The organism is Acidimangrovimonas pyrenivorans (assembly GCF_042643245.1).
Classification (GTDB): Bacteria; Pseudomonadota; Alphaproteobacteria; order Rhodobacterales; family Rhodobacteraceae; genus Acidimangrovimonas; species Acidimangrovimonas pyrenivorans.
In genome coordinates, this window is sequence record NZ_JBHRSK010000002.1 from 229,116 (window position 1) to 272,922 (window position 43,807).

At 62.9% G+C, this 43,807-nt stretch carries 52 protein-coding genes and 2 tRNA genes (1 of these 54 running past the window's edge); 17 read left to right on the top strand and 37 right to left on the bottom strand.

All coding sequences use genetic code 11. From position 1 onward, the window contains the following. The 3 genes from ACFOES_RS01975 to ACFOES_RS01985 form a co-directional block, all read left to right on the top strand. Positions 1-411, top strand: the 3' end of a protein-coding gene (locus tag ACFOES_RS01975) for a sacsin N-terminal ATP-binding-like domain-containing protein (RefSeq protein ID WP_377831474.1). The gene continues 2,730 nt to the left of window position 1, outside the view; the window shows 411 of its 3,141 coding nt (coding positions 2,731-3,141); its start codon lies off the left edge, out of view; it ends in the stop codon at positions 409-411. A gap of 380 nt (positions 412-791) precedes the next feature. After that, positions 792-1,124: a helix-turn-helix transcriptional regulator gene (locus ACFOES_RS01980; protein ID WP_377831475.1), complete on the top strand. Its 333-nt coding sequence runs from the start codon at positions 792-794 to the stop codon at positions 1,122-1,124. Continuing rightward, a complete protein-coding gene (locus ACFOES_RS01985) occupies positions 1,114-2,436 on the top strand; it encodes a type II toxin-antitoxin system HipA family toxin (protein WP_377831476.1) in 1,323 nt (440 codons plus the stop codon). The genes ACFOES_RS01980 and ACFOES_RS01985 overlap by 11 nt, the downstream gene beginning before the upstream one ends. 4 nt (positions 2,437-2,440) lie before the next feature. Here the strand turns inward: ACFOES_RS01985 and ACFOES_RS01990 are convergent, their stop codons facing one another. The 7 genes from ACFOES_RS01990 to ACFOES_RS02020 form a co-directional block, all read right to left on the bottom strand. Continuing rightward, positions 2,441-4,009 carry a relaxase/mobilization nuclease domain-containing protein gene (locus ACFOES_RS01990; RefSeq protein WP_377831477.1) on the bottom strand — a complete coding sequence of 523 codons (1,569 nt, stop codon included), beginning with the start codon at positions 4,007-4,009 and terminating at the stop codon, positions 2,441-2,443. Positions 4,010-4,018: 9 nt separating this feature from the next. Further along, complete coding sequence (locus ACFOES_RS01995; protein ID WP_377831478.1) at positions 4,019-4,372, bottom strand: plasmid mobilization protein; 354 nt, start codon at positions 4,370-4,372, stop codon at positions 4,019-4,021. Between the two features lie 658 nt (positions 4,373-5,030). Then, a complete protein-coding gene (locus ACFOES_RS02000) occupies positions 5,031-5,846 on the bottom strand; it encodes a hypothetical protein (RefSeq protein ID WP_377831479.1) in 816 nt (271 codons plus the stop codon). Between the two features lie 84 nt (positions 5,847-5,930). Further along, positions 5,931-6,230 carry a hypothetical protein gene (locus ACFOES_RS02005; protein WP_377831480.1) on the bottom strand — a complete coding sequence of 100 codons (300 nt, stop codon included), beginning with the start codon at positions 6,228-6,230 and terminating at the stop codon, positions 5,931-5,933. Then, the gene (locus ACFOES_RS02010) at positions 6,227-6,460 is read right to left on the bottom strand and encodes a hypothetical protein (protein WP_377831481.1); all 234 of its coding nucleotides are present in this window, start codon (positions 6,458-6,460) and stop codon (positions 6,227-6,229) included. Before ACFOES_RS02010 ends, ACFOES_RS02005 begins: the two co-directional genes overlap by 4 nt. After that, positions 6,457-6,816 carry a DUF2958 domain-containing protein gene (locus ACFOES_RS02015; RefSeq protein ID WP_377831482.1) on the bottom strand — a complete coding sequence of 120 codons (360 nt, stop codon included), beginning with the start codon at positions 6,814-6,816 and terminating at the stop codon, positions 6,457-6,459. Before ACFOES_RS02015 ends, ACFOES_RS02010 begins: the two co-directional genes overlap by 4 nt. A gap of 4 nt (positions 6,817-6,820) precedes the next feature. Continuing rightward, entirely contained in the window at positions 6,821-7,057 is a 237-nt protein-coding gene (locus ACFOES_RS02020; protein WP_377831483.1) for a hypothetical protein, read from the bottom strand. Between the two features lie 638 nt (positions 7,058-7,695). Between ACFOES_RS02020 and ACFOES_RS02025 the strand changes: the two genes are divergently transcribed. From ACFOES_RS02025 to ACFOES_RS02045, 5 genes are all read left to right on the top strand, one after another. Next, positions 7,696-9,327 carry a type IV secretory system conjugative DNA transfer family protein gene (locus tag ACFOES_RS02025; RefSeq protein ID WP_377831484.1) on the top strand — a complete coding sequence of 544 codons (1,632 nt, stop codon included), beginning with the start codon at positions 7,696-7,698 and terminating at the stop codon, positions 9,325-9,327. Continuing rightward, positions 9,324-9,890: a hypothetical protein gene (locus ACFOES_RS02030; RefSeq protein ID WP_377831485.1), complete on the top strand. Its 567-nt coding sequence runs from the start codon at positions 9,324-9,326 to the stop codon at positions 9,888-9,890. Before ACFOES_RS02025 ends, ACFOES_RS02030 begins: the two co-directional genes overlap by 4 nt. 13 nt (positions 9,891-9,903) lie before the next feature. After that, the gene (locus ACFOES_RS02035) at positions 9,904-10,473 is read left to right on the top strand and encodes a hypothetical protein (RefSeq protein WP_377831486.1); all 570 of its coding nucleotides are present in this window, start codon (positions 9,904-9,906) and stop codon (positions 10,471-10,473) included. Between the two features lie 6 nt (positions 10,474-10,479). Then, the gene (locus ACFOES_RS02040) at positions 10,480-10,731 is read left to right on the top strand and encodes a hypothetical protein (RefSeq protein WP_377831487.1); all 252 of its coding nucleotides are present in this window, start codon (positions 10,480-10,482) and stop codon (positions 10,729-10,731) included. A 65-nt stretch (positions 10,732-10,796) separates the two neighbouring features. Beyond that, positions 10,797-11,258: a hypothetical protein gene (locus ACFOES_RS02045; RefSeq protein ID WP_377831488.1), complete on the top strand. Its 462-nt coding sequence runs from the start codon at positions 10,797-10,799 to the stop codon at positions 11,256-11,258. 39 nt (positions 11,259-11,297) lie between these two features. Here the strand turns inward: ACFOES_RS02045 and ACFOES_RS02050 are convergent, their stop codons facing one another. The 4 genes from ACFOES_RS02050 to ACFOES_RS02065 all read right to left on the bottom strand — a co-directional run bounded on the left by ACFOES_RS02050 (position 11,298) and on the right by ACFOES_RS02065 (position 14,748). Then, entirely contained in the window at positions 11,298-12,221 is a 924-nt protein-coding gene (locus tag ACFOES_RS02050) for an ArdC family protein (RefSeq protein WP_377831489.1), read from the bottom strand. Between the two features lie 747 nt (positions 12,222-12,968). After that, the gene (locus ACFOES_RS02055) at positions 12,969-14,153 is read right to left on the bottom strand and encodes a tyrosine-type recombinase/integrase (RefSeq protein WP_377831490.1); all 1,185 of its coding nucleotides are present in this window, start codon (positions 14,151-14,153) and stop codon (positions 12,969-12,971) included. 59 nt (positions 14,154-14,212) lie between these two features. Next, positions 14,213-14,392 (bottom strand): hypothetical protein, encoded by a 180-nt coding sequence (locus tag ACFOES_RS02060; RefSeq protein ID WP_377831491.1) that lies wholly within the window; start codon positions 14,390-14,392, stop codon positions 14,213-14,215. Between the two features lie 71 nt (positions 14,393-14,463). Further along, positions 14,464-14,748 (bottom strand): hypothetical protein, encoded by a 285-nt coding sequence (locus tag ACFOES_RS02065; RefSeq protein ID WP_377831492.1) that lies wholly within the window; start codon positions 14,746-14,748, stop codon positions 14,464-14,466. A 596-nt stretch (positions 14,749-15,344) separates the two neighbouring features. Here ACFOES_RS02065 and ACFOES_RS02070 point away from each other — a divergent pair. The 3 genes from ACFOES_RS02070 to ACFOES_RS02080 all read left to right on the top strand — a co-directional run bounded on the left by ACFOES_RS02070 (position 15,345) and on the right by ACFOES_RS02080 (position 17,946). Further along, the gene (locus ACFOES_RS02070; RefSeq protein WP_377831493.1) at positions 15,345-15,584 is read left to right on the top strand and encodes a helix-turn-helix transcriptional regulator; all 240 of its coding nucleotides are present in this window, start codon (positions 15,345-15,347) and stop codon (positions 15,582-15,584) included. A gap of 21 nt (positions 15,585-15,605) precedes the next feature. Beyond that, positions 15,606-16,682: a tyrosine-type recombinase/integrase gene (locus ACFOES_RS02075; RefSeq protein WP_377831494.1), complete on the top strand. Its 1,077-nt coding sequence runs from the start codon at positions 15,606-15,608 to the stop codon at positions 16,680-16,682. Positions 16,683-16,794: 112 nt separating this feature from the next. Continuing rightward, complete coding sequence (locus ACFOES_RS02080) at positions 16,795-17,946, top strand: PIN domain-containing protein (RefSeq protein WP_377831495.1); 1,152 nt, start codon at positions 16,795-16,797, stop codon at positions 17,944-17,946. Between the two features lie 134 nt (positions 17,947-18,080). Here ACFOES_RS02080 and ACFOES_RS02085 read toward each other — a convergent pair. From ACFOES_RS02085 to ACFOES_RS02125, 9 genes are all read right to left on the bottom strand, one after another. Further along, positions 18,081-18,155 (bottom strand) — tRNA-Phe (locus ACFOES_RS02085). Between the two features lie 460 nt (positions 18,156-18,615). Further along, positions 18,616-19,812 carry a hypothetical protein gene (locus ACFOES_RS02090; RefSeq protein ID WP_377831496.1) on the bottom strand — a complete coding sequence of 399 codons (1,197 nt, stop codon included), beginning with the start codon at positions 19,810-19,812 and terminating at the stop codon, positions 18,616-18,618. A gap of 236 nt (positions 19,813-20,048) precedes the next feature. Continuing rightward, on the bottom strand, positions 20,049-20,237 hold the full coding sequence (locus ACFOES_RS02095) for a DNA gyrase inhibitor YacG (protein ID WP_377831497.1): 189 nt from the start codon (positions 20,235-20,237) through the stop codon (positions 20,049-20,051). Beyond that, positions 20,234-21,304, bottom strand: a complete 1,071-nt coding sequence (locus ACFOES_RS02100) for a ribonuclease E/G (protein WP_377831498.1) — start codon at positions 21,302-21,304, stop codon at positions 20,234-20,236. The genes ACFOES_RS02095 and ACFOES_RS02100 overlap by 4 nt, the downstream gene beginning before the upstream one ends. Beyond that, the gene (locus tag ACFOES_RS02105) at positions 21,301-21,888 is read right to left on the bottom strand and encodes a Maf family protein (RefSeq protein ID WP_377831499.1); all 588 of its coding nucleotides are present in this window, start codon (positions 21,886-21,888) and stop codon (positions 21,301-21,303) included. Before ACFOES_RS02105 ends, ACFOES_RS02100 begins: the two co-directional genes overlap by 4 nt. Before the next feature lie 4 nt (positions 21,889-21,892). Beyond that, positions 21,893-22,111 carry a translation initiation factor IF-1 gene (gene infA / locus ACFOES_RS02110; protein WP_037209844.1) on the bottom strand — a complete coding sequence of 73 codons (219 nt, stop codon included), beginning with the start codon at positions 22,109-22,111 and terminating at the stop codon, positions 21,893-21,895. Positions 22,112-22,181: 70 nt separating this feature from the next. Then, positions 22,182-23,075: a carbon-nitrogen hydrolase family protein gene (locus ACFOES_RS02115; RefSeq protein ID WP_377831531.1), complete on the bottom strand. Its 894-nt coding sequence runs from the start codon at positions 23,073-23,075 to the stop codon at positions 22,182-22,184. A gap of 69 nt (positions 23,076-23,144) precedes the next feature. Continuing rightward, positions 23,145-23,729 (bottom strand): GNAT family N-acetyltransferase, encoded by a 585-nt coding sequence (locus tag ACFOES_RS02120; protein ID WP_377831500.1) that lies wholly within the window; start codon positions 23,727-23,729, stop codon positions 23,145-23,147. Next, positions 23,722-24,123, bottom strand: coding sequence for a ketosteroid isomerase-related protein (locus tag ACFOES_RS02125; RefSeq protein WP_377831501.1), 402 nt, complete (start codon positions 24,121-24,123; stop codon positions 23,722-23,724). Before ACFOES_RS02125 ends, ACFOES_RS02120 begins: the two co-directional genes overlap by 8 nt. A gap of 177 nt (positions 24,124-24,300) precedes the next feature. On the opposite strand from ACFOES_RS02125, the gene ACFOES_RS02130 reads away from it, so the two are divergent. Beyond that, a complete protein-coding gene (locus ACFOES_RS02130; RefSeq protein WP_377831502.1) occupies positions 24,301-24,621 on the top strand; it encodes an EthD family reductase in 321 nt (106 codons plus the stop codon). A gap of 7 nt (positions 24,622-24,628) precedes the next feature. Here the strand turns inward: ACFOES_RS02130 and ACFOES_RS02135 are convergent, their stop codons facing one another. The 6 genes from ACFOES_RS02135 to ACFOES_RS02160 form a co-directional block, all read right to left on the bottom strand. Next, entirely contained in the window at positions 24,629-25,096 is a 468-nt protein-coding gene (locus tag ACFOES_RS02135; RefSeq protein WP_377831503.1) for an arsenate-mycothiol transferase ArsC, read from the bottom strand. A gap of 3 nt (positions 25,097-25,099) precedes the next feature. After that, the gene (locus tag ACFOES_RS02140; protein WP_377831504.1) at positions 25,100-25,579 is read right to left on the bottom strand and encodes a UPF0262 family protein; all 480 of its coding nucleotides are present in this window, start codon (positions 25,577-25,579) and stop codon (positions 25,100-25,102) included. After that, a complete protein-coding gene (hisD, locus tag ACFOES_RS02145; RefSeq protein ID WP_377831505.1) occupies positions 25,576-26,886 on the bottom strand; it encodes a histidinol dehydrogenase in 1,311 nt (436 codons plus the stop codon). The genes ACFOES_RS02140 and hisD overlap by 4 nt, the downstream gene beginning before the upstream one ends. Before the next feature lie 356 nt (positions 26,887-27,242). Next, positions 27,243-27,722 carry a DUF2948 family protein gene (locus ACFOES_RS02150; protein ID WP_377831506.1) on the bottom strand — a complete coding sequence of 160 codons (480 nt, stop codon included), beginning with the start codon at positions 27,720-27,722 and terminating at the stop codon, positions 27,243-27,245. After that, the gene (gene murA, locus ACFOES_RS02155) at positions 27,719-28,987 is read right to left on the bottom strand and encodes a UDP-N-acetylglucosamine 1-carboxyvinyltransferase (RefSeq protein WP_377831507.1); all 1,269 of its coding nucleotides are present in this window, start codon (positions 28,985-28,987) and stop codon (positions 27,719-27,721) included. The genes ACFOES_RS02150 and murA overlap by 4 nt, the downstream gene beginning before the upstream one ends. A 10-nt stretch (positions 28,988-28,997) precedes the next feature. After that, positions 28,998-29,189: a hypothetical protein gene (locus ACFOES_RS02160; protein ID WP_377831508.1), complete on the bottom strand. Its 192-nt coding sequence runs from the start codon at positions 29,187-29,189 to the stop codon at positions 28,998-29,000. An 85-nt stretch (positions 29,190-29,274) separates the two neighbouring features. Here ACFOES_RS02160 and ACFOES_RS02165 point away from each other — a divergent pair. Then, a tRNA-Thr gene (locus ACFOES_RS02165) sits at positions 29,275-29,349 on the top strand. A 442-nt stretch (positions 29,350-29,791) separates the two neighbouring features. Beyond that, positions 29,792-30,463: an SH3 domain-containing protein gene (locus ACFOES_RS02170; protein WP_377831509.1), complete on the top strand. Its 672-nt coding sequence runs from the start codon at positions 29,792-29,794 to the stop codon at positions 30,461-30,463. Between the two features lie 141 nt (positions 30,464-30,604). Here the strand turns inward: ACFOES_RS02170 and ACFOES_RS21065 are convergent, their stop codons facing one another. Together ACFOES_RS21065 and ACFOES_RS02175 are read right to left on the bottom strand one after the other, a co-directional pair. Next, entirely contained in the window at positions 30,605-31,120 is a 516-nt protein-coding gene (locus ACFOES_RS21065; RefSeq protein WP_449222432.1) for a DUF7694 domain-containing protein, read from the bottom strand. Positions 31,121-31,408: 288 nt separating this feature from the next. Further along, positions 31,409-32,101, bottom strand: coding sequence for a thermonuclease family protein (locus tag ACFOES_RS02175; protein ID WP_377831510.1), 693 nt, complete (start codon positions 32,099-32,101; stop codon positions 31,409-31,411). A gap of 282 nt (positions 32,102-32,383) precedes the next feature. On the opposite strand from ACFOES_RS02175, the gene ACFOES_RS02180 reads away from it, so the two are divergent. Beyond that, the gene (locus ACFOES_RS02180; RefSeq protein WP_377831511.1) at positions 32,384-32,665 is read left to right on the top strand and encodes a hypothetical protein; all 282 of its coding nucleotides are present in this window, start codon (positions 32,384-32,386) and stop codon (positions 32,663-32,665) included. A gap of 603 nt (positions 32,666-33,268) precedes the next feature. On the opposite strand, the gene ACFOES_RS02185 is transcribed toward ACFOES_RS02180, so the two are convergent. The 7 genes from ACFOES_RS02185 to ACFOES_RS02215 form a co-directional block, all read right to left on the bottom strand. Then, positions 33,269-35,278, bottom strand: coding sequence for an AAA family ATPase (locus tag ACFOES_RS02185; protein ID WP_377831512.1), 2,010 nt, complete (start codon positions 35,276-35,278; stop codon positions 33,269-33,271). Positions 35,279-35,298: 20 nt separating this feature from the next. Continuing rightward, on the bottom strand, positions 35,299-35,502 hold the full coding sequence (locus ACFOES_RS02190) for a helix-turn-helix transcriptional regulator (RefSeq protein WP_377831513.1): 204 nt from the start codon (positions 35,500-35,502) through the stop codon (positions 35,299-35,301). Beyond that, the gene (locus ACFOES_RS02195) at positions 35,495-35,920 is read right to left on the bottom strand and encodes a hypothetical protein (protein ID WP_377831514.1); all 426 of its coding nucleotides are present in this window, start codon (positions 35,918-35,920) and stop codon (positions 35,495-35,497) included. The genes ACFOES_RS02190 and ACFOES_RS02195 overlap by 8 nt, the downstream gene beginning before the upstream one ends. Before the next feature lie 3 nt (positions 35,921-35,923). Next, positions 35,924-36,334 carry a hypothetical protein gene (locus ACFOES_RS02200; protein ID WP_377831515.1) on the bottom strand — a complete coding sequence of 137 codons (411 nt, stop codon included), beginning with the start codon at positions 36,332-36,334 and terminating at the stop codon, positions 35,924-35,926. A 97-nt stretch (positions 36,335-36,431) separates the two neighbouring features. Further along, entirely contained in the window at positions 36,432-37,112 is a 681-nt protein-coding gene (locus ACFOES_RS02205) for a hypothetical protein (protein ID WP_377831516.1), read from the bottom strand. 29 nt (positions 37,113-37,141) lie between these two features. Continuing rightward, on the bottom strand, positions 37,142-38,458 hold the full coding sequence (locus tag ACFOES_RS02210) for a tyrosine-type recombinase/integrase (RefSeq protein ID WP_377831517.1): 1,317 nt from the start codon (positions 38,456-38,458) through the stop codon (positions 37,142-37,144). 157 nt (positions 38,459-38,615) lie between these two features. Then, complete coding sequence (locus ACFOES_RS02215; protein ID WP_377831518.1) at positions 38,616-39,218, bottom strand: hypothetical protein; 603 nt, start codon at positions 39,216-39,218, stop codon at positions 38,616-38,618. 498 nt (positions 39,219-39,716) lie between these two features. On the opposite strand from ACFOES_RS02215, the gene ACFOES_RS02220 reads away from it, so the two are divergent. Further along, a complete protein-coding gene (locus tag ACFOES_RS02220) occupies positions 39,717-40,388 on the top strand; it encodes a winged helix-turn-helix domain-containing protein (protein WP_377831519.1) in 672 nt (223 codons plus the stop codon). Further along, positions 40,389-41,741: a sensor histidine kinase gene (locus ACFOES_RS02225; RefSeq protein ID WP_377831520.1), complete on the top strand. Its 1,353-nt coding sequence runs from the start codon at positions 40,389-40,391 to the stop codon at positions 41,739-41,741. It begins immediately after the preceding gene. Positions 41,742-42,015: 274 nt separating this feature from the next. Here the strand turns inward: ACFOES_RS02225 and ACFOES_RS02230 are convergent, their stop codons facing one another. Together ACFOES_RS02230 and ACFOES_RS02235 are read right to left on the bottom strand one after the other, a co-directional pair. Beyond that, positions 42,016-43,152: a DUF3734 domain-containing protein gene (locus tag ACFOES_RS02230; protein ID WP_377831521.1), complete on the bottom strand. Its 1,137-nt coding sequence runs from the start codon at positions 43,150-43,152 to the stop codon at positions 42,016-42,018. Positions 43,153-43,438: 286 nt separating this feature from the next. Further along, positions 43,439-43,567: a hypothetical protein gene (locus tag ACFOES_RS02235; RefSeq protein ID WP_377831522.1), complete on the bottom strand. Its 129-nt coding sequence runs from the start codon at positions 43,565-43,567 to the stop codon at positions 43,439-43,441. Positions 43,568-43,807: the final 240 nt, after the last annotated feature.

Consider the following 43,807-nt stretch of genomic DNA (forward strand, 5'->3'; position numbering starts at 1 on the left):
TCGATCGGTCAGGGCGCCGTGAAGGAAGAGGCGAAGCAATACCTTCAGCACCAGTACACAGGTGATGAGGGTCTGTTCTGCCAGGTGTGCGAGAAACCGATGCCTTTCGTTCTGGATGACGGGTCACCCTACTTCGAGGCGGTTGAGTTTTTGCAGGAGAAAGAACTCAAGAAGCGACACCATCAGAACTACCTTGCACTGTGCCCGAACCACGCAGCCATGTTCCGGCACGCGAACGGCTCGAAAGACATCATGAAAGCGATGCTTCTTGATCTCGATGATGCGCGATTGGAGGTCATTCTAGCGCAAGCAGACTGCACCATTTACTTTACAAAGACGCATCTTGCCGACCTGAAGAGCGCGATCCATGCCGAGGATGAGGGCGAAAACGTCAGAGCTTCCTCCGGCTAGAGACCCGGAGGTTTGGCATCATTCGAGGGCATCAATCGCCCTGCTTCGCCGGAGCCGTCCGTCACCCCTCACCCTGAGCGGGGGTGGCGGCGGCGAGGACGAGGCAGGGCACCCATCCCCGCCCTGCTTTGCTGGTGGGCTCCAGAACTCACAGCTTCCGCCCTCTTTAAGAATCTCTGATTTCGTTCATCCTTGGTGGACCATCTGCCAGATTTCTACAGAATCTCCCCCTCAATGTTCAATAAAGCGAACATGAGAAGCGCTTACGTTCATCTAACTGGACATGAATTTGACAGGAAAGCTCTATTCAGTGTATGATGTTTAATAAGTTGGACGCGAACCCCTCTCGCGTCCATTAAACCGCACAGGGGCAGGTTTCTATGAAGCGCAAGAGAAGCTACTCAAAGGTTACGCGACAAGCCTTGTCGATCCTCGGCAAGCTGATCCGCGTTGGTCGCTCTGAGCGTGGCATGACGGCCCAGGACCTTGCCGATCGCGCCGGTATCAGCCGCACGACGCTCTACAACATCGAGAAGGGCGCACCCGGCCCCGAGATCGGCACGGTCTTTGAGGTCGCCGCACTAGTGGGTGTCCGCTTGTTCGAATTCGACGACCGGACGCTGGCCATGCACAACGCCCGCCTCGATGAAAAACTGACATTGCTGCCGAAGAGCGTTCGATCCTCCCGACAGGAGGTCGATGATGACTTCTAAGCTCACGCAGCACAAAGAGGCCTATGTCTGGATTTGGCTTCCGGGGGAGACGGAGCCTGTCGTTGCCGGCCGCATCACCCAGAGCGATGGCGAAGGCCCTTTCTCCTTCAATTACGGCGCCAGCTACCTGAGCCGTGGGGACGCGATCCCGATCTACGAGCCCGAGCTCCCGCTCCGCCGCGGCCTGATCGAACCGGCCGCCGGCCTGTCCATGGCCAGTTGCATTCGGGACGGCTCGCCTGACGCCTGGGGCCGCAGAGTCATCATCAACCGTTTGGTGGGCGCCAAGGCCGCCGAGGCCGAAGCCCGCGACATCACCGAACTCACCTACTTGCTTGAATCGGGCTCGGACCGGATCGGCGCGCTCGACTTTCAGGAATCCGCCACGGAGTACGTCCCGCGCCTCAAGGCAGAGGCCTCGTATGAGGAACTGCTCGAAGCCGCTGAACGTATCGAAAAAGGCGTCCCGCTGACACCGGCGCTCGACCAGGCATTGAACCACGGCACGTCGATCGGCGGCGCCCGCCCCAAGGCTTTGATCGACAATGGCGACACCAAGCTGATCGCAAAGTTTTCGTCGAGCACGGACCTCTACAGTGTCGTGAAGGCTGAATTTATTGCCATGAAGCTGGCCGCTGCCTGCGGCCTCAATGTTGCACCCGTCTCGATGATCGCGGCGGCGGGCAAGGACGTGCTGCTGATCGAACGCTTCGACCGGATCAAAGCAAACGGTGGCTGGCAACGTAACGCTATGGTTTCAGCTTTGACGATGCTCGGCTTGGATGAAATGATGGCACGCTACGCCTCATACGAAGAGCTCGCCGAGATCATCCGCCATCGCTTCACCAACCCGAAGGAAACGCTCAGAGAACTCTACGGCCGGATCGTATTCAACATCCTTTGCGGCAACACGGACGACCATGCCCGCAACCACGCCGCCTTCTGGGACGGCAAGATGCTGACCCTCACCCCGGCCTATGACATCTGCCCACAAGGCAGAACCGGCAACGAGGCGACACAGGCCATGCTCATCAAGGGCGGGAACCGCATGAGCACGCTCCGCAGTTGCCTCGCGGCCGCCCCCGACTTCCTACTCGCGGAGAACGACGCCAAGACCATCATCGAACAACAGATCGCAACGATCGCTGGTGAGTGGGACGCCATGTGCGACCATGCCAAGCTAACCGAAACTGACAAGAACCTGTTCGGCGGCCGGCAGTTCTTGAACCCGTACTGCACCGACGGCCTCGGCGCTGAGCACGAAGCGTTGATCGAGAGATTTGACCAGGCGCGCGCGCAGATTACGGTATAAGAACCTAGTCCCCGTCACGGCTCATCTTGTAGCCGCGACCGCGCCGGCGCCTCTCACCGGCATTGTCTGCATGCCGATCCCATTTGTTGCGAAGATCGTCACCGTCATCACCGTCACCATCATCATGCTCACCATGATGATCGGCTTGCGCGGCTTCGTTGAACTCATCACCAAGCGCACCCTCTCGGGAAAGCCGCGGATCGGTACGCTGAACGCGCTCGGTCTCTTCTTTGGCGCCCCGCTTCGCCTCCTGTTTCGCGCGGTTCTTGAGTGCCTCGCGCTTGAGGTCACGCTCAAGCGACGCGCGTTCGCGCAAATCGATCTTGTCGAGCGCTTTTCTCTGCCCTTCGAGCGCGATCTTTTCACGTTCGTGGCGGCGCTCCAGCGCTTCGTTCTCCAAGCGATGCCGCTCGCGGGGATCAAGTCCGGTCCGCTCGGCAATATGGCCGAGAACTGATTGCAGCGCGGGCGTTCCCGATATCAGGTCGGCAACCTTTGAACGCATCCGGAACAGCCTACCGGACGCCTCTTCATGCTGAGCGGCGTGAAGGACGAGCCGCTCTTGCTGCTGGGCGAGAAGCATGGCCTGTTCGGTCTGTGCGAGCTTTTGGCGTCGCGCCGCCTGGGCGCGCTCCATCGCCTTCCATTTTTCGGCCATGACGCGCTTGATCTTCTCGTCGCGATCATCACGCTGATGCTGCTCATCTTCATCACGATCATGATCGCGATCCTGCTGTTCCCGCGCGCGCTCCTCGGCAGCCTTCAGGCGCTCTCTCGCCTGCTCTTTGGCCAGTTCGACGGACGGCAACTTGGCCGGATCGAGAGCGCCAAGCCGCTCGATCATGTCTCTGTATTTCACACCCTTGACGTAACGCGAGAGGCTGTGCACGTCGCCAAACTGATCGACGAGGACATACGGCCGACGGTCGCCGTTGGCGAGGATGTAGCCCTTCTCTTCGAGCGCGTTGCGGAACGCACCGGCGTTGTCGGCGGCGTTGTAGGCCTGCGTCACCTCGGCACGGCGCTGCTCGGGCGTGATGCCGGTTTTCTTTTGCTGGGCGCGTTCGGCGAGGCTTGCTTCGAGCTTTTCTTTCTTGAACTGCTCTCGCTGTTTCCATGCCTTGAGACCCTCGGGCAGCTCGTGTCCGTATTGCTCGGCAAGCTGCACCGCCATGTCGCAGAGCTTGCGGCGATCATGGGCCATGTGGATGGCCTTGAGATCAAGGGCGTCGATGCGCGACCAGACGACGTGCGCATGCTCGCGGCCGTCCTTGATGTGGAAGACGATGGCCCGCGGCTGTTCGTTCAATCCGAGCCTGTTTTCGATGGCTTCGATGGCCTCGAAATACTGCTCCCGCGACAGTTCCTCGCTCGGATTGACGGACAGGCTGTAAAGCGCATTTCGGGCTTTTGTGCCGGACGCGATGGCCTCGAATTCCGCAAAGGCGCCGTGCAGATCATCCGCAATTGTTCCGCGGAGTTCTGCAATCTCGACCTCCTCATTGTCGTAGGCATTGAGCAGGTGTGTGGCGAGATCGGAGCCTCCGGCGCGGGCATTTCCCTTGAGGATCATGGCGACACCTCAAGGCTCGCGCCCGAGCGCCAAAAGGAGCACGGTTCGCATTTCTGCGAGGTCACGCTGCGCGGCAATGATGAGTTCTGACAGATGCTCGTGATTGCCCTGCGCCCGCGCCTCCTTGAGCGAATAGGCCAGCGGTCCGAGCACGGCGAGAATGCGGGCGGCGAATTCGCGATCGATGGGCGGCGTACGGGTCGATCGTAGGGGCGTTTGATCGAGCAATGCATAGCGGATTAGACCGGCAACAGGCACACCGGCGGCGTCAGCCTGAGCTTTCACGAGCGCAGCTTCCTGCTCGTTGAAACGCGCCTTGAGCGTAATCTGGCGCTGCCTGTTTTCGCTGCCGCTGCGGGCCATCGTCTTGCTTCCTTTCACCCTCCTCACACCGGCTGCACGGCCGTTTCCGTGCTCGTCGTCCAGGGTGCGAAAGCCCTGGTTGATGGGGTTCCAAGGGGAGAGCCAAGGTCTCCATTTGGTCGTCGTCCAGCGCCGAAACGCTGGTGCACGGGTTCAGTCCAGATGGGAGAGGCAAATCTCCCAAGTCTGGTCGTTGGTTCAGGAGATCGAAATCTCCTGATCAGGTTTCCAAAGGGCTCGAAGGCTCTTTGGTCGTGGTGCAGCAACGAAATGCTGCCTGCGGAAACACCGGGGGCCGAGAATCGGTCTCCAAGGTGCTTTCCGCACAAGCCGGGGATGGAACGGGGGCGGCACTTGAGCCCCCTTCCCAAGATGGCGCGGGGACCCCGCGCACATCTTGTACTCCCTGCTAACGACCTATGGGTTCAGGATACGGCTACAAGTTTAGGATATTGTTAACGCCTGCTCTGTATCCCGCAGCCAGCAAGCGATCCTTTTGATTTTCTTTCACTTTTACCTGAATTTTTCTGGCGCGACAAGGATTGGACACGCACGCATTTTCGGCGCCTCCCGTTCTCAGCCGAGGGCCAGAACAGGTCGGCGCAGATTGTGGCGGATCATTACGAGCCCTCCTCCTGAAGCCGGTCATGCCAGAGCATTAGGGACGGTCGTCAGCGCTCACTGGCCCCTCGACCCTCGTTAGGCGAAGGAAGCTGACGGGATCACCACCGATGACGTTCTCTTCTTCAATCATCGGGCCTTCGAGCGTGGTGCGCCCGTTGCCACGTGTTTCTGTCACATCATGCAGGATGGCGAAGGACGCGCGCCCGCTCTCGAAGGTCACGAACAAGAAGGCCTTCGGCGCGATCAGCATCATCAAGGACTGATTGTAGGGCTTCGATATTTTCAGGTTTTCCCAAGACGCGCTTTCAGAAAGACTCTCCTCGTCCACCCCGACGATTTGACCGTGAACTTTCAGGTATGGACCATAGCTTGAGGGGAGCAGAATGAAGAAGATGTGGTTTTCCGACTGGAGATTGTCGGCGTCGCGATCGCGGCAATAACTTTGGCTCCAAACGCTGTACCGACCTTGATATGGCGCGATTTCGTTGTCGGCTTCCGGCAACCGGTTGGCCTCAAACTCAGGCGTATGAAAAAACGGCGCACCTGATTGCGCTGAGCGTTCGATCATTGTGCGCACGAGCGTGACGAAATCCGGTTCGTTCTCGCCACGCGCCTCGACACTCAGAAACTTGCGGTAGCGCAGGACTTTTTCATCCTCAGTGCGGACTTCGTTGCGCAGAAACCGCTGAAGTGAGCGCACATCGATATAGGACTGATCGGTTCGGTCCAGCGCGTAGCTCATCCGCTCCTGCAAACGCGGCGCCCCGATACCGTGGCGTTCCTGGTAGTCTTTCAGACGGTCGCGGATACGGTCGCGTTCATCATCATCAATGACAGGGATTTTTCGCATGACCGTTCCGCAATCTTCTTATTAGGTATGCTGGCAGACTAGATGCGCCGCCCCCCTGAGCCAAGGGCGCGACGCCAAGTGCTATCAGAACAAGCTCATCTGCTTGCTCTCTTCGACGTAGCGCGGCCACGCGGGCGATAGCGCCGCCTCTTCGAGCCAGGCGGTGACGTATTCGACCGGAGTGCCGTAGGCCTCGACCTGCTCTCGCTGTACGAAGTGGGATCGATAGCCTGTTTCGGTCATCGGCAACGGTTGGCGCCCCTCGGCGCGAAGCTGGATGTGGGCGATCGGATAGATATCCGAATTGTGCCACTTGGCTTCCCAGTTGATCTCGATGGCGATGCCCTGCCACTCGATCTCATATGTTTCGATCGCGCGGGTCATCGCTCACCTACCTTCGCGACGCGGTACTCGTCGCGGTGATAGCCATCATCGGGGTGGCGTTCGCCGTCCGCGATCTGGAACGCTATTTCTTCGAAGAAGCTGTCCAGTTCGCCTTCGGCCTCGGCTCGGGTCGCGAAGATTTCGCGACCCACGGCTCTGCCGGGAATGTGCCTCAGCCAGGTATTCGTCCAGCCGTCACGGAAGTTGTAGTGCTGTACTTCGTAGCTCATGCGACGATCCTCCCGTGTTTGTGGGCGATCTCGGCATATTCGCCTAGACTGCGTTCGGGGCAGAAATGCCTGTCGCGTTCGGCGGGAAGCCCAAGGGCGCCACGGATGCTCTCGATTTCGGAAATCCGGACGGTGCCGAGTTCGGCGCATCCGAACCCGATGTCGCAAAGACCGAAGGCGATATCGGGATCATCGGGATCGAGTTCCGATATGAGCCAGGTACAGTTCGCATCGGGTGTGAACAGTTTGACGACCGGTTTGTGCTCGGGCGGCTCCTGGCCTTCGGCGAGGGCCGCCGCGGTGGAGCGGCCCTGCGCGATTAGTTGTTCATATTGGTCTGCAAGGATCAGCTTCATCGGATCAGCCCTCCTTGTGCGGATTGAACGTAGCGGGCAGGATCACGAGCCGGCCTTCAGTGGCGGCGAGCGGTGTGCGCAGCGCGCCTTTGAAGCCTTTGCCGGATTTCGTCGGCCAGAGGCCGGAAAGCTCGGTCCAGTGCGGTTCACCTTCCGGCGTATCCTGTACGAGCCAGGCACGGAATTTCGGGCGCGAGCCGTTGCTCTTTTCGGCCGGATTGTTTTGCGTGGCGTTAGTCATTTTAGTCTCCTTTTCTTGCGGGCTGGCCCCATGCCAGCCGATGCCGACGCGTCCGGCGTATGCGTCGGGGCGGCTGCAACGCATTGTTGGGGGGACCGCAACGGAGCATCGCGACGGCAGCGGGGGAGCCGACAAAGCAAGTTGCAGCGCCGAGCCCCGCGTCATGCGCCAGCTTCGTGCATGGTCTGGCGATGTGGGTTGCCCTTGCTGAAATCAGGGGAGACGAAGACCAACGCATGCACCGCGATCGATCGGCGTGCAGCGTCTTGCATACGCAATTCGTCCAGCACGGTCAGAGACCGAACCCGAACCCGCGCAGGCCGTTTCCAAGACCTCGGAAATCATGAAGGCGAAGGCATAGCGCCTGCAAACCCGACGGGACCAAACTCGGTCGTTCTCGCCCGCGCTCAATGCCGCCAATGGGCACGTGAAGCCCGCCGCAGCATGTGTTGAACAAGTCAAGCGCGAGGGATCGTCACCTCTTTGGCCAAGACAAGATGGCTTGGGGCGCAGCTGCGCCTAGAGCCCGGTCCGGCACGGGCGCGCCCTCGGGCTTCCGTGTCCAATGCGTGTCGTCGCAATCCCGAGCCCTGCACCCAAGTCACAATTCAAGAGAACGATCTTGAACGGAGTGCGGCATGGGCCTGCCAAGTTTCATCGCGATCGGGGTGATCGTCGTCATCTTCGTCTTGCTGTTCCTGACGGGCAGCGAAGGCGAACCGACCACCTATGGCTCGGCAACGTGGCTCGATATCGGCGCCGCTCTTCGCAAGGGCTACTTCAAGGGCAAGGGTATATTGGTCGGTGATTGGGCCGGCCTCTTGCCCGTGCACTACGAAGACACACACGCGATCACGCTTGGCCCGTCTGGCAGCGGCAAAGGCACAAGTGCTATTTTGCCGAACCTGCTCGACAGCCCATATGTCTTCCTCTTCTGCCCTGGGGGCGAGAACACGGCGATCGTCATCAAAGATCGCCGTGCGAAAGGTGATGTTCTCGGGATCATCAATCCGTTCAGCATGCATGACGGAGAACCTTGGAACCTTCCTCGGCACGGCTTCAACCCGCTCGATATCCTCGACCCGAGAGACCCGCAATTCGCGGCCCATGCCGAGTTGCTCGCCGACCTTCTGACGCCGCGCAGCGGCAAGGAAGGCGGATCGAGCCAATTCTTCAAAGATTCCGCCCAAGGCTGGAAGCAGGCCGTCATCATCTACATCATGGTGCGCCTGCCCGAGAAGGACCGACACCTCGGCACACTATATCGGCTGTGCAACCTGCCGGCCCGTGACTGGAAAAAGCTCCTCAAGGACATGCAGAAATGCACGGCGGCCGAAGGGCTGGTCGCGATCGAAGCCTCCGCGATGGAACGCCGCGAGGTTCAGGCTCCGGAAGAATTCTCGGCCATCATGTCCACAGTGCAGCAAGATTTGCGCTGGCTGGCCGATCCGCTCGTGCGCGAAAACCTCAAGCGCAGCGACGTGGATTTCGGGGCCCTGAAGGGGATCGATCGCCACGGCAACAAGGTCAACGGCTGCCTGATCTCGGTAGTGCTGCCGCTTGAATATAGCGAGACGCATGCTGCCATCACACGCCTCGCTCTTGGCTGCGCGATCTGGACGATGCAGCGCGCCCCGCTCCCGCGTGGCAAGGTGCTGTTCATCATCGATGAAGCGGCTTCGCTTCAGAAGATCACGCGTTTTCCGAACTGGCTGGCGACGCTGCGCAAGTACCGCGTCGTGCTTTGGCCGATCTTCCAGAACATCGGGCAGGTTAAAGCGCTCTATGGCCAGGAATGGGACACCTTCATCGCCAATTGTGGCCTTCGGCAGTTTCTCGGCGCAGCCGATCTCCAGACGGCGCAATACGCCCACCACCTGCTCGGCGAGCATACGACGCACACGATATCGGTGAACCACGAGGGCAAGGAGAACACCTCCGAGGCCAAACGCTCGCTGATGACCGTGGACGAGATTCTGTACCTCGATAGCAGCTCACAGATCGTTTTCTCGGGCAGTGATCGGCCGATGCGGCTCATCAAGACGCCCTACTGGGAGCGCCCGGAATTTCGGGGGCGGTTCAACCCGAATCCGTACATCGAGAAGCGGACACCACGGAATTTCAGCGCGCCGTTCAAGAAGGCGATCGGCGATCTGTTCTACGCGATCGCATGGGCCACAGCGCCCCATCCGACCGCCCTCAAGCTCTATCTCATCGCCATCACCGTGGCCGGTTTCACCATCTATTTCGACGTTACGGGGACGCTATGACACCTGATGTTTCAGATCCCAGCATCTACCAGATGTTCGCAAGTGGCTATTTCTTGCTCCTCCTCTTCTGGTTCATCAATCCGGCCGGAGTAGAGGCGATCCTCACGCTGATCTTCTACCTGCTCGCCGGGATCGTCCTCGCGCTCGGGTTTCTGCTGAGCCTGCTGCGCACGCTGCTGCGCTACGCATGGCGCGGTAATCGCCGGTTCATGCCAAGTCTCGGACGCCTCGCTCTCCTGCTCGGCTTCGTCATCCTCGAAGCCTTCAGGCGAACACCGCCCGAACCGGAGTTCGAAGACCCCGAGCCGGATTTCGACGCCGAATACGATCCTGATCCGGAACCAGAGCCTGGCCCGAGACCAACACCCAAGCCGGTCGACAAGATCGGTTGGGCGCTCGCGGTCCTCGGCCTGACACGGGACGAGCTGACGCCCGAGGCCCTCAAGCGAGCCTATCGGACGGCCATCAAGGCCGCACACCCGGACCTCACGGGAAGCACCGAAGAAGCCGTGCGGATCAACCAGGCGCGCGACGCGATCCGTCAGCATTTCAACTGGAGCTAAGAAGGAGAAGACCATGAAAGGACATGAACTCAAACCGAGCGGCGGCGGCCTGCTTGCCAGAGCCAAGGGACGGCTCGCCGCCCATGATGACCGCCGCGTCGAACGCACGATCCTGAAAGGCCGCTGCGCGGTCACGGACAAACCCTTCGAGGCCGTCTTCGAACGCAAACGCGGCGGCGATGACACGATCTTCCGCTTCAAGGAATATCTCAGGCCGCAAAACGGCGGCACAGGCGGGCCGTCGTCTATCCCGACCAAGCTCGATGTCCCGATCGACGACATCAAGCTGGAGAGCCTTGGCTGTCCGCACTGCAAGAGCGGCAGCGCTTTCCACTGGGTCCGCTGCGGACGCTGTAAGAGCTTCGTGTGTAGCGGCCGCTCGCAACAGCTCAGCAACGGGTTCTATTTCCGGTGCGGACTGTCCTGCGGAAACGAAGGGATCACCGGCGAATTGAAGCGGGTTGATATGATCAAGCCGCCCAAACCGACCGCACTGCAACTGCCCAACAACAAGAAGCCGCGCCGCCTGCTGACGGATCAGCGCATTGCCCTACGCATCACCGACGCTCGCGGCCGAAAATAGCGAGGAATGACCATGACCGAACCAATGCCACAGAGCGCCGAACGCTCATCGCACCTTTCGCCACTGAAAGCGGCCTCGGACGAGGAATTGCGCAAGATCATCAGCGAGGCGAAAGCCCTGCTCGACGCGCGCGAAAACGACCGCAAAAGGGATGCCATCGCCAAGATCAAGGCGCTCGCCAAAGAGCACGGGCTCGATGTCGCGATCGATCACCAGAAGCGCAAACGGGGGCGTCCCAAGACCGCCCAAGGGGGCTGAATTGGCAGGAAACAGCTTGAGAATGGTAGAATCTAAAGAGACCCTCGGGTCCAAGGAGACAGACGATGACTGAAGATGAGATGCAGGAATTGCGTGAGTTGCTGGCCCAGGAGGCCGAAAGCTACGCGAAAAACGATGACTACATTATCGACACGCCCGATCGGATCAGCGCGTCCAACGCGCTGGACCAGACGAGCGAAGCCGAATTGCTCGTGTTCGGAATCCCGCGCGAGATGGTGCCCACACTCCAGACCGCCTACATGGCATATTTCGTACTGGAAGACCTCGTCGAACCCTCGCTGTTCGACGAGCGTACGACCGAACTCATCGAAAAGGCGCGCGCCATCATGCCTCCTCGCAAGAGCTTCGGTCGCGATATCCCGTTCCAAACCGGCATATCCGATGAAGGGTTCTTCCAGAGCTTCGCCAAGACATTCATGGACGTCCCCTATCGCCATGCGACGGCGATCTACGCCAAGCATGAATTCAACACTCACGGGATCACGCAGTTTGCGGATGAACGGTAGAACCGTCATCCGCAAAGCCGCAGGAACGATAGAGGCCGCCTATGCGGCGGCCTCGTCTTCGTCGATCATCGGCTGCAAGCCGTGGAGATAGTCCGCGGCGCGCTGCGCATGCGCCGCTGCGGCGAAGATGGCGCGTTTGTCGTCCTTCAGAACTTTGAGCCAGCTGCCGATATAGGCCGCGTGGTCCTCGCGATCTTCGAGCGTGATCCCGAGATCGGCGCAGAGGAACGCGGCGCCAAGCTCAGCCACGAGTTCTTCGCGGGCATATCCGGCATCGCCGAACTTCTCGCGTCCGAAGTCTCGATCGAGACGGCTCTTGTGACGCGTCCAGTGCGTGCATTCATGCGCGAGGGTTGCGTAATAGCTTTCGGCATCGCGGAAGCTCTCGAAGACGGGCATCTGCACGTAATCCTCCGGCGGGCAGTAGAAGGCACTGTTACCGCCGTGGCGAAGGTCGGCGCCGGTATCGGTGAAGAATGCCTCCGCGGCTTCGATCCGCTGATCGGGATTGAGCTGTGACTTGGCGGGCGCGTAGTAGTGCGCAGGAAGCCCCTCGATTTGCTCGATATTGAAGACGGTGTAGCCCTTCATGAAGGGGATCTTCTGATCGACCTCTTCGCCGGTTTTGTCATCGATTTCCGTGCGCGTGAGCGTGTTTGCATAGACGACGGGCGAACCTTTCTCTCCTTTCCGAACGTTGCCACCGAGTTCGCGGGCTTGCTTGAAAGTCATCCAGATCGGCGCTGCGAAGTGGCGTTCCATCGACGAAGCCCAGAGCGTCAGAACGTTGATGCCGCTGTAGGGCTGGCCGTTGTGCCGCAGGGGCCGGGAAACGGGACCGGCGGCGTGCGCGGCGTTCCAGGGTTGCGTCCAGGGTTTGATGCCTTGCTCCAGGGCGGTGACGATTTGGTTGGTGATGCGGGTGTAGATGTCTTCGCGGGCGTTTTCGGTCTTGCGTTTCATGTCGATCTCCTTCCGTTTGGCGTTTCCTCAAGACGCGGCACAGAAGGACGGGCGAATGAGCCGGCTGGTCAGCGCGCCATAGGCGCGTGTACGGCCAACACGGTCCGGTGAAGCCGAAGGTGGAGACGGATGGTGCGGGCAGGCCGTTGACCGGACGGTGCGCCCGGCCAAGGAATGCGTCAGAGATTGAGGAATGCCTTTACGGAAGTGTGGCGTGATGTGGCACGAGACCTTTGAGCCGAAAAATCAGCACCACAGACATCGCAACAAGACCGCCCGAGAAAGCCATCACGCAGAGGAGATTATCCCGCTTAAACGGCGTGTCCCGGTGGCCTCCAACGTGCACGACCGAACAAACCGGCCGCCACAGGCATCACGATTGACCGCACGCTCGGGGAGAGATGGCCCCCACGCTGGCTCCGCACATCCAAGGCAAAAGCGAGACTGGCGAACTCGGCATCGTACTGGCACGAGAAAGATCGATGTGGCCTGCGCCACAACCGCGCCACAAATCGAAAAACACTGGAGAAGAGAATGGCGGATTTCTGCGAGTTACAGCGGATCGCTAATTTGTGGCAGAATTCGAGAAAATGGGGCGTTTCTTTACAGAATATTTCGCTAAGTTATTGATTTTAAAGTGGTCGGAACGAGAGGATTCGAACCTCCGACCCCTTGCACCCCATAGCACTAAAATCTCTGAAAGTCGCGGCAGATAAGGATTACAGGCCACAGCCGCGCCACAACTTTTTAGTCGATTAGCAATCCGCCCAGCATACCGATGTTTGTTATCTTATCATCATCGGCATCTTTGAGCAAATGTCCGTACACATTCAGCGTTGTTTCTATGCTGTTATGCCCCATTAAAGTCTGGATTTTCTTGAGATTGACCTGTCGCTCGATCAGCATCGAAGCGAAGAAATGCCGTAGGTCATATGGCCTGTAGAGAGGCTTCTTAACCTTCTTGCCCTTGACGACTTCTAGCTCGAAAAGTCCGGCCTCGATACAAGCAATGTTGAAGCCGCGACGCTGCCAGTTCTTGCGATCCATCCAGCGGCCGTTCTTTGCAGGGAATACGAGGTCATAGTCATTCTTGACGGCGTGATTGTCCGCATAGTGGCGAACCATGTCGATCGTATCGGGCGACAAATCGACAAAGCGCCTGCCCGCCTTCGTCTTGGTGACGGATATCCGTGTGCCTGTTCCGTCGATGGCCCGATTCACGAGCACGCCCTTGTCCGTGATGTTCTTGCAACTCAGAGCCAAGTACTCCTGCGGCCGCATCCCTGAATCCACAGCTAGATACAAGATCGGCCTGTAGCGCTGCCAGGTGGCCGCAATCTGCTTGTTTTTCGAGTTCGCGAGGGAATCTGCGGCCCGCAGAAGCGCCATGATGTCTTTCTTGCCGGGGATCGTTACAGGCTCATCGTAGCGGGACTCTGTCCGAATACTGATGCCGGAAGCGATGTTGTGGGGTATCACGCCACGGATCGTCATCTCTTTCATGACAGAATGCAGCACCGAGAGTATCCGTGAGGCATTCCCTCGGCTTAGGTCGCTGCGCAACAGCCAGGAACGGAATGCCACGATGTCCGGTGGCGTCAGCGCGCTCAAGGGCGTCGGCCAATCGTATTCAATAATGAAACTCGCCCGATATATGTAGTTCTTCAATGTGCAGAGTGTTACCGGCTCCCGCCCATTCAGACCCTCTTTTTCACATATGCGCAGCCACCAGTCCGTCGCTTTGGCGACGGTATTGATCTCCGGATGCATCGACTGCGACGCATTCTGCGTCTCACCGCTCTCGATGAAGGCGCGCGCAGCCTTCATCGTGTGAAACGTCTTGTAGCTGTAGCCGGACTTCGTTGACTTGCTCGGGTATCGGACCTGAAACGTTGTTCCTGCGGGGGTTTCTCGCTTTCTGATATCTGCCATGACGCTAAATTGCTGTACTTGTTAATGGTTCAAATTGGTTCAAATAGGGATCAAAAGTATCACGTCCGAACGTTATTTTCCGCCTCGATTTGCGCTTTTCGATAGATACCCACAAGTGATCCCTTCTCGATCTTGAGACGCCCATCAATGGGATCGACAAAGAATGGTAGCTTGCGGCGGCCATGCGCATCAGGATCAGCGGCTCTCTTGATTTGCCGCGTGTTCAGGTCAATTCCCATCTCCGCGAGCACTTCGCGGGCTTCCTGCAATCCAATGTAACATGGCGGTTTCATAACTCCTCCTAAACTATTCAACTAAAATCGTAATCCATGCATGCGGGCCGATAATGGCATGTGTGCAGGCGGTAGATTGGCTTCCCGCTTCCGCGCCCCCGAAGCGTATGCGCCTCTCCGAACTCGTCGGTAATCAATAACTTCAATTTTGGGGCACTGATGTATTTCACCGAATGATGCTCTTTCAAGACCTCCAAATCTGCCCATAGTGCCTGCTTAAACTCGTCGATCGTCATCGTGCCCATCTTCGAGTAATCGACGGTGAGGCCGGGGGGCCCTTTGTTCGGTGTCTTTTTGGCCATGCTAATCTCCTGACCTTTGGTCTATATTAACCATTTTGCCATTGCGGGAATTAACGCTTCCTTAAGAATGTCTGGCATTTTACCTATGCTGCACCTGCGAAATCCGCTCCCAGAGCGCTCTTCCGAGAACTTGCATCACTACCCACGAGCCTGTCGGCACCTGTGTGCCATGTGCTGTGTTCCACTCCTTCTGACGAACTTTCCTTCCGTTTCTCCCGATCCCCGCTCCTGAGGCCTCCTACTGCCGAGGATGATGGCGGGGGGACGGCGAGAGGCCTCGATGGTCGGGGCTCAGAACGAAACAAGGAGTTCGCCGTTATGAAGGACATTTTCACACAAGCAGCATTGGCCACACGGAGCCTTCCGGAGCTACGCGTCCTGTTCCGCCAAGTTCAGGAAGAACTGGATCACTGTGAGATCGGATCACCCGATCACTTCGCAGCAGCACAGAACCTTCAGAATCTGCGTCGCGCAATCTGCACCCGCACGGCACTTCGCCGCTAACCTCATCACCTGATCGGTTCCGGTCGGTCAGGTTCCATGTCCAACCTGTGTCCATCAGCAATCGCAGGATAGCCCCTATGTCTGGGGGCAAGATGACGAAATCCAGAGATATCCTGCCAACCTCCCTGGCACCGCGAGGGCTGTCGCGCGTGGAAGCGGCTGCCTACATTGGCGTGTCGCCATCTTTGTTCGACATGCTCGTCAAAGAGGGCCGCATGCCCGCGCCTAAGCGGATTAACAGCAGGACAGTCTGGGACAGGAAAAGGGTTGACCAGGCGTTCGAGCTGATTCCTGATGGGGATACCGTCGAAAACAATCCATGGGATGATTGATGCTGTAGAGGGCATAGAGCGATGCCGACATTCAGAATGCGTGATGGGACAGGCAGTTTCCGCCTGAAATACGTGGTCGAGGATACCGACCGCCACGGCAATGTGCGGGTTTATCTACGCAAGCCAGGCCATTCCAAGGTGCGCCTCAAGAGCGAGCCCGGCACGCAAGAATTTCTGGATGAGTATCGCGCGGCTCTGCACGGCACGCCGGACAAACCGCAGGCACCCGCACTCAATCGGCGCGGCAACAAGGGCACGTTCAAATGGCTTTGTGAGCAGTACTACGCCTCGGCTGAGTACAAACGCCTCGCGTCTCGCACGCAGTATGTCCGCCGCCGTATCCTTGATGGTGTGTGCGAGAAGGACGGCAACAAGCCCTACGCCCTCTTGGAACCACGTCACGTCCGCAAGATGCGGGACGACAAAGCTGCGACGCCTGAAGCGGCCAACGGCATCGTGAAAGCCCTACGGCAAATTTTCGGCTTTGCTGTCGAGTACGAACTCGCCACCCGCAACCCCGCGCGGGATGTCCCCTACATCCGCTCGGCGAGCGAAGGCTTCCATTCCTGGACGATGGAAGAAGTGGCGCAGTTCGAGAAACACCACGAAATTGGCTCCAAGGCTCGGCTGGCACTAGCCCTGCTACTCTACACGGGGCAGCGCCGCTCTGACGTGGTGCGGCTTGGGCCGCAACACGTGAAGGAAGGCTGGTTGACGCTCACGCAGCAGAAGAACCGCAGCCGCAAGCCGGTCACGCTTTCTATCCCCGTTTTGTCGGAACTTCAGACCGTGCTCGATGCCACGCCGACGGGCAACTTGGCTTTCCTCGTCACCGCATTTGGCAAACCCTTCACGTCAAATGGCTTTGGCAACTGGTTCCGCAAGCAGTGTGATGCAGCCGGTCTGAACCACTGCTCAGCACATGGCCTCCGCAAGGCTGGTGCTGCGTTGGCCGCTGAGAATGGAGCTACTGAGCGGCAGCTCATGGCGATCTTTGGCTGGAGCACGATGAAGGAAGCGTCGCGTTACACCCGCGCGGCCCGCCAGAAGGTCCTTGCGGCGTCGGGGATAAAGCATCTTTCCCGCGATAAGGCCTAAAAGGCCAACATTTCACCGCGCTTCGTCACCGGCGTTAGTACAGGTAAATACATGACATTTATGAATTTTCATTCGGTCTACGATAGGCTAGGCTGTATCAAAGGATGCGCTAATGCCAACACTGAACGAAGAAGAAATAAAAGCTCGAATTGCAGACGGCAGCTTGACAGCCGTGACCTTGGATACATCGATTTTTGACCGGTATGGCTGCAATCTCGACTTTCCTCTGCTTGGGAGCCTGACGCAGTTCAAGGCAGGAAATGTCTCCGTCGTGTTCTCGGATGTCATTATTGCGGAAGTCACGTCTCACATCTCTGAGAAAGCAATAGAAACTCAGGGTGCGCTGAAGCAAGCAATCAAAAAGTTCTCCAAGGCCTGGAAGACCGCACCAGTAGATGCCGAGATTGCTCAAGCCCTTCAGAATGACCGGGACCCAAGCGAGTTTTCTGCCACGTGCGTCAAAGCGTACGTGGATAACGTGGAGGGCGAGATAGTCCTCTCGACAGCGAACACGGCGATCACCGAGGCGGTTATGCAGCGCTACTTTGCCGGCGGGACCCCATTCGAAAACAAGAAGGAAAAGAAATCTGAGTTTCCTGACGCGTTTGCGCTCGTGAGCTTGGACCAAACGTTCTCACAAAGAAGGCAGTATCTACTTTGCGTTTCGGCGGACAAAGGCTGGCACGCGTTCGCAGAGCAATCGGATTGGCTTCTATGCGTAAAAGACTTGGATGTCGCGCTGTCGTATTTTCACGACACTGGTAGAAACATTGCTGACAACGTCGTGGAAATGCTCAAGAACGGCGTTGCTGAGGAACTGATTAACGATATAGAGCTTTCGATCCAAGCCCGGCTTGACGACTTCGATTTCGAGCCAGAAACGCACTCAGGCCTAGATTATGAGGCCGAACCGACATCAGCTTCGCTACAAACGGTAGGCTTCGACTCGCTCTCCAATCCGATTATCACCGACGCCAACGATGAAGAGGTGTCGTTCACGGTGAGCGTGGAAGCCGACGTACTGTTCGAGGCAGGCTTCACCTTCTACGCCTACGACAGCATCGACAAGGACTATGTTACTCTCAGCACCGAGTATGCAGAAATCGAGTCTAAGCATACCTTCAAGCTTGTTGTGACAGTGTCCCGCGACCTTGATCCTGAGCCGGAACCGATATCAGTCGCGGTAGTGAAGGACCGTCTGGAGGTCAACTTCGGCTACGTAGAACCCTTCCCGAACGAGGATCCCACACACGAGAAGTACTAACGGGCGCAGACCATTCTGCTGTGGGGCATACGCACGAACCAAGAACAGAAAAGTCCCACTTTTCCCAAGGCGCCAAAACGGTGGGACAAATCCATCAGCTAAGCCACTGAAAACATTTAAATAATCTGAAGTTATGGTGCCCGGGGGCGGAATCGAACCACCGACACGAGGATTTTCAATCCACTGCTCTACCCCTGAGCTACCCGGGCTTTGCCATTGCGTTCAATGACCTGCGCGGCGAGCAAGAGGTGGGGCATCGCTGCTTCGTCGCGCCAGTTTCCCCTTCCAGAAGGCCGGAGATAACTGCGCGCTTTATTGCGTTGTTAGGAGATAGTGTCAAGCCGGCCTGAAAAAAAATTCTCTCTCCCGATCAGTGACTTAGAAAACCACACCCAATTTGCCACGCCGATCGCCACCTCGGCCGCGCCGGATCGCCGGCCCGGCCTCCGCGGTCTGCGCCTGCCGGCGGCCGGTGGCGCCGACGGCGTCGCGTTGCCGATCCCGGCCGAGCTGGCCGGGATGCCGCTTCTAGAGCCGTTCGCACGCGCGTCGGAGGCCCCGCCAAGGGCGTCCGGGCCGGCGGGGTCGCCCTCGCATCTGGCTGCGGCGCCTCTGCTCCTCCCTGCGACGCCGCCGGCTCCACACCATAAAGGCGGCCACGGCGCGCGCCTATTTGATCTTCACGCAGGCGGGCAAATGATCTGCAAGCCGCCGGATCGAAATGTTGGGCGCAAATGTCGCGAGATAGTCCCGCCCCCGGATGTCGGTTGTCCGGACCAGCACGGATCGGGCATGCGCAACGGTGTTCAGAAACCAGATCGCGTTCCATTTCACGTCCGCATCTCCGACCCGCGGATTACCAAGCGTCGCGAAGACGAGCAGGCCGCCGGTCGCGTTCAGGTCGAACAGGAGCTGGCCATTGGTTCCGCCCGATGCCCAGACAAGCTTGTAGGACGTCCTGTCGTCGACCCTCATTTCCAGCAATCCGAGCTGGACTTTCGTCGTCGGCGTCTCGTTGCGGAAGGGGATGTCGTTGTTCCAGGCCAGAACCTGCAGCCGCTTGCCGTCGCAGCGGAACTGGAACATCATGTTCGTGTTCGGCTCCGTCTTGATCGGTTTCAGGTTCGCGTATCGCGTGACCTTCTTGGTGATCGGGTCGGTCGCGGTCCCCATCTTCCAGCTGTCGTTCGAGACAGATTTCGGCTGCGGTTTCGGCTTGGGGGCATAGTAGGGTTGCGGGCGCTCCTTCTGGAGGATGTAGATCGTGCGCCAGTCCTCGGGGATGCCTTCGGCCGCGACCATTGCCGCTTCGAGGTCCGTCCTGTTTCTCACCAGCGGATTCGCGCCATCGCTTTCGAGAGAGAGGAGGAGACGTTTCGCCACCCTCTGATTGAAGGTGGCGGGCTTCCACTCTTTCAGAAACGTCCTGTCCACCGGTATGAGTTCGACGGTGCGACCGACAATCTTCATGAACTCGAGATTTGTGAATTTCCCGTCACGCGTCTCGATATCCCACGCCATGACGTGAAACTTGGACCCCTCCGACAGGTTGTAGAACGTGATCGGGACGATACCGCGCCCGCTCTCGGTCTTGGCCGGCAACTCCATCTCATAGCGATCGCCGCGTTGCCGGACGCGCACGACCGCCTCCTCGATGCGGCGCTCGGTGTCCTCCAGCCCGACAGGCGCTTTCGACGGCCTGACCAGCCGCAAATAGAGCCAGTCGGAAGACAATTTCGGATGCGCCTGTTTGGCGTCGACAGCCTCCTTGGTCGTCGCCCCCGGATAACAGCCACTCAATGCAATCAGCGCAACAGCAACAAAGGCCTTGAATAAAATCGACACCGCAACAGCCCCCACCGTCAAGTATCACTCAAATGTGAGTTTGCGTGATCGTAACCCTCTGCATCAACCCTTTTGTCGATCAGGCACGGGTCTCAAAGGTGCAGGACCAGATGTCGTGCCCATTCCCACGGCTGCGCTTCTTGCTGTTGGGGCCCGTGTCATGGCCCGGGGGCAATGCCTCGGCCGGATCGCGGTTCCCCTCCCCGGCTGCGCTGTCCCGAACGCGGCCCCGGCACGGCCCGAGCGCCGGCGTCGCGTCAGTGCGGCTTGTCGCCAGCCCCGCGCTCCCGCCCTTCGCGGGCCGTGTCCTCGTCCGCCTCCTCCTCTTCGGCCGGGATCGCGTAGCTGCCGGTCAGCCAGCGGCCGAGGTCGATATCGGCACAGCGGCGCGAGCAGAAGGGGCGGAATTGCGGATCGGTCGTCTCGCCGCAGATCGGGCAGCTCATCGCGGTGCCTCCCCCCGGTTCCGACGCAGGGTTTCGGCCAGCGGCATGCGGTCGCGCTTGCGCTGAAGCTCGTAATTGCCCAGCGGGGTCCAGCCCGCCAGGCTGGTCTCGGCGCCGGCGGTGCGGAAGGCCGCCTTCATCGCCTGGTCCAGCACCGCCCGGTCCTTCTTGGGCATCGGCGCGAAATCGATCACCACCTGGCCGCCCAGCCCGCGCAGGCGCAGCTGGCGCGGCAGCTCGCGGGCGGCGGCGATATTGGCCTTGAGGCCGGCCGCCGGCGTGGTGTCGGCGCCGGTATTGACGTCCACCGCGACCAGCGCCCGGGTCGGCTCGATCACCATCGAGGCGCCGGCGGGCAGCGGCACCACCGGGTCGAGCGCGGCGTCGATCAGTTCGCGGACGCCGAACTCGGCGAAGGCGCCGGGGCGCTCGGCGGTTTCGTCGGGCGCCGGGTCGGCCCATTCGGTCCAGGCGAATTCCTCGGCATCGGGGCCGTCGACCAGCAGTTCCGGGTCGCCATCGAGATCGGCCAGCACCGCCTCGGCCAGGCCGCGCATGCGCAGGATGTCATCGGCGACCTCGTCCTCGCCCGCGGCTTCCGCCGCCGAGCGGACGATGAGGCCGAGCGTCGCGTCCGCCCCTTCCATCGCCGTCTTGGCCAGGTCGGTAAGGTCGGCGCGCATGTCCTCGTCGCGAATCCGGCGCGAGACGTTGAGGCCCGGCGCGTCCGGCGTGACGATGCAATAGCGGCTCTTGAACAGCAGCCGCAGCGTCACCGGCACGGCCTTGCCCGGCTCGGCATGGCCCGAGACCTGGACCAGCACGCGCTGGCCGGGCGACAGGCGCGATACCTGGCGCAGAAAGCCGGACTTCCCGCCCGGCAGCTTGACGAAGACGCCGCCCTGGCCCTTGACCGGGCGGCCGACTACGGCGCGGAAGATGGCGCCCGGCACGGGCGGATCGCCCTCGACCGGGTCGAAGGCGATGTCCTCCAGCCGGCCGTCGGCGATCAGGGCCGCAACCCGGCGGCCGGCGATCTCGTCGAGGGCGATGACGCGGCCCTTCATGCGGGTTCCTCCGCCGTGGCATAGACCGGGTAGCCGGCGGCCTGCAGCAGGGCGGCGGTTTCCGCCACCGGCAGGCCGACGACGCCGGTGAAGCTGCCCGAGATCCACGGGATGAAGGCACCGGCGAGGCCCTGGATGCCGTAGCCGCCGGCCTTGCCCTCCCAGTCGCCCGAGGCGAGATAGGCGTTCAGTTCGTCGTCCGAGAGCCGCTTCATCTTCACCGCCGTCACCACCTCGCGCTGCCACAGCCGGTCGCCGCGGCGCACCGCGACGGCGGTAATCACCTGGTGGCGGCGGCCGCCCAGCGCGATCAGGAATTCGGCCGCCTGGGCCGCATCGGCGGGCTTGCCGAGGATGCGGCGGCCCAGCGCCACCGTGGTATCGGCACAGAGCACGATATCGTCAGGCTCGGCCACGACTGCCACCGCCTTCTCGCGCGCCATGCGGGCGCAATAGGGGCGCGGCAGTTCGGCCTTGGCGGGGTCTTCGTCGATATCGGGCGGCAGGATCGCGTCCGGCACCAGCCCGATCTGCGCCAGCAACTCGCGCCGGCGCGGGCTTGCAGAGCCGAGGATCAGCCGCATGCGCTTACTTGAAGCGGTAGTTGATACGGCCCTTGGTCAGGTCGTAGGGGGTCATTTCCACCTGCACGCGGTCGCCCGCCAGCACGCGGATCCGGTTCTTGCGCATCTTTCCTGCCGTATGTGCGATGATCTCATGGCCATTCTCTAGCTCGACCCGGAACGTCGCGTTCGGCAGGAGTTCCTTCACGACACCGGGAAATTCGAGCATTTCTTCCTTGGCCATGGTCACTCCGTCCTTGGTTTTCCCGCCAGATTGCGGGCGGCCAAGTAAATGCGCCTCCTCGGGCCGTTTTTCAAGGGGTATCTGCGCCCGACCGGGTCACTTTGACGCTGGAAACCCGCCCCGGCTGCGCATTCCAGTCGCGATGGTTGAGCACGCCGCCATCGGCGCGGGTGGTCCGGATCGCGTCGAGCGAGACCTCGGCATAGGCCCAGCCCGGGGCGTTGAGCGCGGTCTCGGCCAGGATGCCGGTCTCGGGCCAGCCGCGATCGGGCGGGCCGTAGATCGCGGCGCGGCCGATATTGACGTCGACCGGCGGGCACCACGGGCACTCGCCGACGGTGGGCGAATGGACGGTGACGCACTGGTTTTCCAGCGCCCGCGCCATCGAACCGACGCAGACGCGGGTGAACCCGGCGAAGCTGTCGGTGCAGGACGGGGCGAGCAGGATCTCGGCCCCGGCCTCGACCAGCGCCCGGGCCAGCAGCGGGAATTCGCTGTCATAGCAGATCAGGATGCCGATCCGGCCCAGCGGTGTCTCGAACACGGTCAGCGGGCCGCCGGGCACGACGTCCCAGTCCTCGGCCTCGAACCGGGTCATGATCTGCTTGTCCTGGTGGCCGAGGATGCCGGTCGGGCCGTAGAACGTGGCTCGGTTCACCGGCCGGCTGCCGTCATAAGCCGGACCGGAGGCGCCGAGGATGTGGATGCCGTGCTGTGCCGCCAGCCGGCAATGCAGGCCTTCGACCGTCGTGCGATGGCGGGCGACCTCTTGCAGCGCGCCTTCCAGATCGGCGGCAACCTCGGCGCCGCCGAGGCTGGCCAGCTCCATCGCGCCGTATTCGGGGAAGACCAGCAGCTCGGCCCCCTGCCCCGCGGCCTCGGCCACCCAGCGGGTCAGCTTGTCCTCGTAGGCGGACCAGTCGTCGAACCAGTCGAGCGGATAGGCGGCGGCGGCGATCTTCATCTCGGTCTCCTCCTCGTCGCATTCGGCGCGCCACGGCAGGCGAAGCGGCCACAAGACGACACCCCGTGCTTACAATTCCCGCATCCAGAACTGGAGCGGCTTTTCCGTCCCGGCCTCGTCGCCGACATCCTTCCACGAGAAATGCGCGACGACACCGGGCAGCGGCGCGTAGCCGCGCCCGCGCCAGAAGGCATCGTTGGTCCGCGCCGCCGCAGGGCGCAAGGGGTGATCGTCGGGCCGGAGCACCGAGCAGAAGGCCGACCGGCGCCGGCCCAGCGCCCGGGCATGGTCCTCGCGCAGGTCGAAGAAGCGGTGGCCGACGCCCTGACCGCGATAGTCCGGCAGCAGCACCGATTCGGCGCAGTAGAAGATCTGATCGAGCGGAATCCCGGTGCCGGCGAAGGGCGCGGCGAAGTCGTCGGCATGGTCCTCCATCGGCGTCCCCGTCGCCGCCCCGACCAGCCGCGCCCCGTCGAAGGCGCCGACCAGGATCGCCCCGGCGCTGTCGCGATAGCTGCCCAGATAGCGCCGCTCGTAATCGAGGTCGCCGTCGTAGAGATAGGGCCAGTCGCGGAACACCGCGATCCGCAGCCGGGCGACGTCGTCCAGCGCCGCCTCCAGCGCCGCGCCGGTCAGCGTGCGGACCTCAAGCATCCGCCACCTGCCGGGTCCAGTCGGCGAGGTTGTAATAGGTGGTGACGCGGGAAATCCTGCCGTCGCGGAGGGTGAAGAACGACCCGGCCGGCAGGACATATTCCTGGCCATGCGCCTCGGGCAGGCCCGGATCGGTTTTCAGATAGGTGCCGTGGACGGTGAATTCCGCCGCCGCCCGGTCGCCGGCCGCATTGACGAAGATCACCATGTCGCGCAGCTCCTCGCGGTAGCTCACCCCCATATGGGCGCAGAACTCGGCGAAGGCTTCCTTGCCGCGCCGCACCTCGCCCTCGTTGACGTGATGCGCGACGTCCTCGGTGACGCAATCCAGCATCCCCAGGGCGTCGCCGGCGTTGAAGGCGGCGAAATAGCGTTCGATCAGCGCGCGGCTCATGCGCGTTCCCTCCTTCTCACCGCCCCGGAAAGGTGCCGAAAACGTGATCGGCCGCGCCGGGGCGTGAATTGTCTCGCACCCGGAAACGGCCCAGCCTTACGACAGGACCTAACCGGCCCTGGATCAGAAGAAAAGTCAGGACAGCACGACGCCAGCGCCAACCGGAGGAGGAGAACGATGGCCAGACTCGTTGCGATGTACAAGACGCCTTCCGACACAGCCGCTTTCGACGCCTACTACGCGGAAAACCACATGCCTCTCGCCAAGACCATTCCGGGCCTCACCGGCTACGAGGTCTCGAGCGGCCCGGTGGTCTCGCCCCTTGCCGGGCCCGGGGGCGACAGCGGCTATCACCTGATCGCCACGCTGCATTTCGAGTCGATGCCCGCGCTGCAGGCCGCGCTCGGTTCGCCCGAGGGACAGGCGACGGCCGGCGACCTGGCCAATTTCGCCGACGGCGGGGTGGAACTGCTGGTCTTCGACAGCAAGGCGGTCTGAGCCCGGCTCAGCCGTCCTGCGCTTCGGTCGGCGGGCCGAACCGGGCGATCATCCGGTCCCGGATCTGGTCGCGTGCCTGGCGGTAGGCCGCCAGCTTGGCCTCGCGGCTCTCGCCCAGCCCGGTCGGGTCGAGGATCGGCCAGTATTCGACCTCGAGGTGGTAATAGCGGGTCAGCTCCAGCGCCATGCGCTGGCTCGCCGGCGACAGCGCGACGATCAGGTCGAAGCCCGACAGGTCGTCGCCCCATTCGCGCATCTCCTCGAAGCTGCGCGCCCGGTGGCGCGACAGCTCGACCCCGATCTCCTGGCAGACGGCGATCGAGAAACCGTCGATCTCCATGTCGTTGCGCACCCCGGCCGACTGGACATAGGCGCGCTGGCCGTAGAGCTTCTTCATCAGCCCTTCGGCCATGGGCGAGCGCACCGCGTTGTGGTCGCAGCAGAACAGCACCGAGGAGGGGAAGTCTGCCGCCACCGCTCAGCCCCAGTGCAAGACGCAGATCAGGGTGAACAGCCGCCGGGCGGTGTCGATATCGACCACCGCCTTGCCGTCGAGCCGCTCCTGCAGCACCTTGGCGCCCTCGTTGTGGATGCCGCGGCGGGCCATGTCGATGGCCTCGATCTGGCTCGGCGGCAGGCGCTTGACGGCCTCGAAATAGCTTTCGCAGATCTGGAAGTAGTCCTTCACCACTTGCCGGAACGGACCCAGCGAGAGGTGGAACTCGCCGACCTTGTCGCCGTCCTCGGTGGCGATGTCGAAGACCAGCCTTCCCTCGCGGATCGCCAGGTTCAGCCGGTAGGGCCCGGGCGGCACGTCGCGGCCGTCGCGCGGCGGCAGGGCGAAGGAATTGTCCTCCAAGAGGTCGAAAATCGCGACCTTGCGCTCCTGCTCGATCTCGGGCGTCGGCGCGGCCAGCCCGGTCTCGTCGATCTCGATATGGGCGATGCGGTTGGTCATGCCTCCCCCTCGTTCAAGCGGTCGAGCCTTGCCCGGACCGACAGCCCGTGCGCCTGAAGGCTTTCCGAGATCGCCAGCGTCTCGGCTGCCGGTCCGATGGCGCGCAGCGCCTCGGGGGTCATCCGGGCGATGGTGGTGCGCTTGACGAAATCCATCACGCTGAGGCCGGAGGAGAACCGGGCCGAGCGCGCCGTCGGCAGCACGTGGTTGGGGCCGCCGACATAATCGCCGATCGCCTCGGGCGTCCACTGGCCGAGGAAGATCGCCCCGGCATGGGTGACCTTTTCCACCAGCGCCTCGGGATACTCGACGCACAGCTCGAGGTGCTCGGGCGCCACCCGGTTCGACAGCGCCGCCGCCTCGTCCAGGTCGCGGGCCACGATGACGGCGCCGAAATCGCGCCAGCTCGCCCCGGCGATCTTGCGCCGTTCCAGCGTCTCGAGCCGTTTCTCGACCGCCGCCGCCACTGCCCGGCCGAAGCCGGCATCGTCGGTGACCAGGATCGACTGGGCACTCTCGTCATGCTCGGCCTGGCTGAGCAGGTCGAGCGCGACCCAGTCCGGGTCGTTGTGCTTGTCGGCGATCACCAGGATCTCGGACGGCCCGGCGATCATGTCGATGCCGACACGGCCGAAGACCCGGCGCTTGGCGGCGGCGACGAAGGCGTTGCCCGGGCCGGTGATCTTGTCGACCGGGGCGATGGTCTCGGTGCCATAGGCCATGGCGGCGATCGCCTGTGCCCCGCCGATGCGATAGACGGTCTCGACCCCGGCCAGCTTCGCCGCCAGCAGCACCAGCGGGTTCGCCTTGCCGCCCGGCGTGGGCGCGCAGATCACCAGCCGCTCGACCCCCGCCACCTGCGCCGGGATCGCGTTCATCAGCACCGAAGACGGGTAGGAGGCCAGCCCGCCGGGGACGTAGAGCCCGGCGGCCGACACCGGCGTCCAGCGCCAGCCCAGGCTGGCCCCGGCAGCGTCGGTCCAGCGCGCATCCTCGGGCATCTGCTTCTCGTGATAGGCCCGGATGCGCTCCGCCGCCTGCTCCAGCGCCTGCCGCTCTTCCGCCGGCACCCTGGCGCATTCGGCCTCGATCTCCTCGGGGCTGAAGGCCAGCGTCTCCGGGGTTAGGTCCAGCCGGTCGAACTTCGCCGTCAGCTCGATCACCGCCGCGTCGCCGCGGGCGCGGACATCGGCGATGATCCCCGCCACCACGTCGTCGACATCCGGCGCGTCCTCGCGCTTGGCCCCGAGCAGGGCGCGGAAGGCGGCATCGAAGTCGGCGGCGGAACTGTCAAGGAAAACGGGCATCGGCATCACTCCTGTTGCCACTCCCCTTACCGCGCCCGAAACCGCGCCTCAAGCGCCGCGCCGCCGCAGAACGCCCCGGGCCAGGGCCTGCCGCCCTGTCAGGCGCGCGCGGCACGCGCGCCGGCCCCGCCGGGCGCAGCTCCTTGACGGGCGGCGGGCCCCGACAGGCGGGAAACGGCGCCTCGAGGAGCAGCCCGCTCCTCGGGCGCATCCGCAGCAGAAGCCGCGAGTTCTCCGCCAGCCCGGCCCGCCCGAACCCGGGCGCTCCCGCGCGGCGCCGCCGCGCCACGCCCAACCGGAGGCGACGCCGCAGGCGTCAACGCAGGGCGGGAGCGGCCCGCTTCAAGTTCCGGGCTTCAGTCCTCGGGATGGTCCGGCGCCTTGTGCGAAGGCGCGGCGTAGGGCTTGGTGACATCCTTCAGCGTCACCTCCAGCGCCTCGACCTCGACCGCCACCGCGCCGTCGCCGGCCAGCGTCAGCAGCACCCGGCCGGCACCGTCCGCGCCCGGCTCGAAGCTGAGCGACAAGAGCGACAGCACCATCTCCTTGTCGGAAGGCTCGACCCCTTGGCTGCGCACCCGCCCGGCCTCGCCGATCACCAGCAGCGCGCGCACCCGCTCGAAGGCGCGGCCCTCGCGCTCGGCCTTGTCGCGATCCTCCCAGCGGAAGCGGTTGAGCAGCACGGCCAGGCGGCGCTGCCCCTTCTGCCAGCTCATGTCGCCGACGGTGAAGACGGCGTCCTGGGTCAGGGCCGAGATCACGGCCAGGTCCTCGGCCTCCCGGGCCGCGAGGTAGAGCGGCTGCTCGCCGCCCTCTTCGAAACGTGCGTCCGTCATGATGCCTTCACCCGTTCGATCGTCGCGCCCACGGCGCTCAGCTTCTCCTCGACCCGCTCGTAACCGCGGTCGAGGTGGTAGACCCGGTTGACCAGGGTCTCGCCCTCGGCCGCCAGCCCGGCGAGGATCAGCGAAACCGAGGCGCGCAGGTCGGTCGCCATCACCGGCGCGCCCTTGAGCCGCTCGACCCCGGTCACCGTGGCATGACCGCCATGGACGTCGATCTTCGCCCCCATCCGCATCAGCTCCGGCGCGTGCATGAAGCGATTCTCGAAGATCCGCTCCTCAAGCACCGAAACCCCGTCGGCGGTGCACATCAGCGCCATCATCTGCGCCTGCAGGTCGGTCGGGAAGCCCGGAAACGGCTCGGTGACGACATCGACGGCATTCACCCGGCCGTTCTTGCGGCTGACCTTGAGGCCGCGCTCGGTTTCCTCGACGGCGATCCCGGCCGCGTCCAGCTTCTCGCAGAAGGCCCCGACGAGCTCGATCCGGCCGCCCAGGCATTCGACCGTGCCGCCGCAGATCGCCGGGGCAAGCATGTAGGTGCCCAGCTCGATCCGGTCGGTCACCACCGGGTGGGTGGCGCCGCCCAGCCGGTCGACGCCCTGGATCTCGATCTCCGCCTCGCCCTCGCCCGCGATCTGCGCCCCCATCTGGCGCAGGCAGCGGGCCAGGTCGACGATCTCGGGCTCGCGCGCGGCGTTGCGGATCACCGTCGTGCCCTTGGCCAGCGTCGCCGCCATCAGCGCGTTCTCGGTGGCGCCGACCGAGACGAAGGGAAACTCGATCTCGGCGCCCTTGAGGCCGCCTTTCGCGGTGGCGTGGACATAGCCGTCGCGCAGTTCCAGCTCGGCCCCCAGTGCCTCGAGCGCGCGCAGGTGCAGATCGACCGGCCGCGCCCCGATGGCGCAGCCGCCGGGCAGCGAGACCACGGCCTCGCCCGCCCGCGCCAGCAGCGGCCCGAGCACCAGGATCGAGGCCCGCATCTTGCGCACGATGTCGTAATCGGCGGTCAGGTTCGACAGGTCGTGGCTCGACATCGCCAGCACCTTGCCGTCCTGCAGGCTGCTGACCTCGGCGCCCAGCGATCGCAGCAGCTCGGTCATGGTGCGGATGTCGGACAGCCGCGGCGCGTTGGTCAGGGTCAGCGGCTCGTCGGAAAGCAGCGTCGCCGGCATCAGCGTCAGGCAGGCGTTCTTGGCCCCCGCGACGGGAATTTCGCCGTGCAGCTCCGCGCCGCCGCGCACCAGAATCGAATCCATCAGCCTGTCCTCACTGCTCGCCCGTTTCGCCGTCGCCCGCCGCGCCGCCGGTCACCTCGTCGGCCGCCTTGCGCGACCGGGCCTGCGCCTTGCGCCGGGCCAGGTTGGCCTTGAGCGCCGCCTTCAGCCTGTCCTCGCGGCTTTCCTGGCCCGCCTCGGGCCGGGCCTTGCGGGTCTTCGGGTCGGGGGATTTCGCGTTCATGATCCCTCTCTATCCCAGCCGCAAAAAACCGTCCAGATTACCCTTGCACCCGCCGGAGTTTGCGTCTAATCACCCGGCCATCGGAGCTGCCGTAGCTCAGGGGTAGAGCACTCCCTTGGTAAGGGAGAGGTCGAGAGTTCAAATCTCTCCGGCAGCACCATTTTTATCAATACATATCAATTCGTTACGCGAGCACCATTGGCTGGCGGAAACGCGCGCATCCCAAATGGTAGCACATAGGGAGCCCGGCCGATCGAGACGTCATGCCCGCGCTCCGACGCCGCCAACTGTACAGCTTGGGGAGTTGGCCGAGATCCGTTCTAAGTGGCGGCCAGAACCTGCGAACGTTCTGCCGAGCAACCTAAGCCGGTCCCGACCCCCGGGAGGCACCCGGCCGCGTCGGAGCACGAATTGCGATTGTCTTCCGAGAAAATTTTCCGGCGAGAAACGCATTTTCGTAAACACAGCCCCGTTCCGCCTGAAGTACCTTAGCGATAGCGTCTCGCCTCTGCCCCCCCCCCCCCCCCCCCCGACCAAGCAAGCACCGCTGGCGAACTGGACGCAATTGACGCAATGGGTGCCGCATGCAACCCTGAACAGGCATGAAGCTTGCTGTGGTCGCCCTAGTCACTCTCATCCTCGAAATCACGATGCCCGCGATCGTGAGTGCGAAAGATATTGAGCTCGCTCGCGTATCGGCGATCGAACTCAACGTGCGAAATAGCCCCAACGTAAGCGGCAAGGTGCTTGGAACCCTCAAGATGGGGGCAATCGTAGGCGTTCTCGCGCGACAAGGAGGGTGGGCGCATATTCTGTCGATAGAGAACGGAAAGCGCCTCACTGGCTGGGCGAACGAAACCTACCTGTCCGCCATCCCCGCAGTGCGCAATCCCCCTGCGACGCCGAGAGTGCCTATGCAGGGCGCCTACTTGCCGAACCCGCTCAGTTTCAAGCCCAACAGCTTCGACTGCCACGAGAGCCCCGCGGGCGGTGGCTTTGATAGCTGCGAACTTGCGATTAGTATCGACGTGTCGCTACCGTCGGACTACAGCCCATACTTGAAAGACTCGGTTACAATCGAGTGCGCCGCCGAGGTCGAATATCACCGCGCAAATGGCTATTTCACAGAGACGGATAGCGAACGCGGCACTGCCTACGTCAGCCTCTACAATGGAAGCGGCTCAGAATCTATCACATTGGATTTCAGCTTAGGCTTTGGCGTGGACCCGGTAACAAATGCCAGGGTGTCCTCGCTTGATTGCTCTCCGGAATAATGGTTGATCAAAGCTGGCAGATGACCAACGTCGCGGCGCGGGCCCTGTTCATGGCTGTCTGGCGCCGAACGCCGAAGAGCCGGGAGCCGATCCACTCGGACCGAGGTAACCAGTTCACTGGCATTTAGCGGGCCGCGGCCTTCAGGGAATTGTGCGAATGCCCGGCGGGAGCCTCCCCGGGTGTGTCCATTCCTGCCCCGCCTCTCGAGCGTCTGAGAGGCTGAAGCTCAATTGCACACCAGGGGGCAGAACCCAGAGGTGGTAGGTATCCGCGCTGTCGATGACTTCGGCTTGCGGCGGATATACCTCCAAGGCCGTAGCGTCGGCGCCGGCGAGTTCGTTCTTGATCGCCTGAGCTTCTTTCCAGGTTGGCCGCTGGCCATGTCTTCCCACGATCGATAGCTGGGTCATGCCGTTTGGCATCGGTCGCTCACAGACCACGAACCGACCATTGCGATGGACTTTCTTGTATTCTGTCCACCGAACCTCCGGGGGGCGCTCAGGCTGGTAGGGCTCGCTTAGCCAAGCCCCCCACTCCGCGGCAACTGCGGAGTGGGGCGCCGGGCCCTGTGGAACTGATTGGGGCCCACCAAGACTGTTGGAATCACTGCTGGAGGCAGGCGCATCGAAGAGTGCGGAAATTGGTGTGGTCTGCATTGGATCCCCGTGGCTCAGAACATTTGCCACCAGTCGTTATTCCGGGGGCGTTTGAGGTTCCGCAAGCGACACGGGATTACAGGCTTGAAGAAGATGGTCGCACAATCAGCACTTCAGAGAAAGCCTCGATGTCATAGCGAATGCCGCACCGGTCATCGAGCTGCCCCGGTTGCTGCCTGAGCGCACGCACGCACCCTGATCGCTTGGCGAACCTGGTCAGCGCAGAAACCGTGGGACGACTAGGATTGCAGATGTGTCCAAGAGTACGGCGATGAAGTTCATGGTGGACTACCAAAGCGACCAGCAGTAGCTGGGATAGGCGCCTTCGAATGGCCCCGCCTCTCGCTGCACTGCCGCGTATTTCCTCAGGGGGTCGTACCGAGCGCATCGGCCGCAGATGCGCTGGGAGATGAGGACCGCGCCCAGGTCTCGGCCATCCGACAGGCGGCAACGCCCGACCGCCCTGTCATAGGTGTGTTCGCCATTCAATTCGCAGGTCACCCGCCGCCCAGCGGCGAGGCGCTGCATCGCGGCCTTTGCCTTGTCACCCAAAGGGGTTCTCAATTCGTCGCAGGTCAGGCCGTTCAGCCGGATCGGCTGCCTGTTGACCTCGATCGTATCGCCATCGCGCACATGGGTGACCGTCCCCGCCAGTATCGCTTTGGGGCCCATGAGATCCGGAAGCAGCCTGAATACCAGCACCAACGACACAGCTAACAGCATCAGCAACCCCGGACCGAAACGCGCGATGCGATCACTCGCAGTTCCCGGGTTTGCGCGCTTGCCGCGCCGAGCGCCTTTTCGGAAGGAAATCACATTGAGCGTCTCGGCCTTGCCCAGCCGCCCTGCATGGACGCCGGTTCTGCGCGGATGGCGGGCCCTCCACCAGCGCCAGATCTCGAGGGCGATTGCCCGGAAGGAAAAGGCTGCCAGAACTCCGGCGCCGAAATACACCGCGAACGCGATCAGTTCCGGTTTCATGCGCTGCCCCCAAATACACTTTCCTCCGGCCCGCTGTTCCGCGCACTCGCAGAGGCAGTCAAAGGCCAAACAACCTTCGGATCCTCGCCGCTGGCCGACTTTGCAGTCAACCGCGGAATCTGGCTGCCCGGTCGTGTTGAGGCCATGTTCGCCAGCGGGTGCCCCAGGTTTCGGCTAGGATGGTCGCATTCTGTTTGGGAATCGGGAGGCAGCATGTTTCATAGATGGTACGTAGTCCTGACGCAGAGTGCGCTTCTTATCCGGGATCTCTTGATTTCGCACTTGGTCGAATTGACGGCGTTGGCGTTCGGGTTTCTCAGCCTGCGACTTTACAGCGAGGGACAGGTATTGTTCGCCTGCCAAGCCCTTTTTGCGGCAGCCGTTCTATGGGCGTTGCACCGGATCGCGGTTGAAGTCGCCAAGGTGGTTCGCATGAAGGAATATGAGCTCGACAAGCCCGTCCAAAGCGCTGTGCTATTGATGAACCGCCGGAAGGACGAATGGACCGACGAGTACCTTAGCCTGAAAAGGGAAAACGGACTGCCGGATTGGTGGGGGCCGTGAGAGCGTTGATCTCTGCCGCAAATTGCAGCGGAGCATTCCGGGCGTAGTCTCGGCAACGCCGCGTCGGCGCAATCGTGAAGCGCCAGCATGGGCGGTGCACGGGCGCGATAGGGCTGGCCGCACTGCGTTTCATGGTTAACGCAATGTGCGGATATATGCGATATTGCCGTCAGGCCATAACGCTTGAAATCGCCGCAGCATGGGGACCAACGGCATTCTCGTTTCGTAAATGCTTCCCCACAAGTGCGCACCACTTTAGTGTCCTCGTATACGAAAAACCCTCCCCATGTTGGGCGGCTTGTCTCTGGCCCTTTCCGAGAGGTGTACGCGACGAACGGCATCACTTCGACGCGCCAAGCCTCCAGTGAGCCAATCCAACTATCATTTTGATATAACATAGTTTTACCCGGAGAGTGGTCTTGATGGCATCACTTCCTCACTTGTCCTCACTTTGATCCGAGGAACCGAGGACACGGCCGGCAGAAGGTGGCATCACTTCCTCAGGTGTATATACCTGAGGAAGTGAGGCCGCTGCCCATGCCCCGCCCGGAGACAAGCTATCAGGATCGGCGATCTGATCCCTGAGATGACCGCATACAAGCATCAATCAGAGATGGGGCTGGGTGAGAGCGTGCCGTCGTCATGCTCCAGCACAAGACCGTCTCTCAACAGCTTCCGCAGTGACTGGTGCAGGCTCTTGTCGGAGGGTGGGATCTTGACGCCCTCAGCCTCGCCATTGCGCCGCACGGCGGCAGTCCATTCGCTTAAACGGTATCGACGGGCCTCCGGAAACTCGCGCACCGCCCCCTCATGTCTCTCGAGAAGATCAAGTGCAAACACCTGGGCAGGCGATCGGCGCTTGAGTGCGGTGACGCGGGCGCCGTCCGCCAACGCCCGATCCGCCGGCACCGCAACACAGGTTGTAACTCGGCGGCCCTTCGTGCTGATCCCCAAGGTGATCGTCTTGAGTTCGAAACCCAATGACGCGCCCTCGGGCCCATCCCGGTTCTTGGAGACACTGAGCACTTTCGGCCCGCCCGCCTCACCTTCGATCTTTGCCTCGTAATCGAGCGCGGCAAACAGCGCTGAGTGGCCGCGCGCCCCGCGGGAACTGTCCTTGCCGGAATGGTGCAGGACAAGGACAAAGCAGTTCAGCGCCCTTTGCACCTGCTTGATGCTGGCGACGAAGCGCCCCATGTCCTGCGAGCTATTCTCGTCCCCTCCCCCGAAGTTCTGGTTGAGCGTGTCGATCACCACAAACCCCGGCTGAACGCCGCGCGCCTCAATGGTGGACAGAAACTCAGACGCGCCGCTTGTCAGAGTGAAGTTGGCGATGAGGCACTCAAAGCCTGAGATGTCCTGCACATGGTTCTCTTGCCTCCACCCGACAATCCGATTCCTCGCCGCCTGGCGGCCACCCTCGGAGGCAACATAGACCGCTGGGCACTGCTCCACCTCCCGGCCCATCCAAGAGCGCCCTACAGCCACGCTGAGCGCCACATCAAGGGCGAGGAAAGTCTTGCCACAACCTGGGGCACCGTAGAGTACGCCAATGCCCTCCAGCGGCATCATATCCTCCACCCTCCAGAAATCGCTTAGGTCCGGCTCGATCAGATCATCAGGGTCGAGCCAAGCGGACGCAACGGTGCCCCCAGTGACAGACGGCAAGTCCACCGGCTCGAATTCCTCATCTGTGGACGGCAGCCGCGCCCTCTCATAGGCCCTGCGCATCTGGCGCTCGTTACCCTTACGCCAATCGTCCACAGCCGCGCTGTCTTCCTCGTAGCAGTGCAGCATCAAATGGACGATCTCGGAAAACGAGAAGCCGGCCCGAACAAGACAGCTGATTACCGCCAGATCGAGGCTGGAGCGGCTGGTATCCGCGAGGTCGGACCGGTCTCCCTCCCAGCGCCGGGCGAGCGTCCCGCCGGCGCTCAGAGCGTCCCTGAGGCGAGCCTTGGTCCCAGCCTCGTCGATATCCTCGAGCGGGCCCTCCCATTCGCCTGTGCGCCGCGTCTCCGTCGTGTCGGCGCTTGTCCGCTCGAAGACCCGCGCCAGTGCCTGCGGCGCCGGGCACACCTCCAGTGGCGCGTCCTCAAGCGCCTCCCCGCGGAAGGTAAAGAACTTGCCGCCAACGCCGCTCATACCGAATCCGGCCTTTTCGGTTCCGCGGTCATCCCGGGGGTCGCCGGCCGGCGCCGCCCACAGCCTCACGCCACGCCCACTGATCGAGAGTTCGGCGAAGGTTTCACGCGCGGCAAGTATTTCTGTCACCTCAGGCGAGATCGTACCTTCCGGAGAGACGCAATCATCGAAGTCGAACGCGCGCATCGCCGCACCCACCCTCGGGAAGTAGCCAATGCCCACCCAGCCTGGGCTACCTTCCTGCGCCCCGGACATGAGGTTGCGTGAGGCGGCTTGTGCAATCGCCTCGTCAAAAGTGAGAGTCGCGGCGGCGTCTCGATCGGCGACCGTGGTTCCATCCACGGTCGGCTTCTTCGCCAGCTTGTCGGGCGCGTTGCCCTGCTCCAGCCGGTACAGCAGCCAGTTTTTCTCAGCCTTCGCCTTTTCCCAAACGGGGCCGGCTGGCATTCGTTGCTTCTTGTCTGACACGGAATTGGCCTCGCACGCATTCATTCGACGGTGCGCTCCGCGAGCCAGTCGCGGATGGCTCGAACGGAATACGCAACACGGGTGGGACCGAAACGAATGTACGCCGGTCCTTTGCCTTCGCTGCGCCACCTGGAGAGTGTCACGGCGCTGACGCCGATGACGCCGGCAAGCTTTTTCGAAGACAGCAGCACGTTAGGGTCGTGGTTCTCGAGGGGGTCATTCATGGCCGGGACGCTCCCATGCTGTTTGAATCCGCCGGCGCCCCCAGGCGATGACGGTTTTGCGATCAAAGTAGATGCACCCGCGGATACGTCTGGGGCTGGGCAACTCTCCGGCCTCAGCCAGCCTCAACATGTCCTGCAGAGAAAAGCCGAAAGCACCGGCGAACTGGCTAGCCGGCATGGCCACCTCTGGGTTCACATCCGGGAATCCATCCCAACGTTTCCGTTCGTCAGCGAGGACTTTGGACCAGGCAGAAACTTGTGCCGGCCCGTTGCAGAAGATGACGACGCCCGGTTTTTCATCGAGAACCTTCGCGTGTGTCTCCCAATCGAAGGCGAGAAAGAACGCCTCGTCAAAGAACAGGCCGAACACCTTGGAAAAGTCATTCGCGAGATATGCGCCTTCTACGATCGCCGGCATTGCTCATCCCTCCGCAGCTTCCGCGCGGCGAGCCAGGGCCCACAAGCGGACAGTCGGGAGGTCGAGCACGTAGCCGCCTTCGCATCTTTCTGAGGTAAAGACGACGGGCAGAGCGTATCTTAGCGCCAGGCGCAGGATGGCGCTGTTGCTGAGGCCATACGCTCCGCAGAACTCTTCCGCCGTCATGAACGGGCGACCGCCGCTGTCACCTGGAAGAGCGCTGAGACCGAAGTCGGCTGGTCGCGCCCAATCGTCGCCCAGAATTCTCAGTTCGCCAGCGATGCTCAGCACTTCGGGCAAGTGGTGAAGCCCGCCACTTAGCAATGCGAGAAATTCTCCCGGATCGAGTTTCTCGCGTTTGGCGAATTCATCCGGGGAAAGGTAGTGGTTCGCCTTTTCTGTGCGCTTTATCATCTGACTGGCCCAACGTCTCCGGCTTTCATCTCGGGGCCAGTGTTGCACGAAACCTCGCTTTCCAGAGAGGAATGCAACGCTTGTGTTATATCCCCCCCTAGTGCCGATATGCCCGCATGATGAGGTCAGCCAGGCGAGCCTTGTCGCCAAGGAAATGCTCGCATAGATCGCGATCTTCGGCATGTTCGGGAGCGATGAGCGCTCTACGGCGCACTAGCTTTCCGGCGTTTCGTGCCTTTTGCCTGTCAGAAGCCGACAGGTACTCTCGCTGGGTTTTGTCGAAGCTGTCCTCGCTGGCGTCAGGCTTCAATTGCAGCAAGGCATCTTTGAACGAGATGCCCTCTCGGCCGGCGAAGTAGTGCACCAGTCTGACGAATTCCCGCATAGCGCCCCACTGCAGTTGCGAGCGGCGCCGGTTTCCCGAACCGCGTTTGGTCGGGGGAAACAACTCGGCGGGTTTTGCCCCCGTGAGCATGTCTACCCAATATGCCGCGATCGCCCCCGTCCCGCGCCGGAGGTGGGAATCGCTCAGAGCTTCGCGCGCATCGAATAGAAACCGGGCGCCGCATTCGACCCTGTGTCGTTTCTCACTCTCACGCCCACCTTCCTCGGACTTGGCCGAGTAGTGTCTCGACACCATCCCACCATGGTCTGCTTCGTGGACAAGCCCCCACAAGGCTCTCACTCCTTTAGCGCGCGCCACAGCTTGTTCTTCGGGGTCATTCAGCCTGCTGGCCGACGCTTCTGCCTCCAATATGGTTGAGCAAAGGGCTTCCATTCGCGAGAGCCGGTTATTAGCGTTCATAGTCAATACACCTCTCGCAGCTGCACCACGTTTCGCTGCCCCTCCGGGTTGATGATCGCGGCGACATGGTTCGCCCAGCGCTCCGCGGCGTCTCGCCGCTCGCCCATGCGCGGATCTCGGTCATAGATCGAGCGGAGAGTTTCGGGCCTGTGGTTGAGCATGATTTCGGCGACGTCCTGGTCCACGCCCAGGCGGGTCAGGCCCGAGCGAAAGGTGCGCCGCAGGTCGTGAAGCGTCCAAGCCACAGCCGGCAACGGCTGCCCGGCAGGCACGGCCTCAGCCTCGGTCAGTATCGCAAATGCCGAAAACAGGGCCTTGTTCGCCTTCGACCACCCCGAAATCGGCGTCGTGCCGGTTGTCGAGAAGACGAATTCACAATCAGCAAGAGGCTGCACCGACGCGATTACATCGCGCGCGAGAGCCGGCAACGGAACATCATGGGCAAAGCCGTTCTTGGTCTCGGTCTCGGGGATACGCCAAACCGTGCGATCTTCGCTGAGGTCCGCCCAGCGCATCCGCGCCGTTTCCGTCCGGCGTTGGCCCGTCAGGAGCAGCACCCGCACGCACGCTCCAAAAACCGGGTGCACCTTTGGCCCTTCACAGGCTGCCCAGGCGCGCGCCAGTTCCGCATCCGACAGGGAACGCCCCGGCCGGGCTATCCGCTGCGCTCTCGTCGCCCGAGGGGCCTTGTAGCCCTGCAGCGGGTTGGCCGGGATCAAGCCGCGGTCTGCGCACCACTTGAGAAAGGTGGAGGCGTAGCTGCGCATGGAGGCAGCCGCTCCAGGCAACGGCTTGTCCAGCCCTGGCCCATCGCCCGCCTCCACCGCTTCCATCGCCTCGATGACGGCGCGCCGATCGACGTCGATCAACGGCATATCCCCGATCTGGTCCAGCAGGTGCCGTTTCAGCGATGATTGCACCTTGGCCCTGTTGGCCACCTTTCGGCGCTCCTGGTCCTTGTCATAGCGCGCTATCGCCTCCGAGAGCTTGATCGGCTGGCGCTTCTTCTCGCGCCGTGCTGCGCGCTGTTCCGCTACAGGGTCGGCGCCATGCAGCACCTCGCCACGGATGCGCAACGCTGCCTTGCGAGCATCCTCGAGCCGCAGTCCTTCGACCCTGCCTAGCGTCATGCGTCGCGGAGTTCCCGCCCGGCCCCTCCCCGCACGATAGACCACGATATAGGACTTTGCGCCCGACGGCAGGCAACGCACCCCCAGCCCCAACACCTCGGTATCCCACAGGGTGAACTCGCCCTTTTCGGGAGGATCGATCGTGCGGATTGCCTCTCTGGTCAGCTTGACCTTGTTCGACTTAGCCATCGCTAATGGCCTCCACTTTGAATTTCGGCTCCCAGCCGGCGGAGCGCATGTCCCGGGCACGGACAATCCGCTCCGCGGCAAGCCGGGATGCGCAATGCGCCAGTGCCGAAGCCCTGACGCATCACAGATCACGAAAACCCGCGTGGGGTTGGGGCGGTCACGCATTGCCGATGCGTTCCACCGGGAACACTGGTGCGTTCCCGTAGCTCCAGGCCTCCCACGCTTCGGCGATATTCTCGGCTTGCCGCTCAGGCAGGTTCGCATCACGCATCAGGGCGCCGTGGAGATCCCGCCAGAGCTGACCGCCGAGCATGGCGCGGCCGGTAGCGTAGCTGGAGGAACTGGCAAGAGCGATGGTGCCGGGATCGCGAGGATTGAAGCGAATCGGTGTTGGCAGAGCGGGATGATGCGCGAACCACCACTGGGAATTCGAAGACTCGATGCTCGCTGGGTTCTGACGGTTGGCCGGGAACCGATCGGGCTGGGCCACGGCCTGCCCTTCCCAGTCGGCAAGGATCTCGCGCACCTCGTCGCGGCTCGCGTCCAGCGCTGCGCAGAGCGCCAATTCCAGATCGCTCCACAGCGAACCAAAAGTATCGGCGCCGGCGAGACAGACCTGCCCGCGGAGATCGAGCTTTTCCGGGCACTCCGGGTCGACAACCAGGACGTCAGGAAGATCAGGATGGGAAATACCGAGGCGGGGGGCGCCGCTCTTGTTCAAAACGGCCAAGACCCGGGTGGGATTGAGTTCGCCAGCCATGGCTAAAGTCCTTCCTTTTGGTGAATGAAAAGGCTGATTCGGTATCCCTATGGTAGCACTAATCTTGATGGCAAAAGGCATAAAGTGATGCGATCCGATCAGAAGAACGACAAAAGTTGATGTTTTTCAGCATTTTTTCACAGCGCCGGATTGCGAAAAATATCGACCGTACCGAATGGAGCACTCCCTTGGTAAGGGAGAGGTCGAGAGTTCAAATCTCTCCGGCAGCACCATCTTCCAGAAATTCCGATCCCACGCGCCCGGCCCCACGGCCGAAGCCCGCGCCGCCCAGGCTGGCGGCAGGCGCCGCCGACCTTACAGTTTTGCAATCCCCGCTGCAGGGCGCTGGAAACCGGGCCGGGCATAACCCCTCGAAGCTGCGCAGGGAATCGGTCGCGCGATTCGGAGGGCGGTCCGCGGGCCCGCCCGAGTCGACGCGGTGGCAATGCCCCGCACATCGCGCTAGGACTGCAAGGAGACACTCTCATCGGGGCGCTGATGAAAATACTGGTCGTGGAAGACGACGCGACGACGGCGGATTACATCGCCGAGGGGCTGCGGCAGGAGGGCCACACGGTCGACCTGACCGCCGAGGGCCGCGACGGGCTGATCCACGCGACATCGGGCGAATACGACGTCATGGTCGTCGACCGGATGCTGCCCGGGCTGGACGGGCTGTCGCTGGTCAAGGCGCTGCGCGCGGCGCAGAACCGCACCCCGGTCCTGTTCCTGACCTCGCTGGGCGGGGTCGACGACCGGATCGAGGGGCTGAACGCCGGCGGCGACGACTACCTGGTCAAGCCCTTCGCCTTCGGCGAACTCTCGGCCCGCGTCGCCGCGCTCGGCCGCCGGCCGCAGCTGCGCGCGGAGACGACGGTGCTGACCGCGGGCGACCTGAAGATGGACCTGCTGGCGCGCAAGGTCACCCGCGCCGGGCAGGAGATCGACCTGCTGCCGCGCGAATTCGCCCTGCTGGAACACCTGCTGCGGCGCAAGGGCCGGGTCCAGACCCGGACCATGTTGCTCGAGGCGGTCTGGGACATCAGCTTCGACCCGCAGACCAACGTCGTCGAGACCCATATCAGCCGGCTGCGCGCCAAGGTCGACAAGCCCTTCGACCACGAGCTGATCAAGACGGTGCGCGGCGCCGGCTACCGGATCGAGGCCTGAATGGCCCGGCCCGGCCCCGCCCTGCTGCGCTCGACACCGGTCCGGCTGGCGCTGGGGCTGGTGGTGCTGTTCACCGTGGTCAGCCTGGCCAGCTTCGGCGGCAGCTACTTCCTGATCCGCAACAACCTGGAAGCCTCGATCCGCAGCGACCTGGCGCAGGAGATGGCGGGCTTCCGAGCCGCGCCCTCGGCCGGGGCGCTGGCCCAGCTGGTCGGCGCCGAATCCTCGGTCACCGATCCCGAGCGCCGCATCCTCGCCTATGTCGCCCCCAATGGCGAAGTGTTCGGCAACGCCACCCTGTCGCGCGGGCGCGACGGCTTCATCCAGATCGACCTGCCGGCGGGCAGCCACCGTGCCGGCGGCAGCTATATCGGGCTGGCGGGGGATTTCTTCGGCGGCCAGCTGATCGTCGCCCAGAGCCGCCAGCAGATCGCCAACCTGGGCGAGATGTTCCGCAACGTGCTGATCCTCAGCCTGCTGCCGACCTTCGCCATCGCCCTTGGCGGCGGCATCGTGCTGGCGCTGCGCTCGAAGGCGCGGGTCGAGCGGATCACCCGGACGCTGGAGGCGCTGACCTCGGGCGACCTCGCGGCGCGGGTGCCGAAGCTGCCGGGCGGGGCCGACGACCTGTCGCTGATCGGCAGCCGCATCGACCGGATGGCGGCGCGCCAGCAATCGGCGACCGAGGCGCTGCGCCAGGTCTCGGCCGATATCGCCCATGACCTCAAGACGCCGATCCAGCGCGTCTCGGTCATGCTGCACCAGCTCGAAGAGCGCGACAGCCTGACCGAGGCCGATGCCGAACTCGCCGGCAAGGCCCGGGCCGAGGCCGACCGCATCGTCGCCACCTTCCAGTCGCTGCTGCAGATCGCCCAGATCGAGGGCGGCAGCCCCAAGGCGCGCTTTGCCCCGGTCAACCTGTCCGACATCGCCCGCACCTTCACCGAGATCTACGAGCCCAGCGCCGAGGATCGCGGCCAGCAGATCACCCTGCACGACGCCACCGGCGGCCATGCCATGGTCACCGGCGAGAAGGGCCTGCTGGGACAGGTGGTGGCCAACCTGATCGAGAACGCCCTGCACCACACGCAGGAGGGCTGCCGGATCACCGTGCGGCTGCTGCGGCAGGGCGGGATCGTGCTCGAGGTCGCCGATACCGGGCCGGGGATCCCCGAGGACGAACGCCCCAAGGTGCTGCGCCGGCTCTACCGGCTGGAACGCAGCCGGACGACGCCGGGCAGCGGGCTGGGCCTGGCCCTGGTCGCGGTGATCGCCGAGTTGCACGAGGCGGCGCTGGAGCTCGACGACGCCCATCCCGGCCTGATCGTCCGGCTGCGCTTCCCCGCCGCCTGAACCATGCGCGACCGCCGGCCCGGCCCCGGTTGGGTCCGGTTTCCGCGAAAGGACGGTCGGGCAGGTTCCGCTTGCTCCGTCTCTTGTCCGTGGGCAAAAAAGTACCCCGCCGGACGCGCCGACGGGGCAGTGGCACCCCGCGTTGGTGCCAGGAGCAGGCCGCAGACTAGTGCAAGCCCCCCGCCACACGCATCCCGGAAACCGATCGCGCGACATGACATCCGGTAACGTTTGCGAAATATCCGCGTGATCGCAGCCGGCTCCGGAACGCCCCTCAGCGGCTGTCGCGGGTCAGGTCGAACACCTTGACCGGCCCACCGCGGCGCTTGCGCTCGGTCCAGTCGGCATTGGCCAGCGTCTCGGTCACGTCGCGCGCCCCGGCGTCCCAGTGATCGCGCATCGACAGGCGCGAGAACTCGTAATCCTTGGAATGGCGCTCGTATTGCGCCTGGCGGTAGATCAGGTGAACGATGGTCAGGCGCGGCGCCAGCTTCAGACCGGTCAGCGCCTGCAGGTCGGGATCGTCGCGCAGCTCCTCGGGCAGCTTGTCCTGCAGCCGCTGGGCGGCTTCGGCGAATTCGTACATCCGCCGCATCATGTCGGTGTTGAAGCGGGTGCGGCTGGAATAGCGGATATCCTTGATCCGCGTCTCGGCATCCCAGACCGTTGCCGGCACGGCGCCGCGGGCGCTGAACAGGTCGATCTGGAACAGGCAGGTATCGGCCCCGGTCGCCTCCTCGTCGAGCACGTAATGCAGCGGCGAATTCGACACCAGCCCGCCATCCCAGTAGAGCGCGCCGTCGATCTCGACCGGCGGGAAGCCCGGCGGCAGCGCGCCGCTGGCCATGACATGCTCGGGCCCGACCGCGTGCCGGGCGCTGTCGAACCAGGTCATGTTGCCGGTCTCGACATTCACCGCGCCGACGCTCAGCCGTGGCCCCTCGGCGTTGAGATAGTCGAAATCGACCAGCCTGAGCAGCGTCTCGCGCAGCGGTGCGGTGTCGTAATAGCTGCGCGCCCCCGCGCTGGCCGGCAGGCGCAAGGTCGGCGGCGGCACGCGCGGGATGAAGAAGCCGGGCACGCCAACGGCCAGCGCGCGGCCGGCATGGGCCTCGTTCATCGCCCCGCGCCCGAGCGGCCACAGCAGCGGCGCCCAAAGCGCGGTGGAGGAGGTGACCGTCTCCCAGAACTCGGCCAGCCGCGCGGCGCGCCGGCCGGGCGGATTGCCCGCGATCAGCGCCGCGTTGATCGCCCCGATCGAGATCCCGGCCAGCCATTCCGGCTCGATCCCGCTTTGCGACAGCGTCTCGTAGGCGCCGGCCTGGTAGGCGCCCAGCGCGCCGCCGCCCTGCAGCACCAGCACCTGTTCCTCGCCAAGATCGGGGGCCGTCGTCGCGGTCTTGCCTGCCATCGTGTCCGCTCCACCGTTGCCGCATCGCGGCAGGCCCGACGCCAGCCACGGGATCCCTGTCACGGGGTCGAGGCAAGACCTAGCGCGCCGGGGTCGCGCCGCAATGCAGCATCACGCATATGCCACCCCGGCACACGCAGGATTGAGGCCCGGCGCAGCGATGGCTGCGGCCATCACGATCCGGGCTCCGCGTCGAAGAGGCCGGGCAGCGGCGCCCCCGGGCCGCGTTCAGGGCGGCGCACAGATGGCGGTGGCCCCCGGACGGCAGGATCGCCAGCGTGATGGCTCAGAAATGGATCATCTCGCGGCGGGCCAGCACCGGCGCCAGCCAGTCCGGACCCTTCGCCAGGCCCCGCGCCGCCGAGGGTCCGCGCCAGCAGGAGAAGCTGCGCTCGCCCCGCTCGAGCGAGATCATGTAGAGCCCGACGGAGCGACCCGGGATCGCGGAGGCACAGCGGCCACGCCGGGCAAGAAAGCAGGATGGAGGGGATGGCTGAGTGGTGCGATGCAATGGCTGTCGCCGGTCCGGGCCCTCGCCCCTTGCGCGACGGCTTCTCGAGGGGGCATGCTCAGCCAAAGATTGAAATCCGTAGCCTTGAGGTATGCGAATGCAGCTTGTCCGTCGTCATATGATTTGGGACACGAGGGGCTGATC

Coding starts and splice junctions, on each gene's coding strand:
- ACFOES_RS02025 (WP_377831484.1), top strand. CDS start 7,696: ATGGGCCTGCCAAGTTTCATCGCGATCGGGGTGATCGTCGTCATCTTC.
- ACFOES_RS02200 (WP_377831515.1), bottom strand. CDS start 36,334: ATGATAAAGCGCACAGAAAAGGCGAACCACTACCTTTCCCCGGATGAA.
- ACFOES_RS02035 (WP_377831486.1), top strand. CDS start 9,904: ATGAAAGGACATGAACTCAAACCGAGCGGCGGCGGCCTGCTTGCCAGA.
- ACFOES_RS02070 (WP_377831493.1), top strand. CDS start 15,345: ATGACGAAATCCAGAGATATCCTGCCAACCTCCCTGGCACCGCGAGGG.
- ACFOES_RS02115 (WP_377831531.1), bottom strand. CDS start 23,075: ATGAAGATCGCCGCCGCCGCCTATCCGCTCGACTGGTTCGACGACTGG.
- ACFOES_RS21065 (WP_449222432.1), bottom strand. CDS start 31,120: ATGCAGACCACACCAATTTCCGCACTCTTCGATGCGCCTGCCTCCAGC.
- ACFOES_RS02230 (WP_377831521.1), bottom strand. CDS start 43,152: ATGGCAGGCAAGACCGCGACGACGGCCCCCGATCTTGGCGAGGAACAG.
- ACFOES_RS02005 (WP_377831480.1), bottom strand. CDS start 6,230: ATGACCCGCGCGATCGAAACATATGAGATCGAGTGGCAGGGCATCGCC.
- ACFOES_RS02105 (WP_377831499.1), bottom strand. CDS start 21,888: ATGCGGCTGATCCTCGGCTCTGCAAGCCCGCGCCGGCGCGAGTTGCTG.
- ACFOES_RS02065 (WP_377831492.1), bottom strand. CDS start 14,748: ATGGCCAAAAAGACACCGAACAAAGGGCCCCCCGGCCTCACCGTCGAT.
- ACFOES_RS02235 (WP_377831522.1), bottom strand. CDS start 43,567: ATGATCTCGCTCGAGCGGGGCGAGCGCAGCTTCTCCTGCTGGCGCGGA.
- ACFOES_RS02170 (WP_377831509.1), top strand. CDS start 29,792: ATGAAGCTTGCTGTGGTCGCCCTAGTCACTCTCATCCTCGAAATCACG.
- ACFOES_RS02045 (WP_377831488.1), top strand. CDS start 10,797: ATGACTGAAGATGAGATGCAGGAATTGCGTGAGTTGCTGGCCCAGGAG.
- ACFOES_RS02225 (WP_377831520.1), top strand. CDS start 40,389: ATGGCCCGGCCCGGCCCCGCCCTGCTGCGCTCGACACCGGTCCGGCTG.
- ACFOES_RS01995 (WP_377831478.1), bottom strand. CDS start 4,372: ATGGCCCGCAGCGGCAGCGAAAACAGGCAGCGCCAGATTACGCTCAAG.
- ACFOES_RS02055 (WP_377831490.1), bottom strand. CDS start 14,153: ATGGCAGATATCAGAAAGCGAGAAACCCCCGCAGGAACAACGTTTCAG.
- ACFOES_RS01990 (WP_377831477.1), bottom strand. CDS start 4,009: ATGATCCTCAAGGGAAATGCCCGCGCCGGAGGCTCCGATCTCGCCACA.
- ACFOES_RS02215 (WP_377831518.1), bottom strand. CDS start 39,218: ATGGCTGGCGAACTCAATCCCACCCGGGTCTTGGCCGTTTTGAACAAG.
- ACFOES_RS02100 (WP_377831498.1), bottom strand. CDS start 21,304: ATGAAGGGCCGCGTCATCGCCCTCGACGAGATCGCCGGCCGCCGGGTT.
- ACFOES_RS02080 (WP_377831495.1), top strand. CDS start 16,795: ATGCCAACACTGAACGAAGAAGAAATAAAAGCTCGAATTGCAGACGGC.
- ACFOES_RS02075 (WP_377831494.1), top strand. CDS start 15,606: ATGCCGACATTCAGAATGCGTGATGGGACAGGCAGTTTCCGCCTGAAA.
- murA (WP_377831507.1), bottom strand. CDS start 28,987: ATGGATTCGATTCTGGTGCGCGGCGGCGCGGAGCTGCACGGCGAAATT.
- ACFOES_RS02175 (WP_377831510.1), bottom strand. CDS start 32,101: ATGAAACCGGAACTGATCGCGTTCGCGGTGTATTTCGGCGCCGGAGTT.
- ACFOES_RS02160 (WP_377831508.1), bottom strand. CDS start 29,189: ATGAACGCGAAATCCCCCGACCCGAAGACCCGCAAGGCCCGGCCCGAG.
- ACFOES_RS02040 (WP_377831487.1), top strand. CDS start 10,480: ATGACCATGACCGAACCAATGCCACAGAGCGCCGAACGCTCATCGCAC.
- ACFOES_RS02095 (WP_377831497.1), bottom strand. CDS start 20,237: ATGAGCTGCCCGATCTGCGGCGAGACGACCGATCCGCAATTCCGCCCC.
- ACFOES_RS02220 (WP_377831519.1), top strand. CDS start 39,717: ATGAAAATACTGGTCGTGGAAGACGACGCGACGACGGCGGATTACATC.
- ACFOES_RS02130 (WP_377831502.1), top strand. CDS start 24,301: ATGGCCAGACTCGTTGCGATGTACAAGACGCCTTCCGACACAGCCGCT.
- ACFOES_RS02210 (WP_377831517.1), bottom strand. CDS start 38,458: ATGGCTAAGTCGAACAAGGTCAAGCTGACCAGAGAGGCAATCCGCACG.
- ACFOES_RS02195 (WP_377831514.1), bottom strand. CDS start 35,920: ATGCCGGCGATCGTAGAAGGCGCATATCTCGCGAATGACTTTTCCAAG.
- ACFOES_RS02020 (WP_377831483.1), bottom strand. CDS start 7,057: ATGACTAACGCCACGCAAAACAATCCGGCCGAAAAGAGCAACGGCTCG.
- ACFOES_RS02205 (WP_377831516.1), bottom strand. CDS start 37,112: ATGGAAGCCCTTTGCTCAACCATATTGGAGGCAGAAGCGTCGGCCAGC.
- ACFOES_RS02120 (WP_377831500.1), bottom strand. CDS start 23,729: ATGCTTGAGGTCCGCACGCTGACCGGCGCGGCGCTGGAGGCGGCGCTG.
- infA (WP_037209844.1), bottom strand. CDS start 22,111: ATGGCCAAGGAAGAAATGCTCGAATTTCCCGGTGTCGTGAAGGAACTC.
- ACFOES_RS02000 (WP_377831479.1), bottom strand. CDS start 5,846: ATGCGAAAAATCCCTGTCATTGATGATGATGAACGCGACCGTATCCGC.
- ACFOES_RS02125 (WP_377831501.1), bottom strand. CDS start 24,123: ATGAGCCGCGCGCTGATCGAACGCTATTTCGCCGCCTTCAACGCCGGC.
- ACFOES_RS02150 (WP_377831506.1), bottom strand. CDS start 27,722: ATGACGGACGCACGTTTCGAAGAGGGCGGCGAGCAGCCGCTCTACCTC.
- ACFOES_RS02030 (WP_377831485.1), top strand. CDS start 9,324: ATGACACCTGATGTTTCAGATCCCAGCATCTACCAGATGTTCGCAAGT.
- ACFOES_RS02010 (WP_377831481.1), bottom strand. CDS start 6,460: ATGAGCTACGAAGTACAGCACTACAACTTCCGTGACGGCTGGACGAAT.
- ACFOES_RS02190 (WP_377831513.1), bottom strand. CDS start 35,502: ATGAATGACCCCCTCGAGAACCACGACCCTAACGTGCTGCTGTCTTCG.
- ACFOES_RS02050 (WP_377831489.1), bottom strand. CDS start 12,221: ATGAAACGCAAGACCGAAAACGCCCGCGAAGACATCTACACCCGCATC.
- ACFOES_RS02015 (WP_377831482.1), bottom strand. CDS start 6,816: ATGAAGCTGATCCTTGCAGACCAATATGAACAACTAATCGCGCAGGGC.
- ACFOES_RS01980 (WP_377831475.1), top strand. CDS start 792: ATGAAGCGCAAGAGAAGCTACTCAAAGGTTACGCGACAAGCCTTGTCG.
- ACFOES_RS02140 (WP_377831504.1), bottom strand. CDS start 25,579: ATGACCAACCGCATCGCCCATATCGAGATCGACGAGACCGGGCTGGCC.
- ACFOES_RS02060 (WP_377831491.1), bottom strand. CDS start 14,392: ATGGGAATTGACCTGAACACGCGGCAAATCAAGAGAGCCGCTGATCCT.
- hisD (WP_377831505.1), bottom strand. CDS start 26,886: ATGCCCGTTTTCCTTGACAGTTCCGCCGCCGACTTCGATGCCGCCTTC.
- ACFOES_RS01985 (WP_377831476.1), top strand. CDS start 1,114: ATGACTTCTAAGCTCACGCAGCACAAAGAGGCCTATGTCTGGATTTGG.